Origin of the sequence: Actinomycetospora aurantiaca (assembly GCF_037401875.1) — a bacterium.
GTDB classification, from domain to species: domain Bacteria; phylum Actinomycetota; class Actinomycetes; order Mycobacteriales; family Pseudonocardiaceae; genus Actinomycetospora; species Actinomycetospora aurantiaca.
Genome location: NZ_JBBEGN010000005.1, coordinates 228066 through 282950 on the forward strand (window position 1 = coordinate 228066; position 54885 = coordinate 282950).

At 73.9% G+C, this 54885-nt stretch carries 58 protein-coding genes and 1 tRNA gene (2 of these 59 running past the window's edge); 18 read left to right on the forward strand and 41 right to left on the reverse strand.

Going from position 1 to position 54885, the window contains the following annotated elements:
- The 12 genes from atpA to tsaE form a co-directional block, all read right to left on the reverse strand.
- A protein-coding gene (gene atpA / locus WCD74_RS13305; protein ID WP_373696077.1) for a F0F1 ATP synthase subunit alpha crosses the window boundary here: on the reverse strand, positions 1 to 1036 show its 5' portion. It extends 674 nt beyond the left edge of the window; the window shows 1036 of its 1710 coding nt (coding positions 1-1036); it begins with the start codon at positions 1034 to 1036; the stop codon falls past the left edge of the window.
- Positions 1037 to 1098: 62 nt separating this feature from the next.
- Positions 1099 to 1950 carry a F0F1 ATP synthase subunit delta gene (locus WCD74_RS13310; protein ID WP_337695315.1) on the reverse strand — a complete coding sequence of 284 codons (852 nt, stop codon included), beginning with the start codon at positions 1948 to 1950 and terminating at the stop codon, positions 1099 to 1101.
- Positions 1947 to 2531 (reverse strand): F0F1 ATP synthase subunit B, encoded by a 585-nt coding sequence (gene atpF / locus WCD74_RS13315; protein ID WP_337695316.1) that lies wholly within the window; start codon positions 2529 to 2531, stop codon positions 1947 to 1949. The genes WCD74_RS13310 and atpF overlap by 4 nt, the downstream gene beginning before the upstream one ends.
- 50 nt (positions 2532 to 2581) lie before the next feature.
- Positions 2582 to 2791, reverse strand: coding sequence for an ATP synthase F0 subunit C (atpE, locus tag WCD74_RS13320; RefSeq protein ID WP_018335035.1), 210 nt, complete (start codon positions 2789 to 2791; stop codon positions 2582 to 2584).
- Between the two features lie 61 nt (positions 2792 to 2852).
- Complete coding sequence (gene atpB / locus WCD74_RS13325) at positions 2853 to 3674, reverse strand: F0F1 ATP synthase subunit A (RefSeq protein WP_337695317.1); 822 nt, start codon at positions 3672 to 3674, stop codon at positions 2853 to 2855.
- Positions 3671 to 3988: a hypothetical protein gene (locus WCD74_RS13330; protein ID WP_337695318.1), complete on the reverse strand. Its 318-nt coding sequence runs from the start codon at positions 3986 to 3988 to the stop codon at positions 3671 to 3673. Before WCD74_RS13330 ends, atpB begins: the two co-directional genes overlap by 4 nt.
- Positions 3989 to 4078: 90 nt before the next feature.
- The gene (locus WCD74_RS13335; protein WP_337695319.1) at positions 4079 to 4537 is read right to left on the reverse strand and encodes a Cg1360 family ATP-synthase-associated protein; all 459 of its coding nucleotides are present in this window, start codon (positions 4535 to 4537) and stop codon (positions 4079 to 4081) included.
- Between the two features lie 32 nt (positions 4538 to 4569).
- On the reverse strand, positions 4570 to 5727 hold the full coding sequence (locus WCD74_RS13340) for a glycosyltransferase family 4 protein (protein ID WP_337695320.1): 1158 nt from the start codon (positions 5725 to 5727) through the stop codon (positions 4570 to 4572).
- A 14-nt stretch (positions 5728 to 5741) separates the two neighbouring features.
- On the reverse strand, positions 5742 to 7037 hold the full coding sequence (gene glyA / locus WCD74_RS13345; protein WP_337695321.1) for a serine hydroxymethyltransferase: 1296 nt from the start codon (positions 7035 to 7037) through the stop codon (positions 5742 to 5744).
- An 83-nt stretch (positions 7038 to 7120) separates the two neighbouring features.
- Positions 7121 to 8113 (reverse strand): tRNA (adenosine(37)-N6)-threonylcarbamoyltransferase complex transferase subunit TsaD, encoded by a 993-nt coding sequence (tsaD, locus tag WCD74_RS13350; protein ID WP_337695322.1) that lies wholly within the window; start codon positions 8111 to 8113, stop codon positions 7121 to 7123.
- Positions 8106 to 9389 (reverse strand): L-threonylcarbamoyladenylate synthase, encoded by a 1284-nt coding sequence (locus tag WCD74_RS13355; protein ID WP_337695323.1) that lies wholly within the window; start codon positions 9387 to 9389, stop codon positions 8106 to 8108. The genes tsaD and WCD74_RS13355 overlap by 8 nt, the downstream gene beginning before the upstream one ends.
- Positions 9386 to 9850 (reverse strand): tRNA (adenosine(37)-N6)-threonylcarbamoyltransferase complex ATPase subunit type 1 TsaE, encoded by a 465-nt coding sequence (tsaE, locus tag WCD74_RS13360; RefSeq protein WP_337695324.1) that lies wholly within the window; start codon positions 9848 to 9850, stop codon positions 9386 to 9388. Before tsaE ends, WCD74_RS13355 begins: the two co-directional genes overlap by 4 nt.
- A 25-nt stretch (positions 9851 to 9875) precedes the next feature.
- Here tsaE and speG point away from each other — a divergent pair, with 25 nt between their 5' ends.
- The gene (speG, locus tag WCD74_RS13365; protein ID WP_337695325.1) at positions 9876 to 10394 is read left to right on the forward strand and encodes a spermidine N1-acetyltransferase; all 519 of its coding nucleotides are present in this window, start codon (positions 9876 to 9878) and stop codon (positions 10392 to 10394) included.
- Here speG and WCD74_RS13370 read toward each other — a convergent pair.
- The 4 genes from WCD74_RS13370 to rpmE form a co-directional block, all read right to left on the reverse strand.
- Positions 10376 to 11020: an L-threonylcarbamoyladenylate synthase gene (locus WCD74_RS13370; protein WP_337695326.1), complete on the reverse strand. Its 645-nt coding sequence runs from the start codon at positions 11018 to 11020 to the stop codon at positions 10376 to 10378. The genes speG and WCD74_RS13370 overlap by 19 nt on opposite strands.
- Positions 11017 to 11874 (reverse strand): peptide chain release factor N(5)-glutamine methyltransferase, encoded by an 858-nt coding sequence (gene prmC / locus WCD74_RS13375; RefSeq protein WP_337695420.1) that lies wholly within the window; start codon positions 11872 to 11874, stop codon positions 11017 to 11019. Before prmC ends, WCD74_RS13370 begins: the two co-directional genes overlap by 4 nt.
- A 5-nt stretch (positions 11875 to 11879) precedes the next feature.
- Positions 11880 to 12968, reverse strand: coding sequence for a peptide chain release factor 1 (prfA, locus tag WCD74_RS13380; RefSeq protein WP_337695327.1), 1089 nt, complete (start codon positions 12966 to 12968; stop codon positions 11880 to 11882).
- A 96-nt stretch (positions 12969 to 13064) separates the two neighbouring features.
- Positions 13065 to 13283: a 50S ribosomal protein L31 gene (gene rpmE, locus WCD74_RS13385; protein ID WP_337695328.1), complete on the reverse strand. Its 219-nt coding sequence runs from the start codon at positions 13281 to 13283 to the stop codon at positions 13065 to 13067.
- A 164-nt stretch (positions 13284 to 13447) separates the two neighbouring features.
- Here rpmE and WCD74_RS13390 point away from each other — a divergent pair, with 164 nt between their 5' ends.
- Positions 13448 to 14110 carry an ankyrin repeat domain-containing protein gene (locus tag WCD74_RS13390; RefSeq protein ID WP_337695329.1) on the forward strand — a complete coding sequence of 221 codons (663 nt, stop codon included), beginning with the start codon at positions 13448 to 13450 and terminating at the stop codon, positions 14108 to 14110.
- 87 nt (positions 14111 to 14197) lie between these two features.
- Here WCD74_RS13390 and rho read toward each other — a convergent pair whose 3' ends face one another.
- The 6 genes from rho to argS form a co-directional block, all read right to left on the reverse strand.
- Complete coding sequence (gene rho / locus WCD74_RS13395; RefSeq protein ID WP_444876343.1) at positions 14198 to 16357, reverse strand: transcription termination factor Rho; 2160 nt, start codon at positions 16355 to 16357, stop codon at positions 14198 to 14200.
- Positions 16358 to 16684: 327 nt separating this feature from the next.
- Complete coding sequence (gene thrB / locus WCD74_RS13400; RefSeq protein WP_373696078.1) at positions 16685 to 17578, reverse strand: homoserine kinase; 894 nt, start codon at positions 17576 to 17578, stop codon at positions 16685 to 16687.
- Position 17579: 1 nt separating this feature from the next.
- Positions 17580 to 18596 (reverse strand): threonine synthase, encoded by a 1017-nt coding sequence (gene thrC / locus WCD74_RS13405; protein WP_337695422.1) that lies wholly within the window; start codon positions 18594 to 18596, stop codon positions 17580 to 17582.
- A gap of 56 nt (positions 18597 to 18652) precedes the next feature.
- Positions 18653 to 20023: a homoserine dehydrogenase gene (locus WCD74_RS13410; RefSeq protein ID WP_373696079.1), complete on the reverse strand. Its 1371-nt coding sequence runs from the start codon at positions 20021 to 20023 to the stop codon at positions 18653 to 18655.
- Complete coding sequence (gene lysA / locus WCD74_RS13415; RefSeq protein ID WP_337695332.1) at positions 20020 to 21471, reverse strand: diaminopimelate decarboxylase; 1452 nt, start codon at positions 21469 to 21471, stop codon at positions 20020 to 20022. Before lysA ends, WCD74_RS13410 begins: the two co-directional genes overlap by 4 nt.
- Before the next feature lie 3 nt (positions 21472 to 21474).
- Positions 21475 to 23127 carry an arginine--tRNA ligase gene (argS, locus tag WCD74_RS13420; protein WP_337695333.1) on the reverse strand — a complete coding sequence of 551 codons (1653 nt, stop codon included), beginning with the start codon at positions 23125 to 23127 and terminating at the stop codon, positions 21475 to 21477.
- Between the two features lie 103 nt (positions 23128 to 23230).
- On the opposite strand from argS, the gene WCD74_RS13425 reads away from it, so the two are divergent.
- The 7 genes from WCD74_RS13425 to WCD74_RS13455 all read left to right on the forward strand — a co-directional run bounded on the left by WCD74_RS13425 (position 23231) and on the right by WCD74_RS13455 (position 28823).
- Entirely contained in the window at positions 23231 to 24061 is an 831-nt protein-coding gene (locus tag WCD74_RS13425) for a thioredoxin-like domain-containing protein (protein WP_337695334.1), read from the forward strand.
- 11 nt (positions 24062 to 24072) lie between these two features.
- Positions 24073 to 24762 (forward strand): DUF305 domain-containing protein, encoded by a 690-nt coding sequence (locus WCD74_RS13430; protein ID WP_337695335.1) that lies wholly within the window; start codon positions 24073 to 24075, stop codon positions 24760 to 24762.
- A gap of 126 nt (positions 24763 to 24888) precedes the next feature.
- Positions 24889 to 24960: transfer RNA gene (locus WCD74_RS13435), tRNA-Arg, on the forward strand.
- 154 nt (positions 24961 to 25114) lie between these two features.
- Positions 25115 to 25588 (forward strand): hypothetical protein, encoded by a 474-nt coding sequence (locus WCD74_RS13440; protein WP_337695336.1) that lies wholly within the window; start codon positions 25115 to 25117, stop codon positions 25586 to 25588.
- A gap of 35 nt (positions 25589 to 25623) precedes the next feature.
- Positions 25624 to 26985 carry a glycosyltransferase gene (locus WCD74_RS13445; RefSeq protein ID WP_337695337.1) on the forward strand — a complete coding sequence of 454 codons (1362 nt, stop codon included), beginning with the start codon at positions 25624 to 25626 and terminating at the stop codon, positions 26983 to 26985.
- 12 nt (positions 26986 to 26997) lie between these two features.
- On the forward strand, positions 26998 to 28161 hold the full coding sequence (locus WCD74_RS13450) for a sensor histidine kinase (protein WP_337695338.1): 1164 nt from the start codon (positions 26998 to 27000) through the stop codon (positions 28159 to 28161).
- A complete protein-coding gene (locus tag WCD74_RS13455; RefSeq protein ID WP_337695339.1) occupies positions 28158 to 28823 on the forward strand; it encodes a response regulator in 666 nt (221 codons plus the stop codon). Before WCD74_RS13450 ends, WCD74_RS13455 begins: the two co-directional genes overlap by 4 nt.
- Here WCD74_RS13455 and WCD74_RS13460 read toward each other — a convergent pair.
- Positions 28790 to 29668 carry a CPBP family glutamic-type intramembrane protease gene (locus WCD74_RS13460; RefSeq protein WP_337695340.1) on the reverse strand — a complete coding sequence of 293 codons (879 nt, stop codon included), beginning with the start codon at positions 29666 to 29668 and terminating at the stop codon, positions 28790 to 28792. The two genes, WCD74_RS13455 and WCD74_RS13460, sit on opposite strands and share 34 nt — an antisense overlap.
- A gap of 107 nt (positions 29669 to 29775) precedes the next feature.
- The gene (locus WCD74_RS13465) at positions 29776 to 30192 is read right to left on the reverse strand and encodes a VOC family protein (protein WP_337695341.1); all 417 of its coding nucleotides are present in this window, start codon (positions 30190 to 30192) and stop codon (positions 29776 to 29778) included.
- Between the two features lie 71 nt (positions 30193 to 30263).
- On the opposite strand from WCD74_RS13465, the gene WCD74_RS13470 reads away from it, so the two are divergent.
- A complete protein-coding gene (locus tag WCD74_RS13470; RefSeq protein WP_337695342.1) occupies positions 30264 to 30842 on the forward strand; it encodes a TetR/AcrR family transcriptional regulator in 579 nt (192 codons plus the stop codon).
- On the opposite strand, the gene WCD74_RS13475 is transcribed toward WCD74_RS13470, so the two are convergent.
- From WCD74_RS13475 to WCD74_RS13490, 4 genes are read right to left on the reverse strand one after another with little or no spacing between them, the layout of a single operon-like run.
- Positions 30843 to 31277 carry a TIGR03618 family F420-dependent PPOX class oxidoreductase gene (locus WCD74_RS13475; RefSeq protein ID WP_337695343.1) on the reverse strand — a complete coding sequence of 145 codons (435 nt, stop codon included), beginning with the start codon at positions 31275 to 31277 and terminating at the stop codon, positions 30843 to 30845.
- Between the two features lie 28 nt (positions 31278 to 31305).
- Positions 31306 to 31503 carry a hypothetical protein gene (locus WCD74_RS13480; RefSeq protein WP_337695344.1) on the reverse strand — a complete coding sequence of 66 codons (198 nt, stop codon included), beginning with the start codon at positions 31501 to 31503 and terminating at the stop codon, positions 31306 to 31308.
- Positions 31504 to 31559: 56 nt separating this feature from the next.
- Positions 31560 to 32516 (reverse strand): DNA polymerase domain-containing protein, encoded by a 957-nt coding sequence (locus tag WCD74_RS13485; protein WP_337695345.1) that lies wholly within the window; start codon positions 32514 to 32516, stop codon positions 31560 to 31562.
- Between the two features lie 32 nt (positions 32517 to 32548).
- A complete protein-coding gene (locus WCD74_RS13490; protein WP_337695346.1) occupies positions 32549 to 33547 on the reverse strand; it encodes a CobW family GTP-binding protein in 999 nt (332 codons plus the stop codon).
- Between the two features lie 20 nt (positions 33548 to 33567).
- On the opposite strand from WCD74_RS13490, the gene WCD74_RS13495 reads away from it, so the two are divergent.
- Positions 33568 to 34746, forward strand: a complete 1179-nt coding sequence (locus WCD74_RS13495; RefSeq protein ID WP_337695347.1) for a CaiB/BaiF CoA transferase family protein — start codon at positions 33568 to 33570, stop codon at positions 34744 to 34746.
- On the opposite strand, the gene WCD74_RS13500 is transcribed toward WCD74_RS13495, so the two are convergent.
- Together WCD74_RS13500 and WCD74_RS13505 are read right to left on the reverse strand one after the other, a co-directional pair.
- Positions 34716 to 35996: an MFS transporter gene (locus WCD74_RS13500; RefSeq protein ID WP_337695348.1), complete on the reverse strand. Its 1281-nt coding sequence runs from the start codon at positions 35994 to 35996 to the stop codon at positions 34716 to 34718. The two genes, WCD74_RS13495 and WCD74_RS13500, sit on opposite strands and share 31 nt — an antisense overlap.
- The gene (locus tag WCD74_RS13505) at positions 35993 to 37219 is read right to left on the reverse strand and encodes a cytochrome P450 (RefSeq protein WP_337695349.1); all 1227 of its coding nucleotides are present in this window, start codon (positions 37217 to 37219) and stop codon (positions 35993 to 35995) included. Before WCD74_RS13505 ends, WCD74_RS13500 begins: the two co-directional genes overlap by 4 nt.
- 127 nt (positions 37220 to 37346) lie before the next feature.
- Between WCD74_RS13505 and WCD74_RS13510 the strand changes: the two genes are divergently transcribed.
- Complete coding sequence (locus tag WCD74_RS13510; protein ID WP_337695350.1) at positions 37347 to 38147, forward strand: IclR family transcriptional regulator; 801 nt, start codon at positions 37347 to 37349, stop codon at positions 38145 to 38147.
- A gap of 4 nt (positions 38148 to 38151) precedes the next feature.
- Here WCD74_RS13510 and WCD74_RS13515 read toward each other — a convergent pair whose 3' ends face one another.
- Both WCD74_RS13515 and WCD74_RS13520 read right to left on the reverse strand, forming a co-directional pair.
- Complete coding sequence (locus tag WCD74_RS13515; protein ID WP_337695351.1) at positions 38152 to 38340, reverse strand: hypothetical protein; 189 nt, start codon at positions 38338 to 38340, stop codon at positions 38152 to 38154.
- Between the two features lie 115 nt (positions 38341 to 38455).
- Positions 38456 to 40159, reverse strand: coding sequence for a P-loop domain-containing protein (locus tag WCD74_RS13520; RefSeq protein ID WP_337695352.1), 1704 nt, complete (start codon positions 40157 to 40159; stop codon positions 38456 to 38458).
- 44 nt (positions 40160 to 40203) lie between these two features.
- Between WCD74_RS13520 and WCD74_RS13525 the strand changes: the two genes are divergently transcribed.
- The 3 genes from WCD74_RS13525 to WCD74_RS13535 are packed head-to-tail and all read left to right on the forward strand — an operon-like array spanning position 40204 to position 41824.
- A complete protein-coding gene (locus WCD74_RS13525) occupies positions 40204 to 40578 on the forward strand; it encodes a hypothetical protein (RefSeq protein WP_337695353.1) in 375 nt (124 codons plus the stop codon).
- Positions 40568 to 40960 carry a hypothetical protein gene (locus WCD74_RS13530; RefSeq protein WP_337695354.1) on the forward strand — a complete coding sequence of 131 codons (393 nt, stop codon included), beginning with the start codon at positions 40568 to 40570 and terminating at the stop codon, positions 40958 to 40960. The genes WCD74_RS13525 and WCD74_RS13530 overlap by 11 nt, the downstream gene beginning before the upstream one ends.
- Positions 40961 to 40972: 12 nt before the next feature.
- Positions 40973 to 41824, forward strand: coding sequence for an alpha/beta fold hydrolase (locus tag WCD74_RS13535; RefSeq protein WP_337695355.1), 852 nt, complete (start codon positions 40973 to 40975; stop codon positions 41822 to 41824).
- 158 nt (positions 41825 to 41982) lie between these two features.
- Here the strand turns inward: WCD74_RS13535 and WCD74_RS13540 are convergent, their stop codons facing one another.
- Together WCD74_RS13540 and WCD74_RS13545 are read right to left on the reverse strand one after the other, a co-directional pair.
- A complete protein-coding gene (locus WCD74_RS13540) occupies positions 41983 to 42768 on the reverse strand; it encodes a siderophore-interacting protein (protein ID WP_337695356.1) in 786 nt (261 codons plus the stop codon).
- Between the two features lie 22 nt (positions 42769 to 42790).
- The gene (locus WCD74_RS13545) at positions 42791 to 44065 is read right to left on the reverse strand and encodes a CoA transferase (protein WP_337695357.1); all 1275 of its coding nucleotides are present in this window, start codon (positions 44063 to 44065) and stop codon (positions 42791 to 42793) included.
- 74 nt (positions 44066 to 44139) lie between these two features.
- Between WCD74_RS13545 and WCD74_RS13550 the strand changes: the two genes are divergently transcribed.
- Positions 44140 to 45513: an FAD-binding oxidoreductase gene (locus WCD74_RS13550; protein ID WP_337695358.1), complete on the forward strand. Its 1374-nt coding sequence runs from the start codon at positions 44140 to 44142 to the stop codon at positions 45511 to 45513.
- 58 nt (positions 45514 to 45571) lie between these two features.
- Entirely contained in the window at positions 45572 to 47227 is a 1656-nt protein-coding gene (locus tag WCD74_RS13555; RefSeq protein WP_337695423.1) for an oligosaccharide flippase family protein, read from the forward strand.
- A 49-nt stretch (positions 47228 to 47276) separates the two neighbouring features.
- Here WCD74_RS13555 and WCD74_RS13560 read toward each other — a convergent pair whose 3' ends face one another.
- From WCD74_RS13560 to WCD74_RS13590, 7 genes are all read right to left on the reverse strand, one after another.
- Complete coding sequence (locus WCD74_RS13560) at positions 47277 to 47912, reverse strand: nucleoside/nucleotide kinase family protein (RefSeq protein WP_337695359.1); 636 nt, start codon at positions 47910 to 47912, stop codon at positions 47277 to 47279.
- An 85-nt stretch (positions 47913 to 47997) separates the two neighbouring features.
- Positions 47998 to 49350 (reverse strand): MFS transporter, encoded by a 1353-nt coding sequence (locus tag WCD74_RS13565; RefSeq protein ID WP_337695360.1) that lies wholly within the window; start codon positions 49348 to 49350, stop codon positions 47998 to 48000.
- 62 nt (positions 49351 to 49412) lie between these two features.
- Positions 49413 to 49931: a hypothetical protein gene (locus WCD74_RS13570; protein ID WP_337695361.1), complete on the reverse strand. Its 519-nt coding sequence runs from the start codon at positions 49929 to 49931 to the stop codon at positions 49413 to 49415.
- Positions 49932 to 49981: 50 nt separating this feature from the next.
- Positions 49982 to 50527: a hypothetical protein gene (locus WCD74_RS13575; RefSeq protein ID WP_337695362.1), complete on the reverse strand. Its 546-nt coding sequence runs from the start codon at positions 50525 to 50527 to the stop codon at positions 49982 to 49984.
- An 85-nt stretch (positions 50528 to 50612) separates the two neighbouring features.
- Positions 50613 to 51128, reverse strand: coding sequence for a hypothetical protein (locus tag WCD74_RS13580; protein ID WP_337695363.1), 516 nt, complete (start codon positions 51126 to 51128; stop codon positions 50613 to 50615).
- 32 nt (positions 51129 to 51160) lie between these two features.
- Positions 51161 to 52801 (reverse strand): acyl--CoA ligase family protein, encoded by a 1641-nt coding sequence (locus WCD74_RS13585; protein WP_373696083.1) that lies wholly within the window; start codon positions 52799 to 52801, stop codon positions 51161 to 51163.
- Positions 52801 to 53253, reverse strand: coding sequence for an Lrp/AsnC family transcriptional regulator (locus WCD74_RS13590; protein WP_337695365.1), 453 nt, complete (start codon positions 53251 to 53253; stop codon positions 52801 to 52803). Before WCD74_RS13590 ends, WCD74_RS13585 begins: the two co-directional genes overlap by 1 nt.
- A 212-nt stretch (positions 53254 to 53465) precedes the next feature.
- On the opposite strand from WCD74_RS13590, the gene WCD74_RS13595 reads away from it, so the two are divergent.
- A protein-coding gene (locus tag WCD74_RS13595; protein ID WP_337695366.1) for a thiamine pyrophosphate-binding protein crosses the window boundary here: on the forward strand, positions 53466 to 54885 show its 5' portion. It continues 917 nt past the right edge of the window; 1420 of the gene's 2337 nt are visible here — the first part of the coding sequence; it begins with the start codon at positions 53466 to 53468; its stop codon lies beyond the right edge, outside the window.

The following is a 54885-nucleotide window of genomic DNA, read 5'->3' on the forward strand; positions in this document are numbered from 1 at the left end:
TGACGTTCGTGGGGATGTAGGCCGCGATGTCGTTGCCCTTGGTCTCCACGATCGGCAGGCCGGTCAGCGAGCCGCCCCCGAGGTCGTCGGAGAGCTTCGCGCAACGCTCGAGCAGCCGCGAGTGCAGGTAGAAGACGTCGCCCGGGTAGGCCTCGCGGCCCGGCGGGCGGCGCAGCAGCAGGGAGATCGCGCGGTAGGCCTCGGCCTGCTTCGACAGGTCGTCGAAGATGATCAGGCAGTGCTTGCCCTGGTACATCCAGTGCTGGGCGATGGCCGAGCCGGCGTACGGGGCGATGTACTTGAAGCCCGCCGGGTCGGACGCCGGGGCGGCGACGATCGTCGTGTACTCCAGCGCGCCGGCCTCTTCGAGGGCCTGGCGCACACCGGCGATCGTGGTGCCCTTCTGGCCGACGGCGACGTAGACGCAGCGCACCTGCTGCTGCGGGTCGCCGGTCTCCCACGCCTCGCGCTGGTTGATGATCGTGTCGGTGCAGACCGCGGTCTTGCCGGTCTTGCGGTCGCCGATGATCAGCTGGCGCTGGCCGCGGCCGATCGGCGTCATGGCGTCGATCGCCTTGATGCCGGTCTGCAGCGGCTGCTTGACCTCCTTGCGCTGCACGACCGTGGCGGCCTGCAGCTCCATTACCCGGTTCTCCTCGGCCTCGATCTCGCCGAGGCCGTCGAGGGGCTGGCCGAGCGGGTTCACCACCCGGCCGAGGAAGCCGTCGCCCACCGGCACCGAGAGGACGCGGCCGGTGCGCGTGACCTGCTGGCCCTCCTCGATGGTCTCGTAGTCGCCCAGGATGACGACGCCGATCTCGCGCTCCTCGAGGTTCTGGGCCAGGCCCAGCACGCCCCCGGGGAACTCGAGCAGCTCGTTGGTCATGGTCGAGGGCAGGCCCTCGACGTACGCGATGCCGTCACCCGTCGAGGTGACGATGCCGACCTCCTGACGGGAGGCGTCCGCGGAGTAGGAGGACACGTAGTCCTCGATCGCGCTGCGGACCTCGTCGGAGGAGATGGTCAACTCGGCCATGGTTCCCGCTCTCGCTTGATGTCCTACGTAATGATGTCTACAGGAGGGGTCCGACGGTCGGCTCAGCCGAGCCGTCGGTCCAGGTCGTCGAGGTGCCCCGCGGCGCTGCCGTCGATGACCTCGTCGCCCACCTGGATCAGCAGGCCGCCGAGGATCTCCGGGTCGACCTCCAGGTGCACGGTGATCTCGCGCCCGTAGATGCGCGCGAGCACCCCGGCCAGCCGCTCCTGCTGCTCGGCGGACAGCTCCACCGCCGAGCGCACCGTCGCGACGGACCGCTGGCGCCGGTCGGCGGCCAGCTCGGCCAGCCGCTCCAGCCCCGAGGACACGTGGTGGGCGAGGGGGTGCGCGACCAGCTGCGCCGCGAGCCGGCGCGTGATCGGCTCCGCCTTGTCCGCGAGGAGGTCGTCGAGCACCTTCTGCTTGCCCGCGGCGTCCGCCGTCGGGCTGCCCAGCAGGCGCTCGAGGTCGGGCTGCCCGCCGACGATGCGCCCGAGGCGGAAGAGCTCGTCCTCGACGGCGTCGAGCCGGCCGTCGGCCTCCGCGGAGGCGAGCAGCGCCTCGCGGGCCACGACCCGCAGCGCCTGGACCAGGTCCGCCGGCTTCGACCACGACGCCGCGGCCGCCGCCTTGACGACGTCGGCCACCGGGCGGCCGACCTGGTTGTCGAACACCCGGCCGGCGAGACCGGACCGCGAGTCCGGCTCGGTCGAGGAGTCCGCCAGCGTGCGCCGCAGCACGGCCTCGCGGTCGAGGAGGTCGGCCACCGCGTCGAGCTGCTCGCCGGTGGTCACCAGGTCGCCGGAGGACGCCCCGCCGGTCGCCTGGTCGAACGCGCGGCGCACGCTCTGCAGGGACTCCCGGCTGGTGGCGCGGAAGTCGGCGATCACGCCGGCCGTACCCGCCGCGGTCACGACCCCACCCCGTTCGGAGAGTTCGGGACGGAGCCGTTGGACCGACCGGCCATCGACTCCAGGTTGTCCAGGAACGAGTCCACCGACCGCGCCTTCGCGGTGTCGTCGGACAGCGACGCGGCCACGATCTGCCGCGCGAGCTCGACCGAGCCCGCCCCGACCTCGGAGCGCAGCTCGGAGACTGTGCGCGAGCGCGAGGCGTCCACGCTCTGCCGGCCCTGGGCCTTGATGCGCTCGGCCTCCTCGGACGCGTTGTCCGCGAGGTCGGACTTGATGCGTTCCGCGTCGGCCCGGGCGTCGTCCCGGATCCGTGCGGCCTCGTTGTCGACCTCGGCCAGCCGGGCGCGCGAGCGCTCGAGCTGGGCCTGCGCGTCGTCGTACTCGCTGCTCGCCCGGTCCATCCCGTCGCGGAGCCGGGTCACGTCCTGGTCGTGGGACCGGACGAGATTCGGCCACAGGTACTTGCCGACGATGAACACGAGCACGGAGAACGCGACGAGGCCGACGAGGATCTCGGCCAGGTGCGGCAGCGCGGCGCCCGGTTCCCCGGCCTCCTGCGCCACCACCTCGATGACGTTCATGTGCTTCCTCCGCCTGTCCGGGAGTCAGCCCGCGGTGCGCGGGGGTCGGCTCACTGGAGGGCGAAGGCGAGGACCAGGCCCAGGATGGCGAGCGCCTCGGAGAGGGCGAAGCCGATGAAGGCGATCGACTGCAGCTGGCCGCGGGCCTCGGGCTGGCGGGCGACGCCGTTGATGAAGGCGGCGAAGACGATGCCGACGCCGATACCCGGGCCGATGGCCGAGAGACCGTATCCGACGACGTTGAGGTTTCCGGAGAGCATTCCAGCGTCCTTTCGCGGGGTGGAAGGAGGTTCGGTGGTGTGGCGGTGTGGCCGGGGCGGGCTAGTGCTCGTCGGCCAGGGAGGCGCCGATGTAGGACGCCGTGAGGATCGTGAAGATGTAGGCCTGGATCAGCTGCACGAAGGCCTCGAAACCGGTGAAGACGATCGCCATGATCGCGGCGAACGGGGAGAGCACCTTCAGCGTGATCGAGTCGGCGATGAGCAGCATGTACTCGGCGCCGAAGATGAACACCAGCAGCAGCAGGTGACCCGCGAACATGTTGCCGAACAACCGGAACGCGAGCGTCACCGGACGCAGGATGATGTTCGAGAGGAACTCGATCGGGGTCAGGATGATGCGGACCCAGCCGGGGACGCCGGGGGGCCAGACCATGAGCTGGACGTAGCCGCCGAACCCCTGCTTGCGGATGCCCACGATGTTGTAGATCAGCCACGTGAGGATGGCGAGCGCGTAGGCCATCCCCGGGTGCGACAGCGTCGGGAACTGGATCAGCGGGATGATGCCGAACAGGTTGTTCACCAGGAGGAAGGCGAACAGCGCGACCAGGTACGGCACGTACTTGCGGAACTCGGGCCCGATGTTGTCGCGGGCGATCGAGTCGCGGACCATCACGTGGAACTTCTCGGCCAGCCATTGCGTGCGGCCCGGCAACAACTGCGCGGACCGCGTCGCGATCGCGAAGAAGGCCAGGATCAGGACCACGCTGAAGATCAGCTGGATGACGGGCTTGTCGACGTACTCGAGGACCGGCACCCCCTCGAACATCGGGGGGATGTTGAAGTCCTCGCCGCTCGGGGCCTTGAAGCCGGGGGCCGGCGGCTCAGGGGCCTGCGACAGCCACGTCGGCAACGACGAGATCACCCGGGCTCCTTCCGGTCCTGTTGCCCGGTCGTTTCACCGGAACGAGGGAGGGATTGGGCCGGACGGGGGTCCGGCGGGACGTAAAGGTAGCGGATGTAGATCAAGGCGAAGGACGCTGCCCCGCCGAGCAGGAGCCCGACGAGGAGCACCCAGCGTGTGCCCAACAGCAGATCGATCCCCCATCCGATCCCCCCGAGGAGGAGGAAACCGGCGAGGAGGTGTGACAGGACGGTCCAGCCCTCGGCCACCGGTGGGTGCGCGGGGCCACCCGGGGAGGTGCGACCCGCATCACCGCGGAGGCTGTCCTGCGCCATCGCGCGCACTGTATCAGCACGATCACGGGCGTCCACTACGGACTGTCGGAGGTCACAGGGCGCACGATCGGGGGCGGAACCGGACGAATCTCAGGAGGCGATCGTCGGGATCCGGGCCCGCGCGAACGCCACCGTCTCGCCGACGACGAACGCCAGCGCGACCGGCCCCAGGGCCAGTGCGAACAGCCGCGTGTCCACCAGCTCGAGACGGTCGAGGACGATCAGCAGGACGGCCAGCACGGCCAGCTTGGTCACCAGGCTGATCATCGCGACCCCCATGACGACGAGCGGGGCGGTCCGGGCGGTCCAGCGCATCACCAGCGGGCCGAGCGCGCAGACCGCCAGGGCGACCGCGGCACCGAGCAGCGTCGTGCCGGCCCCGGCACCCCCGGCGACGAGGGCTCCGATGACCACCACGACGACGGCGACGACCGCGCCCGGGATCAGGCCCCCGCGCAGCATCGCGGTGCTCACCTCGTGCACCTGGGCGCCGACGGCCTCGGCGAGGCGGTCCTCGTCCGGGGTGGCGGCAGGAGGGGATTCGTCCATGCGTGACTCCAGGGGGGTGCGGGGTGTGCGGGTCAGGCGGCCCGCCGCGCCCGGCGCAGCCGCGGGACCGCCGAGGCGAGCACCGCGACCAGCAGCCCGAGGGCGACCAGCCAGACGACGAGGAGGACGTCGGTGATGAGGGCCAGGGCGACCGCGCCGAACGCGAACACCCCGGCCCACAGGTAGATCAGCAGGACCGCGCGGCGCTGCGAGTGCCCGATCTCGAGCAGCCGGTGGTGCAGGTGCATCTTGTCCGGTGCGAACGGGCTGCGTCCGGCCCGGGTGCGGCGGACGACCGCGAGCAGCAGGTCGACCAGGGGCACCAGGACGACCGCCGCGACGACGACGATCGGCGCGAGCAGGGCGACCGCGTTGCGCGGCGCGGAGTCGGAGTAGGTGATCCGGCCCGACGCGGTGGTGGTGGCCGCGGCCAGCATCAGCCCGATCAGCATCGAGCCGGAGTCGCCCATGAAGATGCGCGCCGGCTGGAAGTTGTGCGGCAGGAAGCCAGCGCACGCCCCGGCCAGGACGGCGGCGATCAGCGCCGGCGGGTACGCGGTGACGTCGCCGCCGCGCTGGTCGAGCAGGCCCAGCGAGTAGGCGAGGACGGCCACGGACGCGATCAGGCCGATCCCGGCCGCCAGCCCGTCCAGGCCGTCCACGAAGTTGATCGCGTTCACCAGCACCACGGTGAGGAACACCGTGAGGATCACGCCCTGGTCCGGGCCGAGGATGAGCAACGTGCCCGACCCGCCGTCGGGAACGGGGAGGATGAGCCACTGCACGCCGAGCAGGACCATCACCCCGGCCGAGGTCGCCTGCCCGGCGAGCTTGGTGAGCGCGTCGACGCCGAAGCGGTCGTCCAGCGCGCCCACGAGGCAGATCAGCCCGCCCGCGACGATGACCGCCCGGGTCTCGGAGGAGTAGTCGAAGGCGCGCCGCAGCACCGGGAGCTGCGAGGCCACGAACACCCCGGCGAGGACGCCGATGTACATGGCGACCCCGCCGAGGCGCGGTACGGGCACGGTGTGGACGTCGCGGCCGCGCGGGACCGCGATGGCCCCGGCGCGGATGGCGAGCCGGCGGACGACGCCGGTGATCAGGAACGTCACGACCGCCGCGCAGAGCGCCACCAGGAGGTACTCCCGGATCGGCAGCCCCTGCGGGGCGAACGGTGGCGACGGGTCCACGCCGCCAGACTAGGTCAGTCGCGCGGGTAGGCCGGGAAGCGCCCCACCAGCGAGGACACCGCGTCGCGGGTGTCGGCGAGCGTGCGCTTGCCGTCCTCGGTGGTCTCGTCCGCGGTCACCGCGGCCGCGATGAGGCGGGCCACCTCCGGCATCTCGGCCGGCGTCATCCCCTGCGTGGTGATCGACGGGGAGCCGACGCGGATGCCGGACGCGACCATCGGCGGCTGCGGGTCGTACGGGATCGCGTTCTTGTTCAGCGTGATCCCGGCCAGGCCGCTGCGGGCCTCGGCCTCCTTGCCGGTGACGCCGAGCGGCTGCAGGTCGAGCAGCGAGAGGTGGGTGTCCGTGCCGCCGGAGATGGCGCGCACGCCGTGCTCGACCAGGCTCGAGGTGAGGGCCTGCGCGTTGTCGATGACGGTGCGCGCGTACTGCTGGTACCCCGGGGTGGCGGCCTCGGCGAGCGCCACGGCCTTGCCGGCGACCGCGTGCATCAGCGGCCCGCCCTGCAGGAACGGGAAGACGGCCTTGTCCAGCGCCTTCGCGTGCTCGGCCTTCGAGACCAGCATGCCGCCGCGCGGCCCGCGCAGGACCTTGTGCGTGGTGAAGGTGACGACGTCGGCGTAGTGCACCGGGCTGGGGATGGCCTGGCCGGCGACGAGGCCGATGAAGTGTGCGGCGTCGACCCAGAGGATCGCGCCGACCTCGTCGGCGATGGCCCGGAACTTCTCGAAGTCGATCAGGCGCGGGTAGGCGGTGGCGCCCGCGACGATCATCTTCGGGCGGTGCTCCAGGGCGAGGTCGCGCACCTGGTCGTAGTCGATGAGGTGGTCGTCCTCGCGCACCGTGTAGGGCACCGGCTCGAACCACTTGCCCGAGAAGCTGACCTTGGCGCCGTGCGTGAGGTGGCCGCCGTGCGGCAGCGACATCGCGAGCACCTTGTCGCCCGGCCGGCAGAACGCCGCGTAGACCGCGAGGTTCGCGTTCGCGCCGGAGTGCGGCTGCAGGTTCGCGTGCTCGGCGCCGAACAGGGCCTTGGCCCGCTCGATGCCGATCTCCTCGGCGCGGTCGACGACCTCGCAGCCGCCGTAGTACCGGCGGCCGGGGTAGCCCTCGGCGTACTTGTTCGACAGCGTCGAGCCCAGCGCGGCCAGGACGGCGGGGCTGGTCAGGTTCTCGCTCGCGATGAGCTGGAGTCCGCCGCGGAGCCGACCGAGCTCGTCGTCGAGGACCTGCGCGATCTCGGGGTCGACGGCGGACAGGGCCTGGTAGTCCGGGCCCCAGAAGTGGTCGGTGCTCGCCACGGTGCTCATACCTCGCTGTAGGTCGGTGGAGTCGGACGTCGGCCGACGTTACCCGCCGGTCGACGGCCGGGCCGGGGTCTTTGTGTGGCCGGTCACCAGTCCGCGATCGTCAACGAGGTGTCCGGTCTCGGGCGTTCCTGCAGGCCACGGGCGTGGTAGTCCCACGCGGCGAGGCCGATCATCGCCCCGTTGTCGGTGGACCAGCGTAGCGGCGGCAGGCACAGCTCGACGCCGGCCTCCGTGCACAGCGCCGCCGCACGCTCGCGCAGCTGGGGGCTCGCGGCCACCCCGCCGACGACGACCAGGCAGCGGCTCGGGTGCTGCGCGAGGGCCTTGCGGCACTTCGACACGAGCACGTCCAGGCACGCCTCGACGAAGCTCGCGGCCACGTTCTCCGGCGGGTGGTCGGGATGTGCCGCCAGGAACCGGGACACCGCCGACTTCAGTCCGGAGAACGAGAAGTCGAGCCCGAGGTCCCTGGCCGGACGCGGGAGGTCGACGTCGGGGGTGCCGGTCGGTGCGAGCCGGTCGATCGCCGGGCCACCGGGGTAGCCGAGGCCGAGCATGCGGGCGACCTTGTCGTAGGCCTCCCCCACCGAGTCGTCGCGGGTCGACCCGACGAGGGTCACGTCGCCGTCCTCCTGGACGTGGGCCAGCAGCGTGTGCCCACCCGAGACCAGCAGCACCATCGCCGGGTACGTCACCCGCTGCTCGTCGAGGTCGGCCGAGCGCAGGTGCCCGCGCAGGTGGTTCACCCCGTACACCGGGAGGCCCCAGCCGTCGCCCAGGCCGACCGCGGAGTTGGTCCCGACGACGAGGCTGCCGATCAGGCCCGGCCCGCGGGTCACGCCGATGGCGGTGAGATCGGCGGGGGTGAGCCCGGCGTCGTCGAGGACCTGGCGCACCGTCGGCAGGATCGCGTCGACGTGCGCCCGGCTGGCCATCTCCGGATAGACCCCGCCGTAGCGGTCGTGCAGCTCGACCTGGCTCGCGACCGCGGACGCGACGACCGAACCGTCGGGACGGACGATCGCGACGCCGGTGTCGTCGCACGAGGTCTCGATGCCCAGCATCAGGTCAGCCACGGAGCACCCTCTCGATCTCGGCCGCCGGGATCGCGCCCTCGCGCTCGATGCGCGGGGTGTCCAGGTGGCAGTTGACGACGGTGGACGGGATCCCGGAGCGGGTGCCCCCGTCGACGACCGCGTCGGGCCGGCCGGCGAGCTGGGCGAGGATGGGCTCCGGGGCCTGCTGCGTGACCTCGCCGTGCGCGTTCGCGCTGGTCACGAGCAGGGCGCCGACGTCGGAGAGCAGGGCCCGCAGGTCGGGGTCGGACGGCACGCGCACGCCCACCTCCTCGCGGCCCGCGAGCCACGGCGGTGCGGTGGCGTCAATGCCGAGCGCCACCGTGATCGGCCCCGGGGAGAAGGCCCCGAGCAGGCGGCGGGCGGTGTCGGGGACCTGGACGCCCAGGCTCGGCAGCTCGTCCGGCGTGGCCACCATGATCGGTAGCTCGCGGGTGCGCGGCCGGTCCTTGAGCGCGAACAGGGCGTCGATCGCGTCCCGCCGCGCGGGGTGCACGGCCAGGCCGTACACGGTGTCGGTCGGCAGCAGGGCCACCCCGCCGGCGAGCAGGGCCTCGCGCGCGGCCGCCCACGCGTCGCCCCGGAACCGCACGCTCGCCTCGGTCAGCGGGGCGGCGCTGACCACCGGAGCGTCGTGCTCGCCGCGGCGCAGGGCCCCGACCAGGTCGTCCACGCACGGCGCGTCGATCCCCGTGTCGGTCGCGTCGACGCCGAGCTCGGCCAGCAGGGCGAGCGCCTGCGGTCGTCTGGCGCCGGCGACGCGGAGCGGGGCCCCCGGAACCGTACGAACGGGCCGTTCGACACCTTCTTCCGTGACGAACGGCCCGTTCGTACCCCCGTCCGGCGTCGGGAAGAGGTCCTTGACGACGACGGCGAGGTCGCCGTGGCGGGTCGCGACCGTCCCGTCCGCGCGGGTCAGCGCCGCGTACACGGCGGACCCACCGGCGAGGCGCAGCGCCAGCGTCGGGCCGTCGGAGAGCAGCGCCAGCGCGTCGAGCCCGACGACCGGGATCCCCCGGGCGAAGGCGACCGCGTTGACGTAGGCGATGCCGGCGCGGACCGACGCGAGGTTGCCGGGACCGACGTCGACGGCGAGGCGGTCCAGGTCGGCGACGGTGCGCCCGGCCTCCGCGATCACCGAGCCCGCGAGGACCCCGACGTCGACGAACCCGGGGTCGGAGCGGTCAGCGGTGGCCTGCGCGAGCACGGTGTCGCCGTCGAGCAGGGCGACGCCGTAGGTGCGGGAGGAGGTCTCGACGGCGAGGGTCAGCGTCATGCGCGCACCGCCAGCCGCTCGAGCACCGGGGCCCACCGGCCGGTGCCGGCCAGCGTGATCGTGCGGGTCGTGTCGCCGTCCTTCGCGAACGTCAGCCGCAGCGGCTCGGCGAACTCCGAGTCGACCAGCCCGGCCCACTCGATCACCGCGACCACCTCGTCGAGGTACTCGTCGAGCCCGAGGTCGCGGAACTCGGCGAGGTCGGCCAGGCGGTAGGTGTCCACGTGCAGCACCCGCGGACCGGGGGTGTCGTAGAAGTTCGCGAGCGAGAAGGTCGGGCTGGTCACCGAGGCGTCGGAGCCCAGCGCGGCGACCAGCGCGCTCGTGAACGTCGTCTTGCCGGCGGCGAGGTCGCCGGTGAGCAGCAGGGCGTCCCCCGCGCGCAGGTGGGGGGCCAGGTCGCGCGCGAGGCGCGCCGTGTCGTCCGGACCGCTGCTGGAGACCGTCACCTGCTCGTTCATCGCGATTCCATGATAGGAGCCCGGGATGACCGTCCGACTGCGTGCCCTCGAACGCGACGACCTGCCGCTGGTCCACCGGCTGACGAACGACTCGAAGATCATGACCTACTGGTTCTCCGAGCCGTTCGAGGCACTCGTGGAGCTGCGCGACATCTACGACCGGCACGTCCACGACCTCACCGAGCGGCGCTTCGTCATCACCGACGACGTCGAGTCCGTGGGCATCGTCGAGCTGATCGGCATCGACGCGGTGCACCGCACCACCGAGTTCCAGATCATCGTCGCGCCCGAGCACCAGGGGCACGGGCACGCGTCGGCCGCGACCGTCCTCGCCCTGGACTACGCGTTCCGCGTGCTGAACCTGCACAAGGTGCACCTGGTGGTGGACGTGGAGAACGCCGCCGCGATCCGCATCTACCGCCGCGCCGGGTTCGTCGAGGAGGGGACGCTGCGCGAGGAGTTCTTCGCCGACGGGCGTTACCACGACGCGCTGCGGATGGGGATCCTGCAGCGCGAACACCTCGCTCAGGCGACTGCGGGCTGACGCCCCAGCACCTCGGCGATCTGCGCGGTCGTCACGGTGCCCTCGCGGCGGACGACCGGTTCGGAGCCGGTGAGGTCGACGATCGTCGACCCGGCGTCCGCGGTCAGCTCCCCGCCGTCGAGGTAGACCGACACGAGGTCGCCGAGCTGGGAGTACGCGTCCGCGCAGGTGTGCGGGACCGCTCCCCCGGCGGCGTTCGCGCCCGTGATCGCCATCGGCCCGCACTCGCGCAGGAGCTCCAGGGCGACCGGGTGCAGCGGCATCCGCAGCACGACCGTGCCGCGGGTGCGCCCGAGATCCCACGCCAGCGACGGGGCGTGCGGCAGGACGAGGCTCAGCCCGCCGGGCCAGAACGCCTCGACGAGGTCGCGCGCGCTGCTCGGCACCGCCGTCACCAGGCCGTCGATCGTCGACCAGCTCCCCACCAGCACCGGCACCGGCGTCTCCGGGCCGCGCCGCTTCGCCCGCAGCAGGTCCGCGACCGCCGCCTGGTCGAACGCGTCCGCCCCGACGCCGTAGGACGTGTCCGTGGGGACGACGACGAGCCGACCGCCGCGCACCGCGGAGGCCGCGGCCGCGAGCCCCGCCGAGCGGGTGTCCGGGACGCGGCAGTCGAACGTGGTCACGGGGCCGACGGTAGCGCCCGGGTGCCCGCCGCTACCCGCGGCCGCCCGGTCAGGTCCGCCCGGGTGGCGACATCGGTGAACCCGGCGTCCCGGAGCAGCGTCAGCACCTCGTCGGCGTGCGACTCGTCGTGCTCCACCGCCACCCGGCCGCCCGGCCGCAGGAGACGCGCCGCGGTGACGGCGAGCGGGCGGATCACGTCCAGCCCGTCGGGGCCCGCGAAAACGGCGCCCACCGGGTCCCGGTCGACCTCCTCGTCCACCGGGGTGCCCACGGGGACGTAGGGCGGGTTCGCGACGACGAGGTCGACGGTCCGGTCCATCGCGGCCAGCGTGTCCGGCGCGGTCACGTCCGCGGCGACGAGGCGCACCCGGGCGTCCGCCAGGTTCCGCCGCGCCCACGCCAGGGCGGCGGGGTCGGCCTCCACCGCGTGCACCTCGGCGTCCGGCCGCGCCGTCTCCACCGCGAGGGCGAGGGCCCCGGAGCCGGTGCACAGGTCGACGACGCGGGGTTCCGGGATCGCCCGCAGGGCGGCGACGGCCTCGGTGAGCAGCAGCTCGGTCTCCGGCCGCGGCACGAACACGCCCGGTCCGACCGCCACCGACACCGGCCCGAGGACCGCGGTCCCCACCAGGTGCTGCAGCGGCTCGCGGGCGGCGCGACGCCGCACCAGCTCGTCGAGCCGGCGGGACGCCTCGTCGTCGAGGTCCGGCGCCAGCACCAGCCGCGTCCGCGGAACGCCGAGGACGTACGCGGCGAGCAGTTCGGCGTCCACCCGCGGGCTCCCGACGCCGGCCTCGGCCAGCGTCACCGCCGCGGCCGCCACGCGCGTGCGGGTCACACGGGTGGTCCCCATCGCGGTCACGACCGCACCTCGTCCTGCGCCGCCGTCGCCAGCCGCTCGGCCCGGTCGGCCGCGCGCAGGGCGTCCAGCACGCCACCAAGCTCGCCGTCGAGCACCCGGTCGAGGTCGTGGGACTTGTAGCCGATGCGGTGGTCCGAGATGCGGTTCTCCGGGAAGTTGTAGGTGCGCACCCGCTCGGAGCGGTCGACCGTGCGGACCTGGCTGCGCCGGTCGTCGGAGGCCTGCTGGGCGGCGCTCTCGTCCGCGATGGCCTGCAGCCGCGAGCGCAGCACCTCCATCGCGCGGGCCTTGTTCTGCAGCTGGGAGCGCTCGTTCTGGCAGCTCACGACGACGCCGGTGGGCAGGTGCGTGATGCGGACGGCCGAGTCCGTGGTGTTGACGCCCTGCCCGCCCTTGCCCGAGGAGCGGAAGACGTCGATGCGCAGGTCCTTCTCGTCGATCTCGACGTCGGGGGCCTCGTCGGCCTCGGGGTACACGAGCACCCCGGCCGCGGACGTGTGGATGCGACCCTGGGACTCGGTGACCGGAACGCGCTGCACCCGGTGCACGCCGCCCTCGTACTTCAGCCACGCCCACACCCCGTCCGCGTCGTTGCCGGGGGCGGTCACGGTGACGGTGACGTCCTTGAACCCGCCCAGGTCCGACTCCGTCGCGGCGAGCACGGCGACCTTCCAGCCGCGCCGCTCGGCGTAGCGCGAGTACATGCGCAGCAGGTCGCCCGCGAACAGCGCCGACTCCTCGCCGCCCTCGCCGGACTTCACCTCGACGACGACGTCGTGCGAGTCCGCGGGGTCGCGCGGCACCAGCAGCTCGCCGAGCCGCTCGCGCAGGGAGGCGACGGAGGCGGCGAGCGTCTCGGCCTCCGCCGCGAAAGCCGGGTCCTCGTCGGCGAGCTCGCGGGCGTCGGTCAGGTCGGCCTCGGCGCGCTGCAGCTCCCCGGCGGTCGCCACGATCGGCGCCAGCTCGGCGTAGCGCCGCCCGAGCCGACGGGCGAGGGCCTGGTCGGCGTGCACGTCCGGGTCGGCGAGGCGCGCCTCGAGCCCGCTGTGCTCCTCGACCAGTGCCCGCACCGAATGATCGGCCACCGATGTCATCGTGTCCTCCTGCTCCCCATGATGCCCCGGACGCACGAACGCCCGCCGTCGTCCGCGGCGGGCGGACGACGGCGGGCGTCGGGAGAGCTACTTGCGGCCGGCGCGCTTGCCGTAGCGGGCCTCGAAGCGGGCCACGCGGCCGCCGGTGTCCAGGATGCGCTGCTTGCCGGTGTAGAACGGGTGGCACGCCGAGCAGGTCTCGACGGTGATGTTCCCGCTCGCCTTGGTGCTGCGCGTGGTGAACGAGTTGCCGCAGCTGCAGAGCACCTGGGTCTCGACGTACTCGGGGTGGATGCCCGTCTTCATGTGGCTGGTCCTCTCATCGATGGCCGCCGGGTCCCCGTCTCGTGCATCGGGGTGAACCGGAGGCAGCTGTGCCACCGGGCATTCTCTCAGGAACGCCCGCTGGGTCCTGTAACCGGCCCTGCCCTGCGCACATTCCCGACGGCGGCTGTGGTTCGCTCGGTCACGTGGACGAGGTCGCGGCGGCGGTGCGAGCGGTCCGGGCGGGCGACGTGGAGGAGCTCGCGGGCCTGCTCGCCGAGCACCCGGACCTCGTCACCGCCCGCGTCGAGGGGCCGCGCACGCTGCTGCACGTCCTCGCCGACCACCCCGGTCACCGGCCCCGCGCCGCCGAGACCGTGCGGGTGCTCGTCGGGGCGGGCGCGGACGTGGACGCCCGCTTCTCCGGGCCGCACGTCGAGACCCCGCTGCACTGGGCCGCGAGCAACGACGACGTGGGCACGATCGACGCGCTGCTGGACGCGGGGGCATGGATCGACGCGCCCGGCGCGGTGCTCGGGGGCGGCTCCCCGCTGGCGGACGCCTGCGGGTTCGCCCAGTGGCACGCGGCCGCCCGGCTCGTGGAGCGCGGCGCGGCCGTGACCCTGGAGCAGGCGGCGGCCCTGGGTCGCGACGACGACGTGGCTCGGTTGGCCGGGTCCGCGGACCGCGAGGACCTCGACGTCGCGCTCTGGTACGCGTGCCACGGCGGGCAGCTCGTGACGGCGCAGGGGCTCGCCGCGCGGGGCGCGGACCCGCGGGCGCGCATGCCGTGGGAGCCCGCGACAGCGCTGGAGGCCGCGGGGCAGGCGGGCGCCGACGACGTCGTGGCGTGGCTGCGGGTCCGCTGAGCCGGTCCCCGGAAACGGACGAACGGGCCGTTCGTCACGCAAGAAGGTGACGAACGACCCGCTCGTACGGTTCCGACGGAGGGTCGACTACTCGTCGTCCTTCGTCGGCATCGTCTTCGCGACCGACATCAGGAACTCGATGTTGGTCCGCGTCTTGCGGAGCCGGTCGAGGATCAGCTCGATCGCCTGCTGGGAGTCCAGCGCGGCGAGCACCCGACGCAGCTTGTGCGTGACGGCGCGCTCGTCCGGCGAGAGGAGCAGCTCCTCCTTGCGCGTCGACGAGGCGTCCGGGTCGATCGCCGGGAAGATGCGCTTGTCGGCGAGCTTGCGGTCGAGCTTGAGCTCGGCGTTCCCGGTGCCCTTGAACTCCTCGAAGATCACCGTGTCCATCGTCGAGCCGGTCTCGACCAGCGCCGTCGCGAAGATCGTCAGCGACCCGCCGTCCTCGATGTTGCGCGCGGCGCCGAGGAAGCGCTTCGGCGGGTAGAGCGCGGTCGAGTCGACGCCACCGGAGAGGATGCGGCCCGACGCCGGCGCGGCCAGGTTGTACGCCCGGCCGAGACGGGTGATCGAGTCGAGCAGCACGACGACGTCGTGGCCCTGCTCGACCAGGCGCTTCGCACGCTCGATCGACAGCTCCGCGACCGAGGTGTGGTCCGACGGCGGCCGGTCGAAGGTCGAGGCGATGACCTCGCCCTTCACCGTGCGCTGCATGTCGGTGACCTCCTCCGGGCGCTCGTCGACGAGCACGACCATGAGGTGGACCTCGGGGTTGTTCGTGGTGATCGCGTTGGCGATCGCCTGCAGCACCATCGTCTTGCCGGCCTTCGGCGGCGACACGATGAGGGCGCGCTGCCCCTTGCCGACCGGCATGACCAGGTCGATCACGCGCGTCGACAGCAGGTGCGGCTCGGTCTCGAGACGCAGCCGCTCGTTGGGGTAGAGCGGCGTGAGCTTGGTGAACTCGGGGCGGCGGCGGGCCTGCTCCGGGTCGAGCCCGTTGATCGAGTCGACGCGCACCAGCGGGTTGAACTTCTGCCGGTTCTGCTCGTTCTCGCGCTGCTGGCGGACCTGACCGGTGACGGCGTCACCGCGGCGCAGGCCGTGCTTGCGCACCAGCGAGAGCGAGACGTAGACGTCGTTCGGCCCCGCCATGTAGCCCGAGGTGCGGACGAACGCGTAGTTGTCCAGCACGTCGAGGATGCCGGCGACCGGGATCAGGACGTCGTCGTCGCGGACCTCGGGCTCGCGGGTGTCCTGGCCCGCGCCCTGGCCGCCGCCGCGCTCGTTGCGGTTGCGCCGACGGTCGCGGAAGCGACGTCCGCGCCGGCGGCCGCCGCCCTCCTCGTCGTCCTCGTCGTCGTCCGGACGCTGCTGTTGGCTCTGCTGCTGGCCGCCCTGCTGGTTCTGCTGCTGGTTGCGGTCGCGCTGGCCCTGACCGTTGTTGCGGCGGCGGCCGCCCCGGTCGCCGTCCGGGCCGCGGTCGGAGTCCGCGTCGGACTCGGTGTCGGCGTCGGAACGGCCCTGCCGGTCCTGGCGGTCCTGGCTCCCGGAGTCCTGGCGCTGGCGCTCCCGACGGCCGCCGTCCTCGCGGGGCGACTCGGTCGGGGCCTCCGCGGGGGCGGTGTCCGCCGCGGCCGGGACCTCGGTGGTGTCGGCGGAGTCGGCGGAGTCGGTGGAGTCGGCCGGCGGGGTCGGGTCGGAGGCGTCCCCGGCCGCGGGGCCGGCGTCGCGCCGGGCGCTGCGCCGACGGCGAGCGGGCCGCTCCGGGGCGTCCTCGGTCGGCTGCTCGGTCGGCTGCTCGGTCGGCTGCTCGGTGACCTGCACGGGAGGCGTCACGGCGTCGGCGTCGGCGGCCGGGGCGTCCGTCGCCGCGGTCACGGCGGCGGCGGTGTCCGGCTCGGCCGGCGCGGACCCGGGCGACCCGGCGTCGGCGGTGTCGGGAGCACCGGCCTTGCGCCGGCTCGCACGGCGGCGGGCGGGCTTCTCCTCGGCGGCCGGAGCGGCCTCCTCCGCGGCGGCCTCCTCAGCCGGGCCCTCGCCGAGGGGCAGCTGCGCGGCGCCGGCCTGCCGCTTCTTGATCTCGGCGATGAGGTCGCCCCGGCGCATGCCGGTGGTGTCGGCGATGCCGAGCGTCCCGGCGAGCTCGCGCAGCTCGGCGAGCACCATCCCGGACACACCTCCGCGGCGACGGCGTTCGGAGCCGGAGGGAGCGGCGTCGGGGGTGATGACGTCGGTTTCGGTCACGCAGGTCCTTCCTGACCGGCCGGGGATTCCGCTCCCGGGCCAGCGGACGTGTCGCGTGCGTTCCGGGCACGCGGATCCACTGCAACGTCGCGTCGCGGGAGCAGATGTGGATGGATCGGCGTCCCGCGAGCAGGGCACGTTGCGGAAACAATCACATGAGGCAACGACCGGGCAGGAACCCTCGGAGGACCGGAGCGGGGAAGACCGTCCCGGGATCCCCGGGGCGTGGCACCGGCGTGGATCACGCTGGTCGCTGTCGGTGCCCAAGATAGCCCCACCGGCACACCTGGGCAACAACCGGGTGCGTCGGAGTCGTGTCGGGAACGCTCAGGCGGTGACCGTCGCGCCCGCGGTGTCGATCGGCAGGTGCAGGGTCTCGAAACCGCTGGTCGGCAGGTCGTCCGGCAGCCCCTCGCCGGTCGTCAGCGCGAGCACCGTGGGGCCGGCCCCGGAGACCACGGCCGCGAGCCCCGCGGTACGCAGCGCGTCGACCAGCGCGGCGGTCGCGGGGTAGGCCGGTCGGCGGTACGGCTGGTGCAGCCGGTCCTCGGTCGCGGGCAGGAGCAGGTCCGGTGCCCGGGTGAGGGCGTGCACGACCAGCGCCGAGCGCGCGGCGGTGAAGGCCGCGTCGCCGTGCGGCACGCGGTCGGGCAGCAGCCCGCGCGTCGCCTCGGTCGAGCTGGAGTGCTCGGAGACGAACACGACCGGCACCACGTCGGGGTGCGGCTCGAGGTGCGCGGCCCGGTAGGAGCCCCCGGAACACCACGTCACCACCAGCCCGCCGTACAGACAGGCGGCGGCGTTGTCCGCGTGGCCGTCGAAGCGGGCCGCGAGGTCGAGCACCGCCTCGTCGTCCGGGGCCTTCCCCGGCCCGAGCAGCGCGCACGCGGCCACGATCCCGGCCACCGCCGCGGACGCCGACGACCCGAGGCCGCGGCTGTGCGGGATCGTGTTGTGGCAGGTCAGGTGCAGGGGCGGACGGTCGACGCCGGCGAGCTCGTAGGTCGCGCACGCCGCCTTGAGCACGAGGTGCCGCTCGTCGCGCGGCACCCGCCCGGCTCCCTCGCCGTGCACCTCGACCACGCTGGGGCCGCCGTCGAGCTCGGCCAGCTCGATCTCGTCGTGCAGGGCGAGCGCGAGCCCCAGGGAGTCGAACCCCGGCCCGAGGTTCGCCGAGGTGGCGGGCACCCGGACGCGGACGCGCTGACCGCTCTCGACCACCTCAGCCGAGCCCGAGCGCATCGGCGACCGCGTCCACCCGCTCCGGGACGACGACGGGTTCGGGCACGTCCGCGAGGGCCGTGCCCGGGTCCTTGAGCCCGTGCCCGGTGACGGTGCAGACCACCAGTCGACCGGCCGTGAGCTCACCGGCGGCGGAGCGCGCGAGCAGGCCCGCCACCGACGCCGCCGACGCGGGCTCGACGAAGACGCCCTCACGCGCCGCGAGCAGCCGGTAGGCGGCGAGGATCGCGTCGTCGTCGACGGCCGTGATGCGCCCCCCGGACTCGTCGCGGGCGGCGATCGCGCCGTGCCACGACGCGGGCGACCCGATGCGGATGGCCGTCGCGATCGTCTCCGGCTGGCTCACCGGGGCGCCGGAGACCAGCGGCGACGCGCCCTCGGCCTGCACGCCGTGCATCTCCGGGGTGCTCCCGACGACGCCGTCGCGGTGGTACTCGGTGTAGCCGCGCCAGTAGGCGGTGATGTTGCCGGCGTTGCCGACCGGCAGCACGTGCAGGTCGGGCGCCCGGCCGAGCTGGTCGCAGATCTCGAACGACGCCGTCTTCTGGCCCTCGATCCGCGCGGGATTGACCGAGTTCACCAGCGCGATCGGGTGCTCCTCGGCGGCCTTGCGGGCGAGCTCCAGGCACGCGTCGAAGTTGCCCTCGAGCTGCAGGATGCGGGCGCCGTGCGCGGTGGCCTGGGCGAGCTTGCCGAGCGCGATCTTGCCCTGCGGCACCAGCACCGCGCAGGTCATGTCGGTGCGCGCCGCGTAGGCCGCCGCCGACGCCGAGGTGTTGCCGGTCGACGCGCAGATCACGGCCTTCGCGCCGCCCGCGGCCGCCTCGGTCATCGCGACCGTCATGCCGCGGTCCTTGAACGACCCCGTCGGGTTGGCGCCCTCGATCTTGAGGTGGACGTCGCAGCCGGTCAACGACGACAGGTGCGGGGCAGGCAGCAGCGGCGTGCCGCCCTCGCGCAGGGTCACGACGTCCCAGCCGTCCTGCACGTGCGGCATCCGGTCCCGGTACGCCTGGATGATGCCGGGCCACTCGACGCGGGTACCGAGCAGGCTCACTGGGCTCCTCCGAGAGCACTCGCGGGACGACCGAGGTCCTCGACGCGCAGGACGCTGGCCACCCCGCGGACGGACTCCAGGCCCGACAGCGCCTCGACGGTGGCCCGCAGCGCCGCGTCCGAGGCCTCGTGGGTCACGACGACCAGTGTGGCGGGCGTGGGCCCGTCGTCACCATGACCCCGGTCATCCCCGTCCTTCCCGCCCTCCTGCTTCACCGTCGCGATCGAGACCTCGTGCTCGGCGAACACCGAGGCCACGGCGGCCAGCACGCCCGCGCGGTCGTGGACGTCGACGTTGACGTGGTAGCGGGTGCGCACGTCGCCCATCGGCTGGATCGGCAGGTGCGCGTAGGCGGTGTCGCGGGGGCCGCGGCCGCCGATCACCTTGTTGCGCGCCGCGGCGACCAGGTCGCCGAGCACCGCGCTCGCGGTCTGCGGCCCGCCCGCGCCCTGGCCGTAGAACATCAGCGGCCCGGCGGCGTCGGCCTCGACGAACACCGCGTTGAACGCCCCCGAGACCGAGGCGAGCGGGTGCGACCGCGGGATCATCGCCGGGTACACGCGCGCCGACACGGCCGGCCCGGCGGCGGTGTCGACCTGCTCGCAGATCGCCAGCAGCTTCACGCTGCAGCCGAGCGCCCGGGCCGAGGCGATGTCGGTGGCCGTGACGTCGCGGATGCCCTCGCGGTGCACGTCCGCGGCCGTGACCCGGGTGTGGAAGGCCAGGCTCGCGAGGATCGCCGCCTTGGACGCGGCGTCGTAGCCGTCGACGTCCGCGGTGGGGTCGGCCTCGGCGTAGCCCAGCCGGCCGGCCTCCTCGAGCGCGTCCGCGTACCCGGCGCCGGTGGACTCCATCGCCGAGAGGATGAAGTTCGTGGTGCCGTTGACGATGCCGGCCACGCGGCGGATGCGGTCGCCGGCCAGCGACTGCTGGATGGGGCGCAGCAGCGGGATCGCCCCGGCCACGGACGCCTCGTAGTAGAGGTCCGCCCCGGACTCCCGGGCCGCCGTGGCGAGCGCCTCGCCCTCCTCGGCCAGCAGCGCCTTGTTCGCGCTGACCACGGAGCGGCCGTTCTTGAGGGCGTCGAGCAGCAGGTCCCGCGCGGGCTCGATGCCGCCCATCAGCTCGACGACGACGTCGACGTCGGGTCGGGCGACGAGCTGGGCCGGGTCGGTGGTCACGAGGTCGGCGGGCAGCTCCGGGTGGCGCTGCGGGCGCCGGACCGCGATGCCGGCCAGCTCGACGGGTGCCCCGACGCGGGCGGCGAGCTCGTCGGCCTGCTCGTCGAGCAGGCGGACCACCTGCGACCCGACGACCCCGCAGCCGAGCAGGGCCACCTTGACGACGTCCTTGCCCACCGCGTTCACAGCACCTCCAGGCGCGCCAGGTCGTCGAGGGTCTCGCGGCGCAGCATCGTCCGGTCCGCGCCGTCGCGGACGGCGACCACCGCCGGCCGCGGCACCTTGTTGTACGCGCTCGCCATGGCGTAGCAGTAGGCGCCGGTGGCCCCGACCGCGAGCAGGTCGCCCGGGGCGAGGTCCGCGGGCAGCCAGCAGTCGCGGACGACGACGTCGCCGGATTCGCAGTGCTTGCCGACCACCCGGCACAGCGTCGGCGCGTCGCCGCCCGGGTTCGCCGCGCCCGCGGAGGCGGACCGGGACACCAGCCGGCAGTCGTAGGCGGCGTCGTAGAGGGCGGTGCGGATGTTGTCGCTCATCCCGCCGTCGACCGAGACGTAGCGGCGGCGCGTGCCCCCGCCCAGCTCGACGTCCTTGATCGTGCCGACCGTGTAGAGCGTGACCGTGCCCGGCCCGGCGATCGCCCGGCCCGGCTCGACGGCGATCCGCGGCAGGGGGATCCCGGCCCGCGAGCACTCCCGCTCGACGATCGCGTGCAGCTCCCCGGCCAGCCACGACGCCGTCCGGGGCTGGTCCGCCGTCGTGTAGGCGATGCCCATCCCGCCGCCGAGGTCGACCAGTGCGCTCGCGTCCTCGGCGAGGTCGCCGTGCTCGGCGCGGATCTCGGCGAGCAGCCCGACCACGCGGCGCGCGGCCAGCTCGAACCCGCCGGCGTCGAAAATCTGCGAGCCGATGTGCGAGTGCAGTCCGACCAGCCGCAGCCCGCGCGACTTGAGCACCCGCCGCACCGCCTCGGCGGCGTCCCCGCCGGCCAGCGAGAACCCGAACTTCTGGTCCTCGTGCGCGGTCGCGATGAATTCGTGGGTGTGGGCCTCGACCCCGACGGTCACGCGCACCATGACGTCGGCGGTGCGGTCCCGACGGCGGGCGAGGTCGTCCAGGCGCGCGATCTCGGCGAACGAGTCGACCACCACCCGCCCGACCCCGGCCTCGAGCGCCGCGTCGAGCTCCGCGAGGGACTTGTTGTTGCCGTGCATCGTGATCCGGGCCGGGGGGAAGTCGGCGCGCAGCGCCGTCGCGAGCTCCCCGGCGCTGCACACGTCCAGGCCGAGGCCCTCGTCGGCCACCCACCGCGCGACCTCGGTGCACAGGAACGCCTTGGCGGCGTAGTGCACCAGCGCGGGGTCGCCGTAGGCCTGCGCGTGGTCGCGGCAGCGGGACCGGAAGTCGTCCTCGTCGACCACGAACAGCGGCGTGCCGTGCCGCTCGGCGAGCTCGCGGACGTCGGTGCCCGCGAGCCGGACCACGCCGTCGTCGTCGTGACGGCGGGCGTTCCGCGGCCAGACCGCGGGCGGCAGGGCGTCGAGGGCGGCGCCGTCGCGCGGGATCGGGCCGGGGGTGTCGTGGGCGGGCAGGACGTCGGCGTGCCGGGGCCCGGCGGGGTGGGCGCGGGTCATGGTCTACATCCGTTCCGGGGCGGAGACACCGAGCAGCTGCAGGCCCGAGGCGAGGACGGTGCGGGTCGCGTCGCACAGGGCGAGGCGGGCGGTGTGGAGGGCCGCCGGCGACTCGTCGCCCTGGGGCAGCACCCGGCAGGTGTCGTAGAAGCGGTGGTAGGCGCCGGCGAGCTCCTCGAGGAAGCGGGCGACGCGGTGCGGCTCGCGCAGCTGGCCGGCCGAGGCGAGCACGCGGGGGAACTCGCCGAGCGTGCGGATGAGGTCGCCCTCGCGCGGCTCGACGAGCAGGGCGAGATCGGGGTCCGCGGCGCTGACGCCCAGGTCCGCGGCGTTGCGGGCCAGCGCGGAGAGCCGGGCGTGGGCGTACTGCACGTAGAACACGGGGTTCTCGTTGGTGCGCCGGCTGATCAGGTCCAGGTCGATGTCGAGCACCTGGTCCACGCTCGAGCGGGTCAGCGTGTAGCGGGCGGCGTCCACGCCGACCGCGTCGACGAGGTCCTCGAGCGTGATGATCGTGCCGGCGCGCTTGGACATCTTCACCGGCTCGCCGTCGCGCAGCAGGTTCACCAGCTGGCCGATGAGCACCTCGACGCGGGCCGGGTCGTCCCCGAACGCGGCGGCGACCGCCTTGAGGCGGTGGATGTAGCCGTGGTGGTCGGCGCCGAGCATGTAGATCGCCAGGTCGGCGCCGCGGGCCCGCTTGTCCCGGTAGTAGGCGATGTCGCCGGCGATGTAGGCGGGGCGGCGGTCGGACTTGATGACGACGCGGTCCTTGTCGTCGCCGTGGTCGGTCGAGCGCAGCCACCAGGCGTTGTCCGCGTAGTAGAGGGCGCCGTCGTCCTTGAGCTTCTGCACCGAGTCCTCGACCGCGCCCGACGCGTGCAGCGCCAGCTCGGAGGACCAGACGTCGAAGTGCGTGCCGAACGACTCCAGCGACGCCCGCATCTCGTCGAGCATCACCGCGACGCCCAGCCGCTTGAAGGCGTGCAGCACCTGGTCCGCGGGCTGGTCCAGGACGCCGGGCTCGGTCTCGACGACCTTCGCGGCCACCTCCGCCACGTACGCGCCGCCGTAGCCGTTCTCCGGCACCGGCTCGCCCCGGGCCGCCGCGATGAGCGACTCGGCGAACCGGTCGATCTGCGCGCCCGCGTCGTTGACGTAGTACTCCCGCGTCACCGCCGCGCCCTGCGCCTCGAGCACCCGGCCCAGCGCGTCGCCGACGGCGGCCCAGCGGGTGCCGCCGAGGTGGATCGGACCGGTCGGGTTCGCGGAGACGAACTCGAGGTTCACCGCCTGGCCGGTGAACGCGTCGCCGTGCCCGTACGCGGCGCCCTGCGCGAGGATCTCCGCGACGATGCCCGCCTGGGCGTCCGCGGCCAGGCGCAGGTTGAGGAAGCCGGGGCCGGCGACCTCGGCGGCGGCCACCCCGTCGGTGGTCTCCAGGCGCTCCGCGAGCCAGCCCGCCAGGTCGGCGGGCTTCACGCCCGCCTTCTTGGCGCTGCGCAGGGCGAGGTTGGTGGCGTAGTCGCCGTGCTCGGGGTTGCGGGGCCGTTCGACGGTGACCTCGTCGGGCAGCGCGGCGGTGTCGAGGCCGCGCTCGGTCAGCACGTCGACGGCGACGGCGTGCAGGAGATCGGCGAGCGCAGCGGGGGTCACGTCCACCGAGTCTAGGGAGGCCGACCGGTCCCCCGGTCCAGCGGCTGGCGATCACCGAGGGTAGGAGCAACTCACACACAGCTCATCCCTAGAATCCGGAGGCATGGCGAGTGGACGTTCCACCGGGACCCCGCAGCGCGGCAAGGGTGGCCGTCCGCCGCAGCGCGGCAAGAATCCCGTGGCCGGCGCGCGGAAGCGGACCTCCTCGGCGGGTCGCTCCGCGCCGAAGAACCGCCAGGTGCCCTGGCTGCTGATCGGCGCGATCGTCGTCGTGCTGGCCCTGATCGGCGGGATCGGGTACTTCCTGTTCGACCGGTCGTCGCAGATCAGCCCGTGGCGCCCCAGCCAGGACAACCCGGATCCGTCGCTGGCGATCCCGGGCATCGTCCTGCAGGCGTACGAGGGCCAGCACCACGTCACGCCCGAGCAGCGCGTGGCCTACGACCGGACGCCGCCGTTCGGCGGCCCGCACGACGGCTACTGGGCCGCGTGCAACGGGCAGGTCTACACGCAGCCGGTCCGCAACGAGAACATGGTGCACTCGCTGGAGCACGGCGCCGTGTGGATCGCGTACGACCCCGCCCGGGTCCAGGGTGCCGCGCTCGAGACGCTCACCGCCAAGGTGCAGGGTCAGAACCAGATGATGATGTCGCCCTACCCGGGCCTCGAGCAGCCGATCTCGCTGCAGTCGTGGGGCCACCAGCTCGCGGTCCCGGACGCGGCCGACCCGCGGATCGACCAGTTCGTCAGCTCGCTGCGGGGCAACCCGAACGGCGTGTTCCCCGAGGTCGGCGCCAGCTGCGACGCCCTCGGCCCGGGCGCCTTCGACCCGGCGAACCCGCCCCCGTTCCAGGGGCAGCCCTACCCGCGGGACGCCCTGCCGATGGACTACCAGGGCACCTCCGGCGCCGGCGGCATGGGCGGTGCGGGATGACGGCCTCCTCGGTGAGCTCACCTCCCGAACCACCCGAGGTCGACGATCACGACGACGAGGGCGGCGGAGGCTGGTGGGGGGCCTCGCCCGGCTGGGCCAAGGCCGTCGTCGCGATCGGCGCGGTCCTGATCCTGCTGCTGGTCGGTGGCCTGGTCGGCGCCCTCATCGGGCAGCGGACCGCGCCGACGTACGCCCCCGCGGCCGGCTCGGTGGACGTCGGGTTCCTGCAGGACATGAGCGTCCACCACCGCCAGGCGATCCAAATGGCGGTGTGGGAGCGCTCGAACACCACCGACCCGGCGCTGCGGCAGCTCGCCTTCGACATCGAGTCGTCGCAGACCCAGCAGCTGGGGATGATGCAGGGCTGGCTCCAGCTCTCGGAGCAGCGTGGGGAAACCGCCCCCGGGCAGTACATGGCGTGGATGGGCATGCCGATGCCCTCGATGCCGGGCATGGCCACGGAGACCGACCTGCAGCGGTTCCGGGCCGCCACCGGGCAGGGGCTCGACGTGGAGTTCCTGCAGCTCATGCTGCGCCACCACGAGGGCGGGCTGCACATGATGGAGATGGCGTCCGCCCAGGCGTCCGTCCCCGCGGTGCGGACGCTCGCGACCTCGATGGTCACCACCCAGACCGCCGAGTCGCAGACCATGACGCAGCTGCTCGCCGTCCGCGGCGCGGCACCCCTGCCGATGAACTGAGCCGTCGGCGCCCCGTGATGTCAGCGGTGGCACACGGCTGCCACCGGACGTCAGCAGGGCGCCGCGCTCGACCAGCCCCGGGCGCGTGATCATCCGTGCCCATGCAGTAGAGTCGTCGCCGGTACCGCCCCCGTAGCTCAGGGGATAGAGCACCGCCCTCCGGAGGCGGGAGCGCAGGTTCGAATCCTGCCGGGGGCACCCATTCCTCACGCGGTCCTCCACCCCAGGGTGGACGCGCAGGTGCCACCTCCGGATCGACGATCCCGGCCCGGTCCCCACGGGACCGTGTCCGTGTCGCCCACGAAGCCCCCGACGGGGCGGGACGGGGCCACCGGACCCGGGAGGAAGCACCATGAGCATCATCGCGATCGCAGCAGCCGTGAAGGCGGCCGCGGAGACGGCCAAGGCCCTGCAGGACATCTACGGCGTGCTCGACACCGACCGGGGTGTGGCGGTCACCGTCTACAACCACACGCCGTACGAACTGCACTCCTGGGGAGCCGGCTTCGACCACGGCGGCTGGGCCGACCCGGCCGACCAGGTCATCCCGCCGGAGTCCGCGAGCGTGTTCTCGGTCCGGGACAAGGGCTTCCTGACCGGCGTGGAGGGGCACATCTTCTACGTCGTCGACGGGGTGGACGCGCCGTTGGAGCGGGTGTTCGTGAAGTGGAACAACCCGTTCGTCGGGTCGAACAGCGGTGCCGCCGTGGCGAGCCAGTACGGCCCGATGGACTTCTTCGGCCGCCCCTCGGACCGGTTCCGCGCCGACGGCCGGTACGGCAGCGGGAACGTCTCGCAGAACGACTACGAGATTCGCCTGCGGTGACGTGACGGCGGTGGTGTATCTCTACGATCTCGCCCATGGGCTCCCCCGGCCGGCCACGGTTGATCTTCCAGCTCGGCACCAACAACTGGCAGCGGGGCGGTGAGTTCGCGCCCGGGTCGGGGATCCTGCACGAGGCACACCACCGCGCGTACAACGAGATCGACGGCATCCGCGCGTACTCCATGTACCCCTCCCGCGTGCAGCGGTTCCGGGAGGAGGACGTGCGGGTCTTCGAGCTCGAGCACGACATCCCGATCTGCGAATCGGTCTCACCCGTCTCCAGCTACCGCTGGCACGCCATGGGCGAGGACGAGGTCGCGGCCTACCGGGCCCGGCTCACGCGCGAGGTCACGGCGTTCATGGACGAGGTCGAGGCGAGCACCGGCGACGAGTTCGGGCTGGTCATCGCCCACCACGCCTTCATGAACCCGGTCGTCATGCGCGACGTCATCCGCGCCCGCGTCGAGGCCGGCAAGCCGCGCATCCCGCTGGTGTGCTTCGTGCACGGCACCGAACTGAAGATGTTCGCCAAGGAGCAGGCCGGGAACGAGCCGGAGGAGTTCCCGCTGCGGTTCCTGCCGTTCATGCAGCGCGAGCAGATCTTCCCGGCGGGAGACGAAGCGGAGCGGAGCTCGACCCCGTGGGTGGGCGTGGACGTGGTCGCGTCGATCTCCTCGGAACAGATCGAGGCGTTCTCGCACGTCTTCCCGGATTTCCCCCGCGAACGCGTCGTCCTCTCGCACAACGGTTACAACGACCGCGTCTTCCGCGAGTCCGACGCCGAGCCCGCCGCGGCCCTCGCCACGCTCACCGACGACCTCCCCGACGACGGGTTCGACGCGGTCGTCGCGTTCTGCGGCAAGTTCGCGGACTGGAAGCGGCTCGACGCCCTGCTCCGGGCGGCCGCGACCTACGAGCAGGAGGACCGCCGGATCCTCACCGTCGTGGCCGGCGGCGGGCCCGACGAGCAGAAGCGCGCGATCGCCGACCTCGTCACCGAGCTCGGTCTGCGTCGCGCCGTCTTCCTCGGCCCGCGTCAACAGGAGGACCTCGCGACGATGTTCGCGGCCGCGCACGTCGGGGTGTTCCCGTCCTACCGCGAGCCGTTCGGACTCGTGTTCCTCGAGTGCATGGCGTGCGGCACCCCGGTGATCGGTGCCGATTCCGGCGGACCGCGCGACTTCGTCACGCCCGAGGTCGGCGTGCTGGTCCCCGAGACCGACGACCGGCAGGCCCTGGCGGACTCACTGGTCGCCGCGGTCGACCGCGCCCTCGACGAGGACTGGAAGCACTCCAAGGGCCCCGGCGCGGCGGCCTACGCGCGCGACCACTTCAGCGTCGTCCGCCAGGTCTCGGACCTGCTCGCGGAGGTCGACCGCCTGACCGTCGCCGGCTAGACACGGGTCCTCGTGACGACGACCCGGCGGGGCCTGGTCCCCGGCCTCGGGTGCGCGGTCGTCGCCGTCGGGCTGCTGGCGCTCCTGCCGCTCGTGGCGGACGGCGAGCCGGTCCCGGGCATCGAGGAGCGGGCGTGGTGGTTCCTGCTCGCCACGGTGCTGGTGCAGTCGGCCGCCGTGGTGGGGTCGCAGCGCAGACCGGAGCTGCTGCTCGTGGTCGCCGCGGTGCCCCTGCTCCCCGCGGTGGCCGCGCCCTCCGCGGGCTTCAGCGTGACGGCGGTCGGGGTCCTCGTCGGGACCTTCCTCGTCGTCCTGCACCTCCGTCCGCTGAGCCGGGCCGCGCTCGTCCTCGCGGCGGCCGTCCTGCTGGTCGGTCTGGGCCAGGCGGTGAACGACGGCGGGGCGGCGCCCGTCGCCGCCCTGCTCCAGGCGCTCGTCGTGGTCGGCCTGCCCGTCCTGCCCGCCCTGGTGGTGGCCACGCAGCGGGAGGCGCGGGAGGCCCGTCGTCAGGAGGTGCTCGCCCTGCGCCGCGAGCAGGAGGCCCTCGCCGCGGCCGTCGCGGCGCGGGAACGGACGGCGATGTCGCGGGAGCTGCACGACATCGCCGCCCACCACATGTCCGGGATCGCCGTCATGGCCGCCGCGCTCGGCCGCCTCGTCGAGACCGACCCGGACGCCGCGAAGCGGTCGGCGGCGCTCCTGCGCGACCAGAGCCGCGCCGTGCTCGACGACCTCCGGCGGGTCGTCGGCCTGCTGCGCGACGGACCGGACGCGGACCGCCCCACCGAGACCGTCGGCGCCGTCGCGGGCCTGGTGGCAGCGCGCCGGGAGGCCGGCGCGGACGTCGACCTCGTGCGGTCCGACGACGGCGCGGTCCCGGGCCCCCTGGCCCAGCTCGTCGTCTACCGGATGGTGCAGGAGTCCCTGGCGAACGCCGCCTCGCACGCGCCCGGGGCCCCGTGCTCGGTCACGGTGGCACGCCACGGGGACCGACTGTCAGTCACGGTCACGAACGACCCGTCGGACGACGTCGGTCGGGCGTCCGGCGGCGGCTTCGGGCTCGTCGGGATGGCCGAGCGGGCCCGGCTCGTGGGCGGGACGCTCGCGTACGGTCCGATCCCGTCGGGCGGCTGGGAGGTCCGGCTGACCGTCCCCGTCGAGGAGGACCCCGCGTGATCCGCGTGCTCGTGGCCGACGACCAGGCCCTCGTCCGGACGGGGCTGACGACCCTCCTCGCCGCGGAACCGGACCTGGAGGTGGTGGGGGCCGCGGCCGACGGCGACGAGGCGCTCGCGATGGCGCACGAGCTGGCCCCGGACGTCGTCTGCCTCGACATCCGCATGCCCGGGCGCACCGGCATCGAGGTGACCCGCGAGCTCACGGCCGGGACCCCGGTCCCGGTGCTGATCCTGACGACGTTCGACCTGGACGACTACGTCTTCGGAGCCCTCGAGGCCGGCGCGGCAGGCTTCCTGCTCAAGGACTCCGACCCGGCGACGATCGTGGCGGCCGTCCGGCAGGTCGCGGCCGGGCACGGAACCGTCGACCACACCCTGACCCGCCGCATCCTGCGCGAGTTCGTCGACCGTCGGCGGCTCCACCCGGTCTCCGCCGGTCGGGGCGACACCGTGCTCACGCCCCGCGAACGGGAGATCCTGGCGCTCCTCGCGCAGGGCATGTCGAACGAGGAGATCGCGGGGTCGCTCGTCGTCGAGGTGTCCACGGTGAAGTCGCACCTCGCCCGCATGCTGCCCAAGCTCGGCGTCCGGTCCCGGCTCCAGGCGGTGGTCTGGGCCTACCAGAATCACGTCGTCACCGTGTCCGACGACAGGTCCTGACGGTCCTCGGCGCGGTCGGGCAGCCCCAGCCGCCCCCGCGTCCCGATCACGACGAGGGCGGCCGCCACCGTCGCCGCGGCGGCCATCGCCTGCATCGAGCCGTCGCCGTCGATCGTCGGGAACATCTCGCCCCACAGGACCGACGCGGTGTTGTTGACGCTCACGTGGGCGAGCACGGCGACCGGGAGGCTCTCGCCGCTGCGGTTGAACAGCCAGGTGACGACGACGGTGAACGCGACGGTGAAGATCAGGAAGTTGAGCGGGCTGATCCAGGTGGTGTCCCGCCCGCCCCACTCGGTGAGGAACAGCGGCGCGTGCCAGAGCGCCCACACCGGCCCGAGCACGAACGAGGCCCGGAGCGCGCCGAGCCGGCCCTGGAGCCGGGGCAGGGCGAAGTCCCGCCAGCCCGGCTCCTCGGCCAGACCCGTCGTCACGACCTGGAGGACCAGCCCCGGGACGTACATCGCGAGCGCCGTCAGCGAGGGCGCCACGATCGCGCCGCCCGCCTGGGCGGTCCCCGCGACGAGCAGCACCGCGGGCACCCCGAGCAGCGCGATCGCGTACCACCGCCCGCCGACCCGCCAGCGCCCCATCCGACCGATCCACCGCCGCAGCCCGGGGCGGCCGTCGACCAGGGCGGTCACCAGGAAGGCCGACGCGATCGGCCCGAGGTAGGCGCCCGGCAGGACCCCGAGGATCTGGCTCGTCCCGAGCACCTCGGGGAAGCGGTACGCCCAGAGGCCGAGCCCGTTCTCCGAGAGGACGTACGGCGTCCAGGCCACCCAGCTCAGGGTGCAGGCGAGGACGAAGAAGCTGGTCAGCGGACGTCGGCGGAGGATCGTCATGACCGCGACGCTAGGAATCCGAGGGGCCCGGCCACGAGCGCCGGAGGAACGCACCACGCGGGTTGCATCGGAGGATGCAGGCGCCGGACCGCCCAGGCGCACTCGTCCTACCCGGTGAGTTCGGCGAACATCGCGGCGTACTCGGCCGAGGGCTCGATGGGCGTGATCACGTCGACGAGCACCGCGTCGGGGGCGGTGACGATGAAGTGGCGCTGCCCGAAGCCCTCGGAGCGTAGGTCGAGCGCGGCGGGAAGGCCGCCGCGCACGACGAGCCGCTCCCACTCGGCGTCGACGTCGTCGACCTCCAGGTTCAGCAGCAGTCCGCCCGCAGGGCGCCCGCGGTAGGCGTCGGGCACCGTCGGGTGCGTGGCGTCGACGAGGGCGAGCTCCCAGCTCGTACGGCGCAGGGAGACGTACCAGTCGGCCTCGAACGTCACGTCGAAGCCGAACCACGTGACGTAGAAGTCCCGAGCAGCCGCCACGTCGGAGCAGCAGAGCACGGGGTAGAGGCTGGTGAGCGACATGCGGACCTCCGTTGACGTACCATCGGTACGCGAAACCTATTCGCATACCGGTGGTACGTCAAGGAGGCCGGATGGGAGTGCGCGCGGACCAGAAGGAGCGGACCCGCGAGGCCCTGGTGACGGCGGGTCGCCAGCTCTTCGCCGAGCACGGCTACGCCGCCGTCGGCCTCAGCGCCCTGGTGGCCACGGCCGGCGTCACGAAGGGCGCGCTCTACCATCACTTCGACGGGAAGGCCGAGCTGTTCGAGGCCGTGCTCGCCCTGGTGCAGTCCGAGGTGGCCGCGGCCGTCGAGGTCGCAGCGGATGCGGAGGACGACCCGTGGGAGCAGCTCCGCGCGGGCTGCCGCGAGTTCCTCGTCGCGAGCACGGCCCCGGGGACGGCTCGCATCATGCTCGTGGACGGGCCGGCCGTCCTCGGCTGGAGCCGGTGGCGGGCGCTCGACGACGACGCCTCGGGGCGCCTGCTCGTCGGTGCGCTGCGTGCGGCGGTCGCGGCCGACCGCCTCGCCCCGGGCCCGGTGGAGCCGCTCGCCCACGTCCTCTCGGGCGCGCTGAACGAGGCGGCGCTGCGGCTCGCGGAGTCCGACTCCCCGGACCTCGGGGCGACGTGGGGCGCGATCGACCGGATCCTGACCGGTCTCGCGCGGTGATCAGTCGCTCATGTCGACGTTCTGGTCGACGATCGTCTGCCGGTGCGGGGTGACCCAGAGGATCACGCGCTCGGACTTGATCGCCTCCGGCGGGTAGTCCTTGCCGAAGTACTTCCGCGAGACCTCGTCGATGTGCGTGCGGGCCTCGTCGCCGGTGGTGAACTCGGTGACCTCGCCGCGCACCTCCGCGTAGCGGTGCGGATCGGCCTCGTCGCGGATGAGCACGGTGATCCGCGGGTCGCGCTGCAGGTTCTGGTAGCGCTTGCGATGCGTCTCGGTGTTCAGGACGAGCCGGCCGTCCTTGAGGCCGACCCACAGGATCTGCGTCTGGATCAGCCCGCTCGGCAGCATGGTCGAGACCGACGCGTAGTTCACCCCGGACGCCAGCTCGGTGGTCATCGGGTGCAGCTCGGGACCGTTGCGCGTGTCTGCCATGCGCGCGGGTGCCCGACGCCCCCGCCGACTACCCGGCCTGTGCGGTCGCCTCCTGCGCGACGACGAGCCGGTCCACCGACTCCCGCACGGCGCGCAGCTCGGTGACGACGGCGTCGAGCTGGGTCACGTTGGTGACCTTCAGTTCGGCCAGCACGCGCTCCAGCAGGGCGTTGGTGACGATCAGGGCGTCCTTGACGGGGGCGATCCCCGCGATGTCTCCGAGCACGGTTCCTCCTCGGTGCGACGATGTTGTCGGTACCGACGGTACCTGATACCTCGGGTTCACGCTTCCCCGCGGTCCGCCGCCCGCTTCCGTCGCTTGCCCTCGTGCATCGCCGCGACCCGCGCGACCGGGATCGTGTGGCCCTCCTCGATCAGGTCGGCCGGGATCGGTCGGGCCGCACCGAGGCGTTCGGTCCAGGTCGGGCCGGTGAGGAACCGGTCGGGCGTGGCGACCGTGATCTCGCCGGGCACGACGTCGTCCAGCTCGTCCCAGTCGAGCGGGCAGCTCACGGGCAGGCCCGGCCGCACGCGGGGGCTGTAGGCCGCGACGACGGTGGCGCCACCGGCCCGGGTGGCGTCGAGGAACACCTTGCCGCCGCGGTCGGCCTTGATGAACGCCGTCGTCGTGGTGTCCGGCTCGTGGCGTTCGGCGCGCGCGGCGACCGCCCGGGTCGCGGCGTGCACGTCGGCCATCTCGGCGGGCCCGATCGGCGTGACGACGTGCAGTCCCTTCGCTCCCGACGTCTTCACCGCGGGCTCGAACCCGGCCTCCTGCAGCACCCGGCGCACCGCGCGGGCCGCGGTCACCACGGGCGTGAGGTCGGCGCCCTCGGGCGGGTCGAGGTCGAGGACCAGGTGGGTCGCGGTCCACGGCTCGTCCGCGGTGGCGAGCGGGACGTGGTACTCGATCGCGCGCTGGTTGCCGAACCACAGCAGCGTCGCGCGGTCGGCGGCGAGGGCGTAGTGGACGTCGCGCTGGGAGCTCTCGGACCAGAACGTGACCGAGCGGATCCAGTCCGGCGCGCCCTTGGGCAGGTTCTTCTGCATGAACCGCTGGTCGCCGCGGGCGCGCACCACCGACAGCGGCCGGTCGGCGAGCAGCGGGAGCATCCGCTCCGCGACCGCGTCGAGGTGGTCCACGAGCTGCCGCTTCGTCACCGGGTCACCGGCGAGCAGCGGCTGGTCGAGGTGGGTCAGCCCGACGCCGTCGCGCGTCTCGTCCGGTTCGCTCGCCACCCGAGGAACCGTGGCGGGGAGGACGGACCGGGTCAAGCCGTGGTCAGGTCGATCCGGTAGCGGGTGAGCGCCAGGGCCGCGTGCGCCGAGGGCGGCGGCGCGTCGTCCGCCACCACGCACGCGGCGAGGGCCGCGCGCAGGGCCGGTTCGTCGAGGTCGTGCCCGATCAGTACCAGCCGCGCGCCCCGGGTGTCGCGGCGCCCCGGCGCGGGGCGCACCCGGATGGCGGTGCCGACCGTCTGCACCTCCCAGACGTCGGGGGTCTCGTCGAAGCCCTCGCCCCCGGTGTCGGGGATCCGCACGATGCCCTTGATCCGCACCACGCCGCGCGGCCCGGACTCCAGGAACGCGGCGAGCCGGCCGGCGTCCAGCGGACGCTCCGAGGTGAACGACACGCTGGAGGCCGCCACGTGCGGGTGCTCGCCGTCGGCCTCGCGGAGCAGCGCGTCCAGGGTCAGCTGCGACGGCTGCGGACGGCGGACCGGGTCGACCAGCAGCGCCGGGTCCAGCGCCCCGTGCGAGGTCCCGACGACGGCGCCGGGCGCCGCCGCCCGCACCTCGTCGAGCGCCACCGCACCGCACCGGTCCAGCCCGTTCACGACGGCGAGGTCGGCCAGGCGGGCGTGCTCGAGGTCCGGCGCGCACGCGTCCAGCACCGCGACCAGCCCGCCGTACACCGCGTGCGGGTCGTGCGACGCGAGCAGCAGCCGCACCAGCTCGCGGGGCTCGGCGAGACCGCTGGCCTCCACGACGACGAGGTCCAGACCCGCCGCGGGCGACACGAGGTCGGCGAGCACCCCCGACAGCCCGTCGGCGTCGGTGACGCAGCACAGGCACCCGTTCGCCAGCGACGTCACCGACGAGGCCTGCCCCGCGACCAGCATCGCGTCGATCCCGAGCGCGCCGAAGTCGTTCACCACGACCCCGATCCGCACCCCGTCCGCGTGCCGCAGCAGGTGGTTGACCAGCGATGACTTCCCGACGCCGAGATGGCCCGCGACGAGCACCACCGGCACGGTCCGCACTGTCACGGTCACCGAGCATAGGGTCGGTGATCGTGCTCCCCCTGGAAGGCATCCGTGTCCTGGACCTGTCGCGGGTGCTCGCCGGCCCCTTCGCGACGCAGTGGCTCGGTGAGATGGGCGCCGACGTGGTCAAGGTCGAGCCGCCGAACGGCGACGACACCCGCGGCTGGGGTCCGCCGTACCTGGGCGAGGAGTCGCTCTACTTCCTGTCCACGAACCGCAACAAGCGCGGGATCGTCCTGGACCTCGCGTCCGAGCAGGGCCAGGAGGCCGCCCGCCGCCTCGCCGACCGGGCGGACGTCCTCGTCGAGAACTTCCGCCCCGGCACGCTCGAGCGGTGGGGCCTGGACTTCACCACGCTCGCCGCCCGCAACCCCCGGCTCATCCACGTCGCCATCTCCGGCTTCGGGCAGACCGGCCCGTACCGCGACAAGCCCGGCTACGACGTCCTCGGCCAGGCCATGGGCGGCATCATGAGCCTCACCGGCGAGCCGGACGGCCCGCCGACGAAGATCGGGCTGCCCGTCGCGGACCTGAACGCGGGCACCTGGGCGATCATCGGCGTGCTCATGGCCCTCCAGGCCCGCCACACCACGGGCCGCGGCCAGTACCTCGACGTCTCGCTGCTCGACGCGCAGACCGTCTGGCACACCTGGGCCGCGCAGCACGTCTTCCACGACGCCCCGCGGGCCCGGCGGATGGGCGCGGCGCACCCGACGGTCGTCCCCTACCAGCCGATGGCCTGCGCGGACGGCACGCTCGTCGTCGCGGTCGGGAGCGAGCGGCTGTGGCGGCGGTTCTGCACCGTGCTCGGCCTGGACCACCTCGCCGACGACCCCCGGTTCGCGACGACGGGTGAGCGCTCGGCCCGGCGCGACGAGCTGATGGCGCTCGTCGAGGAGGTCATGACGACGCGCCCCGTGGCGCACTGGGCGGCGGAGTTCGAGGCGGCCGGGGTGCCGTGCGGCCCGATCAACACCCTCGACGACCTCTACGCCGACCCGTGGTCGCACGAGCGCGGCCACCACGTGACCCTGGACCACCCCGGGGTCGGCACCTACCGCGGCACCGACTTCCCGGTGCACGCCTCCGGCGAGGCCGCGACCCCGCCGGCGCCGCAGTCCCCGCCGCCCACCTTCGGACAGCACACGGCCGAGGTGCTGCGCGAGCTCGGCTACACCGACGCCGAGATCGACCGCTTCTGAATGAGCCGCGCCGCGAGGACCGCGCCCACACCGGAGAGGACCACGATCGCGACGAGGTAGGCGGACGCGCCGGCCATGCCGAGCGGCGACGCGAGCAGCAGCGTCGTCAGGATCGGGGCGAGGGCCCCGCCGGTGATCGAGCCGAGCTGGTAGCCGACGGACGCGCCGCTGTAGCGGACCTCCGCCGGGTAGGCCTGCGCGGCCAGCGCCCCGGACGGGCCCCACATCGGCGCGGACGCCCACCGCGCCCCGGCGACGGCGAGCGCGGTGAGCACCAGCGAGGCGGACGCGAGGAGCGGGAGGAAGACGGCCATGACGACGGCGGTCGCGACGGCCCCGCCCAGGATCGTGCGCGAGAGCCCCCACCGGTCCGCCGCCGCGGAGAACCACAGGATGATCGGCACCTCGAGCACGGCGACGACCAGCACGATCGCGATCAGCCCGGTCCGCGGCATCCCGTAGGCGCTGGCGCCGTACTGGATGGAGAACGTCGCCGCCATGTAGCCGACGCCGGTGATGCCGGTGAACAGCGCGATCCCGCACAGCACCTGGGGCAGGTGGTGGCGCAGCACGCCCGCGATCGGCAGGACCATGGAGTCGCCGCGCGAGCGCACCGCCGAGAACTCCTCCGACTCGGCCACCTGCAGCCGCACCCACAGGCCCACGGCGACGAGCAGCGCGGACGCCAGGAACGGCACGCGCCAGCCCCACGAGGCGAAGGCCTCGGGGGACAGACCCGCCGTGAGGACGAGGAAGACCGCGTTCGAGGCGATCAGCCCGATCGGGACGCCGAGCTGCGGGAAGCTGCCGTAGAACGAGCGCTTCCCGCCGGGCGCGTGCTCGGTGGACAGCAGCACCGCGCCGCCCCACTCGCCGCCCACCGCGAAGCCCTGCACGAGGCGCAGCACCACCAGCAGCACCGGGGCGGCGACGCCGATCGTGGCGTAGGAGGGCAGCAGGCCGATCAGGAAGGTGGCCACGCCCATCGTCACGAGCGTGATGACCAGCGTGTTCCGCCGCCCCACCCGGTCGCCGAGGTGACCGAACAGCACGCCGCCGATCGGGCGGGCGATGAACCCGACCGCGAACGTGCCGAACGCGGCGAGGCTGCCGGCGAGCGGCGAGGAGCCGGGGAAGAACTGCGGGGCGAACACGGTCACGGCCGCGAGCCCGTAGATGTAGAAGTCGTACCACTCGATGCTGGTGCCGACGAGGCTCGCGAGCGCGACCTTCCTCGGGGACGTCGTCATCGGGCCTCCTGGAGTCGGACGGGGACGGACGCGAAGCCGCGCAGCCAGTTGGAGAGACGGGGGACGGACTCGCCGGCGGGCTCGATCCGCTCGACGCGGCGCACGAGCTCGCCGAGCAGCGCGGCCGCCTCCATCCGGGCGATCGCCTGTCCGACGCAGTTGTGAACCCCGGCGCCGAAGGTGACCGCCCCGGCCGTCCGGAAGGCGTCGAAGGCGTCGGGCCCGTCGAAGCGGCGCGGGTCGCGGTTGGCGGCCCCGAGGCAGAGCAGGACGCGGGCGTCGGCGGGCAGCGTCACGCCGTCGAGCGCGACGGCGCGCGTGGTGGTGCGGCCGATGACGGGGCTCGGGGTGTGCAGCCGCATGCCCTCCTCGAACACCGCGCGGAGGCGGGAGGGATCGGCGCGCAGCAGCGCCCAGACCTCGGGGCGGCGGGCGAGCTCGTGGATCACCGAGGCGAGGGCGAGCACCGTCGTGTCGATGCCGGCGGACAGGAACGAGCGCACCAGCAGCCCGGCGTCGGCCTCCGTGATGTCGCCGCGGTCGGCGTGCGCGTAGATCGCGGCACCGATCCCGTCGTCGGAGAGGGCCTCGCGGCGCATCTGCCACGTGACGTACTCGCGGGCGGTCGCCCACTCCCCCGCGCCGAGGGCCGCACCCCGCTCCGCGGCGTCGCGCAGCGCGCCCGGCGGGCCCATGGACTCGAAGTTCAGCGCCGCGTAGGGCAGCAGGTGGTCGCGGCCCTCCGGCGCCATCCCGACCGCGTCCGGCAGCACGGTCAACGGGAACCGCTCCGCGATCCCGGCCGCGTCGAGCTCCCCCCGGGCGCAGGCCTCGTCGACCAGCTCCGCCGCGACCGCGGCAAACCGTTCCTCCAGTCCGGCCAGGGCCCGCGGGGAGAGGACCCGGTTCATCACCCGGCGGGCGGCGTCGTGCTCGGGCGGGTCGGTGTCGAGCAGGATGCTCGGCGGGCGCCACCCCTGGCCGCGGCGGATGTCGGCGAGGCCGGTCCCGGCGGCCGAGGAGAACGTCGCGGCGTCGCGGAAGGCGGCCGCCACGTGGGCGTGCCGGCCGGTCGCGTACAGGCCGTGCGCGGGGAGGAACACCGCGGGCGCCGTCTCGCGGATCGCGGTGTCGGCGGGCAGCGGGTCGGCGAGGACCTCGAGCGCGAACGGGTCGAGGGTGAGCGCGGGCGCGTCGACGCACGGCGGTTCGACTCCGGGCATGCTGCGCGACGCTGCTCCGCCCGGGGTGAACCGGACAAGCAGGTCACCGCCAGGCGGAAACCGGATCCCGAGGAGCACCATCAAGGAACCTTGTGATCCAGCTCTCCGGAAGGACACAATCGGCCGGATGACCCGACGCACCGCAGCGAGTCGTGTCCTGGACGTGCTGGGCGCCTTCGGCCCCGACCACCGCGCCCTGTCGCTCTCCGAGATCGCCCGACGGGCCGAGCTGTCGCTGTCCACCACGCACCGCCTCGTCGGCGAGCTGCTGTCGTGGGGCGGACTCGAGCGCGGCGCGGACGGGCGCTTCTCGGTCGGCCTGCGGCTGCTGGAGCTCTCCGCGCTGGCCCCGCGGGGTCTCGGGCTGCGCGAGGTCGCGTTCCCGCACCTGGACGACCTCCACCGCGCCACCGGCGGCAACGTCCACCTCGGCGTCCGCGACGGCCACGAGGTGGTCTACGTGGAGGCGCTCCGGTCGCGGGGCACCGCGCAGGTGTCCAGCCGGGTCGGCGACCGGTGGCCGCTGCACGCGACCGGCACCGGCCTGGTGCTGCTGGCGCACGCGGACCCGGGCGACGTCGACGACGTCCTCGCCCGGCCGCTCGCCCGCTACACCGCCCGGACCAGCACCGACCCGGAGGCCCTGCGCCGGCACCTGGCGCGGGTGCGCCGGGACGGGGTCGCGGTGCTGCGCGGCCAGATCACCGACGACGCGATGGCGGTCGCGGTGCCGGTCCGCGACCGGACGGGGGAGGTCACCGCGGCGCTGAGCCTGGTGGTGCGCGACGACGAGGCCGGGCCCGGCGGGCTGCCCGCACTGCTCACGGCCGTGGCCGCCCGGATCCGCCGGTCGCTGACCGCCGGACCGACCGCGATGGGCGCCGGCGCCGCGGTCCGGCCGGTGGAGCGGGCGCTGCGGGTCGGCTGAGGGCCTACCGCGGGGAGCGGCGGAGCGCGTCGTCGGGCGACACGCGGGGCGCCGGGACCGGGGCGCGACCGGCGGCGTCCGCCCACGCGGCGAGGGCGGCGCGGTAGAACGCCCAGCGCACCTCGTCCTGGGTCATGTCCTGGGTCATGTCCTGGCTCATGTCCACCGGCACGTCCAGCGGCGTCGTACTCACGTTCAGCCCCCTCGAGCGCTCCGTTCGTCCCCCGGCCCGTCGCGCAGAGTTCCACGGTGGTGCGCCCTACCGGTGGGTCATCACCCGTTCGCCACACACTCCGGGTACTGAGCGTTCACCCCCGCAACGATCGCACCCGCAGCGACCGGAGCCGGTTCACCGCCGCCGCCACCTCGTGACGCCGCGGCAGGGCGAGGTCGGCCGGGTCCCGCGGGCCGTCGCGCAGGGCGTCGACGCCCTCCCGCGCGACCTGGGCGTCCAGCAGGTCGAGGCCCTCGGCGAGGGTGATCGTGCCGTCGAGGACGTGGTCGCCGAGCAGCGCCATCGCCCGCCCGATCCCGGTCACCTGCGAGCGGTCGACGACCTGCTCCACCGCGGCGAGGTCGACGTCGTCCTCGCCGAAGGTCAGGGTGTCCACCCCGCGGGCGGTGATCCGCCGCTTGCCCTGCCGACCGGACGGGTCGAGCGAGCCCGGGTCGACCACGCGCGCGGTGACCGCCGGGAACCCGGAGTGCTCCTGGGTCCGGCCCGGGGTCGACGCGGCGATGTCGTGCGCCTGCTCCGTGACCTCGCTCGCCACGTAGGACGACATCATGATCACGGTGTCGGCGACGCCCAGGTAGTCCCCGGACCCGCCCATGACCAGCACCGAGGACACCCCGCGCTCCGCGTGCAGCGGGCGGATGCGCTCCACGAACGGCACCAGCGGCTCCGTGGCGATGAGCTGCTGCATGCGGGCGTCGCGGATCATCATGTTGGTCGCCGACGTGTCCTCGTCCACCAGCAGGACGCCCGCGCCGGCCTCGATCGCCTCCACCATCGACGCGGCCTGGCTGGTCGAGCCGGACGCGTTCGTCGTCGAGAAGTCGTCGGTCGGTTCACCCGACGGCAGGTGCGAGACGAACGCGGACACGTCGCTGCGCACCACGCTGCGCCCGTCCTCGGCGCGCACCTTGACCGCGTCCGCCCGCGCGACGACCTGCTCGCGCCCGTCGCCCGGCCCGTGATCGTGCACGCCCGCCTCGATCGCGCGGAGCAGCGTCGACTTGCCGTGGTAGCCCCCGCCCACGATCAGCGTCACGCCCTCCGGTACCCCCATCCCGACGACGGGTCCGGCGTTCGGCGTGTCCAGGGTGACCTCGAGGCTCTCCGGCGCGGTGAAGGCGGTCGCCCGCTCGAGCGGGCGGTCGTCGATCCCGGAGCGGCGCGGCAGCACCGCCCCGGTCGCCACGAACGCGACGAGCCGACGGTCGGCGAGGGCGTCGCGCAGGGCGACCGCGTCCTCGACGGTCTCGGCGAAGCGGACCGCCGCAGCACGCTCGTCGTCGGGAAGGTCGGTCCAGCGCAGAGTGGCGACGGCCGCCGGCAGCGTCTCCCCCAGCAGCGTCGCGGCCTCCCGGCCCAATATCCGGCGCTTCGGCCCGGGCAGCGGCGCGCCCAGCTCGATCACGACGGTGCCGTCCTCGCGGACCTGCCCGGCGGTGCGCGCGAGCACCTGCTGCCCGCCGGCGTCGACCTGCAGCGGGGAGCCGCGCAGTGCGCCGCGTAGACGGCGCAGCAGGAACGTGGCGTGGGCGCGGCGGCGGTCGGGGGTGCGGGTCAGCTCCTCGGGCGCGGCACCGGGCAGCGTGACGCGGACCCGCGACGGCGGGGCGAACGGGTCGGCCTGGGCGCGGACGATCTCGAGGGACCCGCGTTCTCCCCCGTCGCTGCGCTCGCCCCGGTCCGGCAGGTCCCAGGCGCCGGCGAGGGACTTGTAGCGTCCGTAGCTCTGCCCGTCGAGGTCGCGGAGGGTCTGGGCGAGATCACGACGGGCCATGGGCGGCAGAGTGCCCAGCGGCCGTGGCGGACATACTGGGGACCGTGATCGTCGTGCTCGCCTGGGTGCTCGGCCTGGCCGCCCTGGGCTGGGCGGCCTGGTGCGCGGTGTCGGCCGTGGTGGACCAGGCCCCGACCTACCACCACCGGCTCGCGCTGGTGGGCCTCGAGGTGCTGGGGCTGGTCCAGGCGGTGGTCGCGGTGGTGCTCCTGGTGGTGTCGCCGGGGCGGTCGGGCGGGGCGGTCGCGGAGATCGTCGGGTACCTGATCGCGCTGGTCGTCGTGCTGCCGATCGGGGCGGCCCTGGCCTACGGCGAGCGCACCCGGTACGGCTCGGTGGTGCTGGCGATCGCGGGGTTCACGTTCGCGGTGCTCGTGCTGCGGACGACGCAGGTGTGGGAGGCCACCGGTGTCTCCTGAGCGGCGGTTGAACAGCGGCCCGGGCAAGGTGCTGCTCGCGGTCTACGTCCTGTTCGCGATCTCGGCCGGGGCGCGGTCGGTCTACCAGCTCGCGACGCAGTTCTCCGTCGCGCCGCTGGCGTACCTGCTGTCCGCGTTCTCGGCCGCGGTCTACGTCGTGGCGGCGGTGGCGATCGGACGGCGGTGGCGGCGGCTCGCGCTGGTCGCGGTCTGGATCGAACTGGTCGGCGTGCTCGGCGTCGGGCTGTTCACGCTGCTCGTGCCGCAGGACTTCGCGGACGAGACCGTCTGGAGCGACTTCGGCGTCGGCTACGGGTTCTTCCCGCTGATCCTGCCGATCCTGGGACTGCTCTGGTTGTTCCGATCTACCGATCGGTCCTGATACCGTACTCGTGTGACCACGCACACGCTGTCCCTCCCCGGCGTCGACCTCGTCTACGACCTCCTCGGCGCCTCCGAGGGGCGGCCCCTGGTGATGATCGGCCAGCCCATGTCCGCCGAGGGCTTCCACGCCCTCGCCGAGCAGCTGCCGGAGCGGCGCGTCGTGCTGTACGACCCGCGCGGGCTCGGTCGGTCGGTGCGGACCGACGGGATCGACACCAGCGTGCCCGAGGTCCAGGCGGAGGACCTGCACGCGCTGGTGGGGTCGATCGACGCCGGGCCGGTGGACGTGCTCGCCTCCAGCGGCGGCGCGATCACGGCGCTGGCGTGGGTGACGGCGTACCCGGACGACATCGCGACGCTCGTGGCCCACGAGCCGCCGCTGATCGGTGAGCTGCCCGACGCCGAGGCGGCGGAACGGGGCTACGACGGGTTCCGTCGGGCGTACGCCGAGCGCGGGTGGGGCGCCGGGATGGCGGCGTTCATCGCGTACACCTCCTGGTCCGGCGAGTACACCGAGGACTACTTCGCGCAGCCCGCGCCCGACCCGGCGATGTTCGGGATGCCGACCGAGGACGACGGGTCCCGCGACGACCCGCTGCTCAGCGACCGCTCGCTCGCGGTCGTCCGGTACCGCCCGGACGCCGACGCGCTGCAGGCCGCCCCCACCCGGGTGCTCCTCGCGGTCGGCGAGGAGACCGGCGACACCTTCACCGGCCGCACCACGCGGGCGCTCGCGCAGCGGCTGGGACAGGACGTGGTCGTCTTCCCCGGCGGCCACGGAGGCTTCGGCGCCGAGGAAGGCCCGTGGCCCGGGCAGGCGAAGGCGTTCGCGGTGCGGCTGCGGGAGGTCCTGGAGTCCTGACGGGCATGGCGAGTGCGACATGGCGCAGGTCCGCGGGCCCGGGAACCTGCGGGATGTCGCACTCGGGCCGTCGGCGCGCCGACCGCCCCTGAGCGAGTGCTGCACCAGGCAGGATCCGACGCCGCCGAACCTGCCCCATGTCGCACTCGGGGCCGAGCTCAGCCCAGCCCGGTGCCCTCCACGCCGCGACGCCAGTAGCCGTCGAGGTCGATCCACTCGGTGGGCAGCAGGTCGCGGAGCCGGCGGCGGACCGGGCGCAGGGCCGACGCCTCGGCGCCCATCCACACGAGGCCCTCCCCCTCGGGGCGTTCCCACGCCGCGACCGCGTCACCGAGCAGCGAGGTCGTGCCCGGCTCGGCGCCGTCGCGGTGCAGCCACGTCACCTCGATACCGGCCGGGCCCGGCAGCGACTGCTCCTCCCCTGCATCGGCGACCTCGATGAACACCGTGCCCACGGCGTCGTCGGGAAGACCCCGCAGCCAACGGCCGAGGGCGGGCAGCGCCGTCTCGTCGCCGCCGAGGAGGTACCAGTCGCGGGGGTCGTGCACCACCGAGGAGCGCGGTCCCCACAACCACAGCGCCCCCGACGGGTCCTCCACCCACGAGCCGGCGAGCCCGTGGCCGTGCCGCACGAAGTCGACCTCGACGACGCCGTCGGCCACCGACCGCAGCGTGTACTCCCGGTAGGCCCGCGGCCGTCCGGGAGCCGGGGCGACGAGGCCGCGCGGGCCGATCTCCGGGCGGTCGGGCTCCGGACCCGACGTCGGGAAGAAGAGCTTGGCGTGGTCGGTGGGGCCGGAGACCGGCAGCGCGTCGACCTCGCCGGCCAGGCGGACGCGGCGCATCCGCGGGGTGACGTCCGCGACGCCGACGACCTCGACCCGCACCGGCTCGACGTCGTCGTGGGCCTGCTGGGAGATCACGGGAGCGTTGCGCACGACCATGCGGCCATGCTGACACCGGGCGTCACCCCCGTGCCCAGGACGGGTCGTCCGCACCCAGCTCGTGCGCCGGCGCCGCCCAGATTCCGCCGAAGACGGGCGGCGGCACCTCCACGCGGCCCAGGGACTGACGCACCGGCTCGACCGCATCCGCCGTCGTGACCAGCTCCGGGTGCGCCCACAGCCACTCGGCGGTGCGGGCCAGCGAGAGCTCGCGGACCGACCCGCCGCGCGTGGCCCGCTCCGCCAGCCCGAGCAGGGCGGACGCCGCGGTCAGGTAGCCGGTCGCGTGGTCGAGCGCCTGGGCCGGCAGGGCGCCCGGGCGCTCGTCGGAGCCGCAGGCGACCGCGATGCCCGACGCGGCCTGGACGATCGAGTCGAACCCGCGGCGTCCCGCCCACGGCCCGGTCCAGCCCCACGCATCGAGGCGCACGACGACGAGCCCCGGACGGCGCGCGAGCAGCGCCTCCGGCTCCAGCCCGAACGCGTCGAGGGCGCCCGGCCGGTACCCGGTCACGACGACGTCGGCGGTGTCGATCAGCTCGCGCAGCCGCGGGTCGGCGGCGTCGAGGATCGTCGTGCGCTTCCCGAGACCGGTGTCGAGGTGCTGGGCGGGGAGCTCGGGCATCGTCGGCGGGTCGACGCGCAGCACGTCGGCACCGGTCAGCGCGAGGGTGCGGGTGGCCACCGGGCCCGCGATGACGCGCGTGAGGTCGAGGACCCGCGGGGGCCGGTCGACGACGACCGCGGGCCGCTCGGTGCGCCGGATCGCCACCAGCGGCTCGCCCGCCACGGCCCGTCCCGGCGCGGACGGCGACCACGCGTCCCGGTCGCGCACGGCCACCGCGATCCCCCCGCTCCCGACGACGAGCTCCTCGGTCTCGAGCGCGGGACGGGCGGCGATCGCGTCGGCCACCCCGTCCTCGGCCGCCTCGCCGTCGGGGACGGCGAGGGCGGCCAGCAGGCGCGCGCGGTGGTGCGGGTAGTTCGCGTGGGTGCGCACCCAGCCGTCGGCAGCGGGCCAGAACCCGGACAGTGGGGCGAACCCGCCCGGGGCGACGCCGTCGACACGGAGCAGCTGGTCGGCCCGGAACGAGCTCCCGACGCGGGCGAGGTCGATCCGGGGTGCCCGGTCCCCGGCCGCTCCCGCCGCACACGCCACCGCGCCGAGTGCGAGCGCCTCGACCGGCAGCGGGCACGCGAGGCCGGTGGACGGGCCGACCCACTCCGGCACGGGCGGTGGTACCGCCGCGTCGAGGTGGGTCCAGAGGTCCCGCAGGGCGAGGTCGGCGGCGTGCACCGCTCGAGAATGCGCCTTCCATGACGTCCGGTGTCAGCATGGCCGCAGTGCTGACAGGAAGGAGAGCGCGGGACATGAGCGACCTCGGTGACACGCTGACCGCCGCCCTCGGCGCGGCGAACGTCCTCGACGGCACCTCCGACGCCGCCCGCGACCTCGCCCACGACGAAGCGCTCGCGGTCGGCCACGGCACCCCTGCGTTCGTCGTGCGCCCCGGCAGCACCGCCGACGTCGTCGCGATCCTCGACGCCGCCCGGGCCACCGGGACGCCCGTCGTCGCGCGGGGCTCGGGCACGGGGCTGTCCGGGGGTGCGAACGCCCCGGACGGCGCGGTCGTCGTCGCGTTCGACCGGCTGACCGACGTGGTCATCGACGACCTCGACCACGTCGCCGTCGTCGGGCCCGGCGTCACCCTGGAACAGCTCGACGCCGCCGCCCGCGCCCACGGGCTGACCTACCCGGTGCGCCCGGGCGAGCAGAGCGCGTCGCTCGGCGGCACCGTCGCCACGAACGCCGGCGGGATGCACGCGGTGCGGTACGGGGTGACGCGGGCGCACGTCGTCGGGCTCGAGGCCGTGCTCGCGGACGGCACCGTGGTGCGAGCCGGCGGGCGGCTCGCCAAGGTCTCGGCCGGCTACGACGTGGTGCAGCTGCTCACCGGCTCCGAGGGCACACTGGCGCTGATCACCGAGGTCACGGTGCGCCTGCAGCCCCACCTGCCGGTCCGCCGCACCGTCCTGGCCCCGTTCGCCGACCTCGCCACGACCACCGCCGCCGTCGCCCGCGTCGTCGGGAGCGGGCTCGCACCCGCGCTGTGCGAGTACCTGGACGACCCGACGATGGACGCGATCTGCGCCGCGGCCGACCTCTCGCTCGGCGTCCCGGACGAGGTCCGCGCGCGGGCCGACGCCTACCTCGTCGTCGAGCTCGTCGGCCGCCGCGCGGACCGTGTCGAGGAGGACCTCGCCGAGCTCGGCGAGCTCCTCACCGCGGCCGGCGCCCCCGACGTCTACGTCCTGCCCGAGGGCTCGGCGCGCCGGCTGGTCGAGGCGCGCGAGCAGACGTTCTGGACGATCAAGGCCCGCGGCGCCGACGAGATCGTCGACGTCGTGGTGCCGCGCTCCGTGATGGCGGACTTCCTGACGGCGGCCCGCGCGGCCGGCTCCCGGTACGGGTCGACCGTCCTGGGCTGCGGGCACATCGGCGACGGCAACGCGCACCTCGCGGTCTTCCAGCCCGACCCGGACGCCCTGCACGCCACCCTGCACGACGTGCTCGCCGCCGGGGTCGCGCTCGGCGGCGCGGTGTCCGGCGAGCACGGCGTCGGGCGGGCCAAGGCCGCCGCGCTGGCCGAGCTCGGCGACCCGGGGGCGCTGGAGGTCGTGCGCCGGGTCCGGGCGGCGTTGGACCCGCACGGCCTGCTGAACCCGGGGTGCTCCGTGTCCTGACGAGGGCCCCGACGCCCGGACCCGATCGGCGGCGCCGGTAGCGTGGCCGTCCGTGGGCATGCGCTCGACGGCGGTCGCCCGCGGCGTGGTGTTCCAGGTCGCGGCCAAGTTCTCCGGGCTGCCCCTCTCGATCATCACGCTGTCGGTGGTCACGAACTACCTGGGGCAGGGCGGCTACGACGTCCTCGCGGCGGCGGTGGTGTTCGCGGGCGCGTTCGAGGCGCTGACCGAGCTCGGGATCGGCACGATCGTGGTCCGCCGCGTCGCCGGGCGCGGCGAGGACCTCGAGTCCCTGGTCGCGATGAACATCGGGTTCTCGACGATCTACGCGCTCCCGCTGGCGGCCCTGGTCGCGGGCGCCGGGTTCGTCATCTACTCCGGCGACCCGGTCGCCCAGGCCGCCACCGCGATCATCGCCGCCGGGCTCGCCGCGACCACCGTCTCCAACACCTTCGAGCCGGTCTTCGACGTGCGGGTGCGCTACTCCTCGGCCGCGTCCGCGGAGTTCCTGTCCTACGTGATCACGCTGGGGGCGGCGCTCGGGATCGCGCACTTCGACCTGGGCCTGCTCGCGATGTGCGTCGTGCAGATCCTCCCGCAGTGCCTGCGCCTGGGCATCCAGTGGTGGGGGGCGTCGCGGCTGATCCGCATCTCGTGGAAGCCGTCGTTCTCGGGCTCACTGGGCCTGCTGCGCGAGGCCCTGCCGATCACGATCATCAGCATCATCGGCGTCGCCTACTGGCGCGCGGACGGCCTGGTCCTGACCGCCCTCGGCGGGCCCGGCGAGATCGGCGCCTACTACCTGGCGCTGCGGATCGCCTTCACGCTCTCGCAGATCTCCAAGGTCTTCGAGCGGTCGGTGCTGTCCACGGTCAACGAGGCCTTCGCCGAGAACCGCGAGCGCTTCGCCGAGGCCATCGACCGCGGCTACCGGTTCCTGATCCTCATCGGGCTGCCGGTCGCCGCCCTCGGCTGGGCGCTGTCGGACCGGATCGTCGCCCTGGTCGGCAACGAGGACTTCGTCCCGACGACCGGTCCGGTGCTGGCCCTGTTCTTCGTCGCGGTCGCGATGACGTTCCTGTCCGCGATCGTCTCCGACGGCCTGATCGCCGCCGACGAGGGGCGCTACCTGACGACGATGTCGACGATCAACCTGGGCATCAACATCGTCGGGAACATCATCCTGGTGCCGCACCTGGGTGCCGTGGCCTGCGCGATCATGCTGATCGTCACCGAGACGATCGGGGTGGCGGCCTCGCAGTGGCGGCTGCGGCGCTGGGGCGTGCACGCGATCCCGCTCGGCTACATCGCCCGCCTGCTGCCCGCCGCGGCGCTGGCGCTCGGGGCGATCGAGCTCACGTCCTCGCTGCCGCTGATCGTGCCGCTGGTGCTGGGCGGCGTCGCCTACCTCGGCGGGGCGCTGCTCATGGGCGCGATCCCCCCGGCCCTGCGGAACGCGCTCATCGGTGCCCTGCGCCCGCAGAGCCTCGACCGCATGGAGGCCGACCACGCGGACCGGGCCGACGGCGCGGCCGCCCGCGAGGTCGACGACGCCCTCGACGCCCCGACCACGGTCATCCCGGCGCTGTGGCCACGGTCCATGGCCGGCACCCTCGACGCCCCGACGACGGAGCTGAACGCCGCCCTGCTCGAGACGATGCGGATGCGGGCGCTCCAGACGAAGTACGTCGACCTGGAGATCCGTCGGCCCTAGGTGGCTCCGCCTCGTGAGTACTTCCGGTGGCTATGACCGCCGCAAGTACTCACGAGGCGTCAGCCACCTTGAGGGCCGGGCGGTCCGGGTGGTCGGCCAGCACGACGATCTCCGCCAGCGACTCGGGGTCGACCTCGTCGACGTAGCGCGCGTAGGCCGGCAGCGTCCACGCCTCGTCGTCCGGGGTCTGCCGGCGCAGCGCCCCCGCCGAGAGCGCCACGTGCACCTCGAGCTCCGCCGGCAGGCCGCGCCCGAGCAGCAGCGGGCCGTCGACGAGCAGCACGCCGCCCGGCGGGAGGTCGACCCGGGCCGCCCGCGTGGCCCGGTCCGTCGCCACGTCCCAGAACGTCGGCAGGACCGGCTTCCCGACGGCGGCCGGCGCCAGGACCTCGCGGACGAGGGTGCCGGCGTCGAGCCAGTCGTCGTAGAAGGCGTCCGGGTCGGTGCGCCCCCGCTCGAGGCGTACCGACGCCGGCTTGAGGAAGTCCCACGCCGACACCCGCAGGACCGGCCGCGACAGCCGCTGCAGCCGGTCCACCAGCCCGTCGGCCCAGCGGTCGGGCCGGGCGGCCGCCGCCCCGTCGAGCAGCACCCGCACCGACCCGCCGTCGGGACGCCGCAGTCCGTGCACCGTCTCGGTGAGCCGGTCGAGCAGGGCGTCCGGGCTGAGGGGGGCGATCGTCATCGCCGCCAGCATGCCCGATGTGCGAGTGGCGCCATCCTGACGTCGGGCGTCAGCAACGGGCCATGGCTGACGCCCGGGCGCCGCCTCAGGTCCTCGCCGACTCCCCCTCGACCACCGGGACGGACGAGCCGTCCTCGGAGTGCTGGTCGTACTCGTCCGGCGGCCGCGGGTGCATGGTCGCCAGGGCGATCAGCGAGACCACCGCACAGCCGATGATGTAGATCGAGATCCAGAACGTGCCCCCGGTCGACGCGAGGACGGCCGTCGCGATCAGCGGGGCCGGCCCGCCCGCCGTGATCGACGCCAGCTGGTAGCCCAGGCCGGCCCCGGTGTAGCGCACGCCGGTGCCGAACGACTCCGAGATCAGCGCCGCCTGCGGGCCGTACATCATGTCGTGGAAGACCAGGCCGAGGACCATCCCGAGGATCACCAGGCCGCCCGCCCGCGTGTCCAGCAGCGCGAAGTACGGGAACGCGTACAGCCCGGTCAGCACCACCCCGGCGCCGTAGACCAGGCGACGCCCGAGGACGTCGGAGAGCCACCCGAAGAACGGCACGCTGACGATGCCGATCAGGGCCGCGACGATCAGGTAGAGCAGCAGGTCGGACCGCTCGAGGTCCAGCTGCTGCGTGCCGTAGACCAGCACGAACGAGGTGAACAGGTAGAACGGCGCCTGCTCGGCGGTGCGCACGAACAGCGCCTTGAGCACGTCGCGCCACTGGTGGCGGAACGTGTCGACCAGCGGCAGCTTCGCCACCGCGCCCTGCGAGCGGACGGCCGCGAACGCGGGCGACTCGAGCACCGTCAGCCGCACGAACAGCCCGATCCCGATCAGCACGACCGACGCGATGAACGGCCAGCGCCACCCGCCGTCCAGGAAGTCCGGGCCCGCGAAGTACCAGACGACGAACGTGCCGAGGGCGAGCCCGATCGGGACGCCGGCCTGCGGCCACGCCGCCATCAGCCCGCGCTGGCGCCGGTGGCCCCACTCCATCGCCATCAGCACGGAGCCGCCCCACTCACCGCCGACGCCGATGCCCTGCAGGATGCGCAGGATCGTCAGCAGGATCGGGGCCCAGACGCCGATCGAGTCGTAGGTGGGCAGCAGGCCGATGATCACGGTCGCCCCACCCATGATCAGCAGGGTGGCGACCAGGGAGTACTTGCGGCCGATCCGGTCGCCGTAGTGGCCGAAGATCGCCGCGCCGAGGGGGCGGGCGGCGAACCCGACGAACTGCGTCGAGAAGGCGAGCAGGACACCGCCGGACGCGGAGTCGTTGAAGAACAGCGGGCCGAAGACGAGGGCGGCCGCGGTGTTGTAGAGGAAGAAGTCGTACCACTCGATGGTGGTCCCGACGGTGCTCGCGACCACGGCCCGCCGTTTGAGACGCCGTCGGGAGGCAGGATCGTTCAGCTGGGCTGCTGCAGCATCGGCCATGGCAGAGCATGGTGCGCGTCACACCCACACGTGGCAACGCCTCACGTCACCGAGCGGAACGATCAGATCACCGAGAAGCGGTCCGTCAGCTGCTCGCCGTCCGACCGGCTGATCACGCAGGAGACCAGACGGCCGCCGGACGACCCGGACGCGGTCCCGTTCGGCTCGTCGAACACCGCCTGGCCCGGGATCACCGCGGTCACCTCGAGCGCGGACTTGTCGACCCCGCTCGACGAGGGCGCCACCTGTCCCGAGGCCACCACCACGGCGCAGAACGCCCGGCCGTACTCCGCGAGCGCGGCCTCGCCGGGGTAGGAGACCTCGCGGCTGGAGTTCAGCGGCGTCCCGGTCCCGACCACCTCGATGTCGTGCGCGTCGCCGCACGGCGCGTTGCTCGCGTCCGTGTAGCTGGCGCCGGCGCCCATCCGGCCGCTGGCGCACTGCCCGTCGAACAGCGTGAACGCGGGCAGGTCGCCGCCCGGGCCGAACGTGTAGACGGCCGGCTCGGAGGAGAACGGCCGCCACCCGCCCACCAGCGCCCCGGCGGCGAACACCACCAGCACCAGCACGACCGCCGCCACCCCCGTCAGGGTGCGGCGGTCGCGGAGGGCGGCGGGGAGCTCCAGCGGTCTCAGCTCTCCTGGTCCACGTGCAGCGCCTGCTGCTCGGCGCCCTCGGTCGGCCACTCGTTCTCGACGGCGGAGGCCTCGCCGGCGGCGTCGTCGGCCGGCATCCCGGTCTCCTCGTCGACCCCGGCCGCCACCTGGACCTCGCCGTCGACCTGCGCCTCGACGGCACCGTCGGGGTCGAGCGGGTCGGCGACCGGCGCGCCCGTCGTCCCGACGTCGCCCACCCCGTCGACCGCGTTCTCCGGGTCGTCGACGGACTCGTCCAGGTCCATCGCGGGCGTGGCCGCGATCGGCCGGCCCGGCGGCTCCTCGGCCACGACGTCGGGCTCCTCCTGCGGGAGCCGGTAGGCGATCGTGTCCTGCTCCTCCGCCTCGAGGGTGCCGCCGAGCTTGACGTCCCGGCTGTAGTCCTCGGCGGTGTCCATCCCGTCCTCGAGCGGGTCGGCGCCCATCCGGTCCTCGTCCATGACGAGGGCGGGCTCGGAGTCCAGGGCGCTCGTGTCGTTGTCCACGATCGCCTCGGCCTGCTCGGCGAACTGCTCGCTCACGGTGGTTCTCGCTCCCCGGTCTGCTCGAGTGCATGGTGCACGGTCGACCCAGCGTTCCCCGCAGCGGGTCGCCCCATGCGTGCACTCAGCGGTGGCGTCCGCCGTGCCGGTGTGCGTCGGCACGCTCCCGGGCCCGTTCGATCTGCCGGAGGATCCGCTTCTGGACGACCACCGCGACCTCGCGCGCCTCCCTGACCTCCGGTGGCGCGGTGCGCGTGCGGCGCGGCGCGGAGGACCGCGTCGTCTCCGCGACCGGCCGCTCCCGGGTGGTGACGGCGGGCGGGGTCACCTCGGGCGGCACGATCGGGTTCCCGACGGCGGGTGGGGTCAACGTGGCGGCCGCGCCCGCGGCCGGGGCCAGCGACGACGGTGCCACCGGGGCCGGGCCGCCGGAGGTCAGCGCGACCCCGACGACGGACGCGCCCACCGCCAGCACCCCGGCCGCGCCGGCGGCGACCAGGGCCGGCCGTCGACCCCCGACCTGCCGGACCTGCTGGGCGTCGGGATCCCAGCCCGCGATCTCGTCCTCGCCGGCACGACGCAGCACCACCGCCTGCGGCCCGGTGGAGGGCGCAGCGAACGGGTCAGTGGGGAGGCTCATCGTTCGTCCTATCGGCGCAGTGGCCGGGGACGTTACCGGTTCGTGACCTCGGCCGCCTTCGCGCGCAGCTCGAACTTCTGGATCTTGCCGGTGGACGTCTTCGGCAGCTCCTCGACGACCTCGACGTCGCGGGGGGCCTTGTACCGGGCGATCTGCGTCTTGACGTGCTCGACGACGTCCTCGGGCTCCACGGTCTGCCCCTGCCGCAGGGTGATGAACGCCTTCGGCCGCTCGCCCCAGCGCTCGTCCGGAACGCCCACGACGGCGGCCTCGAGCACCGCGGGGTGCGAGAGCACGGCCTGCTCCACCTCGACGGTCGAGATGTTCTCCCCGCCGGAGATGATGATGTCCTTCGCCCGGTCGCGGAGCTCGACGTAGCCGTCGGGGTGCATCACCCCGAGGTCGCCGGAGTGGTACCAGCCGCCGGCGAACGCCTTCGCGGTCGCCTCGTCGTCGCGGTAGTAGCCGCTCATCACGTTGTTGCCGTGCATGACGATCTCGCCCATCGTCTCCCCGTCGGCGGGGACGTCGACGAGCTGCACCGCGGCCCAGTCGGTCACGTCGTCGGGCATGGTCTCCACCACCCGCACCGGATCCGCCTGCACCATCGCCACGCCCTGGCGGGCCTGCAGCTTCGCCCGTTCCGTGGCGTCCAGCGACGCCCACGAGTCCTGCCACTGGCACACGGTGTAGGGCCCGTAGACCTCGGTGAGCCCGTAGACGTGCACCACCCGGAACCCGAGGCGCTCCATCTCCAGGATCGTGGTCGGAGCCGGCGGGGCACCCGCCGTCGTCACCACCAGGGCGTAGTCGAGCGTGCGCGCCTCGGCCGCGTTCATGATCGTCGTGACGACCGTCGGGGCGCCGTTGAGATGGGTGACGCGGTGCTCGCCGATCAGGCCCCAGATGACGTCCCCGCGGACCTCGCGCAGGCACACGTGCGTGCCTCCGATCGCGGTCAGCGCCCACGGCGTGCACCAGCCGTTGCAGTGGAACATCGGCAGCGTCCACAGGTACACGCTCGACGGGTCGTGGTAGCTGTGCACGATCTCGCCGAAGGAGTTCAGGTACGCCCCGCGGTGGTGGTACTGCACGCCCTTGGGCTTGCCGGTGGTGCCCGAGGTGTAGTTGATCGTGATGGTCGACCGCTCGTCGTCGACCGCCCACGGCAGGTCGTCACCGTCGTCGCCGCGGGCCAGCAGCGCCGCGTAGCCGTCGTCGGCCGAGCCGGCGTCCGGGCCCTCCGGGTCGACGTGCACGACGATCTCCCGGACCGTCTCCAGCGACTCCCGGATCGGCTCGACCGCCGCCAGCAGCGCCGAGTCGACGATCAGCACCGTCGCGCCGGAGTGGTCGAGGATGTAGCGGACCTCCTCGGCCGACAGGCGCGTGTTCACCGCGACCAGCACCGCGCCCGCGAGGGGCACCCCGAAGTGCGCGTGCAGCATCGCCGGGACGTTCGGCAGCAGGCACGCCACCCGGTCGCCCGGTCCGACGCCGGAGGCCCGCAGGCCCCGCGCCAGGCGCTGCGCGTCGCGGGCGAACTCCGCGTAGGTCCAGCGGGACGCGCCGTGGACGATCGCCGTCTTGTCCGGGTACACCCCCGCCGAGCGCTGCAGGAACGACAACGGCGTCAGCTCGGTGATCCACGTGGTGGGCGGCACGGACCGCATCATGCCCGCGCCCACCGGCTCAGCACCATGAGCGTCTTCGTCCCCGTGATCGTGCCCGCGCGGCGCAGCCGGTCGATGACCCGCTGCAGGTCGGCCAGGTCGCGGGCGCGGACCTGGACGAGGGCGTCCGGGTCGCCGGCGATCGTGTAGACCGCCTGGACCTCCGGGACGGTGGACGCCGTGGAGACGATGTCGTCGACCGGGGTGCTGCCCGCGTAGCGGACCTCGGTGAACGCCTCGACGCCCCACCCGAGGCGGGTCGGGTCGACCTGCACCGTGAACCCGGTGATCACCCCGATCTCGCGCAGCCGGTCCACGCGCCGCTTCACCGCCGCGACCGAGAGCCCGAGGCGTGGGCCCATGTCCGAGAACGTGCGCCGTCCGTCCTCACGTAGCAGCGCCAGCAGGCGGTGGTCGGTGTCGTCGACGTCGGCAGCTCGTGGAGCGGTCACGCAACGAATCCTCGCTGTCCGGCCCGATTCGCGTCGAGTCTTGCGCGTCGTCGTCGTAGCGCTTGTCCCCTGTGCGCGGAGTCGGTTCCATGGTTCCGTTCGACGCGCCCCTCCCACCGGAGCGGGGCGTCGTCGCGGAGTCGCGGCGAGGTCACCCCTGCGCCCCCACCGTCTGCGTGATCCCTGACCTCCCGCGCCTCCCGGAGCATCCGATGACCGCCCGCGTCACCGAGCCGACGACCGGCACTCCTGCCTCCACGCCCACCCTCGATGCCCTCGTCGAGGTCGAACGGCGGGTGCTGTGGCTCGCCACCGCGATCGTCGACCACGCCAACCGCGTGCGCCCCAATCCGGGCGGGCTGAAGGTGGGCGGCCACCAGGCGTCGTCGGCCTCGATCGTCTCGATCATGACGGCGCTGTGGTTCGGTGCCCTGCGCGCCGAGGACCGGGTGTCGGTCAAGCCGCACGCCTCGCCGGTGCTGCACGCGATCAACCACCTGCTCGGTGACCTGGACGCCCGCTACCTCACGACACTGCGCGAGTCCGGCGGCCTGCAGTCCTACCCGTCGCGGTCCAAGGACCCCGACCCCGTCGACTACTCCACCGGGTCGGTCGGCATCGGCGCGACCGCCCCGATCTGGGGGGCGATCGCCCGCCGCTACGCCGACGGGGTCGGTGCGCGGGCCGGCACCGGCCGCCAGTTCTCGCTGGTCGGGGACGCGGAGCTCGACGAGGGCGCGGTCTGGGAGGCCGTGCTCGACCCGATGGTCCGCGAGATGGGCGAGGTCACCTGGATCGTCGACTTCAACCGGCAGTCCCTCGACCGCGTCGTCCCGGACATCTCGGCCACCCGCCTGCAGGGCCTGTTCGAGGCCGCGGGGTGGCAGGTGATCACGGTCAAGTACGGCCGGGTGCTCGGCGAGCTGTTCGCCCGCGAGGGCGGCGACGCGCTGCGCCGGCGCATCGACACCATGACCAACCCGGAGTACCAGCGCCTGCTGCGCTGCACCCCGGAGCAGCTGCGCGACCGGCTCCCCCAGGGCCTTCCCGACGACGGGGCCCGGGTGGCCGAGCTGCTCGCGTCCATCGACGACGACACCGTGTACGCCGCGATCCGCAACCTCGGCGGCCACGACCTCGGCGCCCTGCTCGACGCGTACGCCCGCATCGACGACACCCGCCCCACGGTGGTCTTCGCCTACACCGTCAAGGGCTACGGCCTCGCAACGCAGGGCCACCCGCAGAACCACTCCTCGCTGCTGTCTGAGGCGCAGATGCGCGAGCTCGCCGCCTGGGTGGGCGCCGACCTGGACGAGCCGTGGCGCCCGCTGCCGGCCGACTCCCCCGCGGCCCGCCTGTGCGCGGACGCGGCGGCACGCCTCGAGCGGCCGGACGTCGCCGCGGCGGCCCCCGTGAGCGTCCCGACCGACCTGGGCCGCCCGCCGTCGGGAACGGGCAACACCCAGCAGGCCCTCGGCCGCGCCCTGCTCGACCTGACCCGCTCCGCGCCGGAGGCGGCGCGCCGCGTCGTGACCTGCTCCCCCGACGTCGCCTCGTCCACGAACCTCGGCGGCTGGCTGAACAAGGTCGGCTCGTGGGCGGTCTCGGAGCGCCGCGACTGGTTCGACGACG

What these genes read in the sequence shown, in the direction of transcription:
- rpmE (WP_337695328.1), bottom strand. Translation starts at nt 13,283, where the DNA reads ATGAAGACGGGCATCCACCCCGAGTACGTCGAGACCCAGGTGCTCTGC.
- WCD74_RS13465 (WP_337695341.1), bottom strand. Translation starts at nt 30,192, where the DNA reads ATGTCGCTCACCAGCCTCTACCCCGTGCTCTGCTGCTCCGACGTGGCG.
- WCD74_RS13460 (WP_337695340.1), bottom strand. Translation starts at nt 29,668, where the DNA reads ATGACGATCCTCCGCCGACGTCCGCTGACCAGCTTCTTCGTCCTCGCC.
- atpF (WP_337695316.1), bottom strand. Translation starts at nt 2,531, where the DNA reads ATGAACGTCATCGAGGTGGTGGCGCAGGAGGCCGGGGAACCGGGCGCC.
- WCD74_RS13520 (WP_337695352.1), bottom strand. Translation starts at nt 40,159, where the DNA reads ATGGCCCGTCGTGATCTCGCCCAGACCCTCCGCGACCTCGACGGGCAG.
- WCD74_RS13500 (WP_337695348.1), bottom strand. Translation starts at nt 35,996, where the DNA reads ATGACGACGTCCCCGAGGAAGGTCGCGCTCGCGAGCCTCGTCGGCACC.
- atpE (WP_018335035.1), bottom strand. Translation starts at nt 2,791, where the DNA reads ATGCTCTCCGGAAACCTCAACGTCGTCGGATACGGTCTCTCGGCCATC.
- WCD74_RS13585 (WP_373696083.1), bottom strand. Translation starts at nt 52,801, where the DNA reads ATGCGGTCCGTGCCGCCCACCACGTGGATCACCGAGCTGACGCCGTTG.
- speG (WP_337695325.1), top strand. Translation starts at nt 9,876, where the DNA reads ATGACCGTCCGACTGCGTGCCCTCGAACGCGACGACCTGCCGCTGGTC.
- WCD74_RS13445 (WP_337695337.1), top strand. Translation starts at nt 25,624, where the DNA reads ATGGGCTCCCCCGGCCGGCCACGGTTGATCTTCCAGCTCGGCACCAAC.
- WCD74_RS13560 (WP_337695359.1), bottom strand. Translation starts at nt 47,912, where the DNA reads ATGACGATCGCCCCCCTCAGCCCGGACGCCCTGCTCGACCGGCTCACC.
- WCD74_RS13330 (WP_337695318.1), bottom strand. Translation starts at nt 3,988, where the DNA reads ATGGCGCAGGACAGCCTCCGCGGTGATGCGGGTCGCACCTCCCCGGGT.
- glyA (WP_337695321.1), bottom strand. Translation starts at nt 7,037, where the DNA reads ATGAGCACCGTGGCGAGCACCGACCACTTCTGGGGCCCGGACTACCAG.
- WCD74_RS13470 (WP_337695342.1), top strand. Translation starts at nt 30,264, where the DNA reads ATGGGAGTGCGCGCGGACCAGAAGGAGCGGACCCGCGAGGCCCTGGTG.
- WCD74_RS13550 (WP_337695358.1), top strand. Translation starts at nt 44,140, where the DNA reads ATGAGCGACCTCGGTGACACGCTGACCGCCGCCCTCGGCGCGGCGAAC.
- prmC (WP_337695420.1), bottom strand. Translation starts at nt 11,874, where the DNA reads ATGGGGACCACCCGTGTGACCCGCACGCGCGTGGCGGCCGCGGCGGTG.
- WCD74_RS13505 (WP_337695349.1), bottom strand. Translation starts at nt 37,219, where the DNA reads ATGCCCGGAGTCGAACCGCCGTGCGTCGACGCGCCCGCGCTCACCCTC.
- WCD74_RS13475 (WP_337695343.1), bottom strand. Translation starts at nt 31,277, where the DNA reads ATGGCAGACACGCGCAACGGTCCCGAGCTGCACCCGATGACCACCGAG.
- WCD74_RS13335 (WP_337695319.1), bottom strand. Translation starts at nt 4,537, where the DNA reads ATGGACGAATCCCCTCCTGCCGCCACCCCGGACGAGGACCGCCTCGCC.
- lysA (WP_337695332.1), bottom strand. Translation starts at nt 21,471, where the DNA reads ATGACCCGCGCCCACCCCGCCGGGCCCCGGCACGCCGACGTCCTGCCC.
- WCD74_RS13555 (WP_337695423.1), top strand. Translation starts at nt 45,572, where the DNA reads ATGCGCTCGACGGCGGTCGCCCGCGGCGTGGTGTTCCAGGTCGCGGCC.
- WCD74_RS13440 (WP_337695336.1), top strand. Translation starts at nt 25,115, where the DNA reads ATGAGCATCATCGCGATCGCAGCAGCCGTGAAGGCGGCCGCGGAGACG.
- WCD74_RS13540 (WP_337695356.1), bottom strand. Translation starts at nt 42,768, where the DNA reads ATGGTCGTGCGCAACGCTCCCGTGATCTCCCAGCAGGCCCACGACGAC.
- WCD74_RS13510 (WP_337695350.1), top strand. Translation starts at nt 37,347, where the DNA reads ATGACCCGACGCACCGCAGCGAGTCGTGTCCTGGACGTGCTGGGCGCC.
- WCD74_RS13580 (WP_337695363.1), bottom strand. Translation starts at nt 51,128, where the DNA reads ATGAGCCTCCCCACTGACCCGTTCGCTGCGCCCTCCACCGGGCCGCAG.
- thrC (WP_337695422.1), bottom strand. Translation starts at nt 18,596, where the DNA reads ATGCCGCACGTGCAGGACGGCTGGGACGTCGTGACCCTGCGCGAGGGC.
- WCD74_RS13565 (WP_337695360.1), bottom strand. Translation starts at nt 49,350, where the DNA reads ATGGCCGATGCTGCAGCAGCCCAGCTGAACGATCCTGCCTCCCGACGG.
- tsaE (WP_337695324.1), bottom strand. Translation starts at nt 9,850, where the DNA reads ATGAACGAGCAGGTGACGGTCTCCAGCAGCGGTCCGGACGACACGGCG.
- WCD74_RS13355 (WP_337695323.1), bottom strand. Translation starts at nt 9,389, where the DNA reads ATGACGCTGACCCTCGCCGTCGAGACCTCCTCCCGCACCTACGGCGTC.
- WCD74_RS13425 (WP_337695334.1), top strand. Translation starts at nt 23,231, where the DNA reads ATGGCGAGTGGACGTTCCACCGGGACCCCGCAGCGCGGCAAGGGTGGC.